At 55.2% G+C, this 56,810-nt stretch carries 52 protein-coding genes, 1 tRNA gene and 1 pseudogene (2 of these 54 cut by a window edge); 24 read left to right on the top strand and 30 right to left on the bottom strand.

All coding sequences use genetic code 11. The features are described from left to right. Positions 1 to 1,231, bottom strand: partial view of a penicillin-binding protein 2 gene (gene mrdA, locus ACK4IR_RS01525; RefSeq protein WP_409871717.1) — the 5' portion only. 548 nt of this gene lie to the left of the window's left edge; only the first 1,231 of its 1,779 coding nucleotides appear in the window; its start codon is at positions 1,229 to 1,231; its stop codon lies beyond the left edge, outside the window. 121 nt (positions 1,232 to 1,352) lie between these two features. Between mrdA and ACK4IR_RS01520 the strand changes: the two genes are divergently transcribed. Together ACK4IR_RS01520 and hisF are read left to right on the top strand one after the other, a co-directional pair. Further along, entirely contained in the window at positions 1,353 to 2,012 is a 660-nt protein-coding gene (locus ACK4IR_RS01520) for a hypothetical protein (protein ID WP_409871649.1), read from the top strand. A 15-nt stretch (positions 2,013 to 2,027) separates the two neighbouring features. Further along, positions 2,028 to 2,828, top strand: a complete 801-nt coding sequence (hisF, locus tag ACK4IR_RS01515; RefSeq protein WP_409871647.1) for an imidazole glycerol phosphate synthase subunit HisF — start codon at positions 2,028 to 2,030, stop codon at positions 2,826 to 2,828. On the opposite strand, the gene ACK4IR_RS01510 is transcribed toward hisF, so the two are convergent. From ACK4IR_RS01510 to ACK4IR_RS01475, 8 genes are all read right to left on the bottom strand, one after another. Next, positions 2,803 to 5,241, bottom strand: coding sequence for a phosphoketolase (locus ACK4IR_RS01510; protein WP_409871644.1), 2,439 nt, complete (start codon positions 5,239 to 5,241; stop codon positions 2,803 to 2,805). The two genes, hisF and ACK4IR_RS01510, sit on opposite strands and share 26 nt — an antisense overlap. Positions 5,242 to 5,465: 224 nt before the next feature. Then, positions 5,466 to 6,263 carry a TatD family hydrolase gene (locus ACK4IR_RS01505; RefSeq protein WP_409871642.1) on the bottom strand — a complete coding sequence of 266 codons (798 nt, stop codon included), beginning with the start codon at positions 6,261 to 6,263 and terminating at the stop codon, positions 5,466 to 5,468. 5 nt (positions 6,264 to 6,268) lie between these two features. Beyond that, the gene (gene rpsT / locus ACK4IR_RS01500) at positions 6,269 to 6,565 is read right to left on the bottom strand and encodes a 30S ribosomal protein S20 (RefSeq protein WP_409871639.1); all 297 of its coding nucleotides are present in this window, start codon (positions 6,563 to 6,565) and stop codon (positions 6,269 to 6,271) included. A gap of 42 nt (positions 6,566 to 6,607) precedes the next feature. Then, the gene (gene larB / locus ACK4IR_RS01495) at positions 6,608 to 7,369 is read right to left on the bottom strand and encodes a nickel pincer cofactor biosynthesis protein LarB (RefSeq protein WP_409871637.1); all 762 of its coding nucleotides are present in this window, start codon (positions 7,367 to 7,369) and stop codon (positions 6,608 to 6,610) included. Next, positions 7,370 to 8,821, bottom strand: a complete 1,452-nt coding sequence (locus tag ACK4IR_RS01490) for a site-2 protease family protein (RefSeq protein ID WP_409871634.1) — start codon at positions 8,819 to 8,821, stop codon at positions 7,370 to 7,372. It abuts the gene before it with no gap. Between the two features lie 25 nt (positions 8,822 to 8,846). Continuing rightward, a complete protein-coding gene (htpG, locus tag ACK4IR_RS01485) occupies positions 8,847 to 10,775 on the bottom strand; it encodes a molecular chaperone HtpG (RefSeq protein WP_409871631.1) in 1,929 nt (642 codons plus the stop codon). A 37-nt stretch (positions 10,776 to 10,812) separates the two neighbouring features. After that, a complete protein-coding gene (hemW, locus tag ACK4IR_RS01480) occupies positions 10,813 to 12,012 on the bottom strand; it encodes a radical SAM family heme chaperone HemW (RefSeq protein ID WP_409871630.1) in 1,200 nt (399 codons plus the stop codon). Between the two features lie 69 nt (positions 12,013 to 12,081). Beyond that, positions 12,082 to 14,925: a UPF0182 family protein gene (locus ACK4IR_RS01475; RefSeq protein ID WP_409871627.1), complete on the bottom strand. Its 2,844-nt coding sequence runs from the start codon at positions 14,923 to 14,925 to the stop codon at positions 12,082 to 12,084. Positions 14,926 to 15,027: 102 nt separating this feature from the next. On the opposite strand from ACK4IR_RS01475, the gene ACK4IR_RS01470 reads away from it, so the two are divergent. Continuing rightward, positions 15,028 to 15,567, top strand: coding sequence for a peroxiredoxin (locus ACK4IR_RS01470; protein ID WP_409871624.1), 540 nt, complete (start codon positions 15,028 to 15,030; stop codon positions 15,565 to 15,567). Between the two features lie 4 nt (positions 15,568 to 15,571). Here the strand turns inward: ACK4IR_RS01470 and ACK4IR_RS01465 are convergent, their stop codons facing one another. Next, entirely contained in the window at positions 15,572 to 16,417 is an 846-nt protein-coding gene (locus tag ACK4IR_RS01465; RefSeq protein ID WP_409871622.1) for a tetratricopeptide repeat protein, read from the bottom strand. Positions 16,418 to 16,539: 122 nt separating this feature from the next. Between ACK4IR_RS01465 and ACK4IR_RS01460 the strand changes: the two genes are divergently transcribed. From ACK4IR_RS01460 to ACK4IR_RS01450, 3 genes are all read left to right on the top strand, one after another. After that, positions 16,540 to 16,767: a hypothetical protein gene (locus tag ACK4IR_RS01460; RefSeq protein ID WP_409871619.1), complete on the top strand. Its 228-nt coding sequence runs from the start codon at positions 16,540 to 16,542 to the stop codon at positions 16,765 to 16,767. 12 nt (positions 16,768 to 16,779) lie between these two features. Next, positions 16,780 to 17,805 carry an ABC transporter permease gene (locus tag ACK4IR_RS01455; RefSeq protein ID WP_409871616.1) on the top strand — a complete coding sequence of 342 codons (1,026 nt, stop codon included), beginning with the start codon at positions 16,780 to 16,782 and terminating at the stop codon, positions 17,803 to 17,805. A 66-nt stretch (positions 17,806 to 17,871) separates the two neighbouring features. Beyond that, complete coding sequence (locus ACK4IR_RS01450) at positions 17,872 to 18,309, top strand: peroxiredoxin (protein ID WP_409871613.1); 438 nt, start codon at positions 17,872 to 17,874, stop codon at positions 18,307 to 18,309. Positions 18,310 to 18,378: 69 nt separating this feature from the next. Here ACK4IR_RS01450 and ACK4IR_RS01445 read toward each other — a convergent pair. Beyond that, positions 18,379 to 18,465: transfer RNA gene (locus tag ACK4IR_RS01445), tRNA-Ser, on the bottom strand. A 475-nt stretch (positions 18,466 to 18,940) separates the two neighbouring features. On the opposite strand from ACK4IR_RS01445, the gene ACK4IR_RS01440 reads away from it, so the two are divergent. Then, complete coding sequence (locus ACK4IR_RS01440) at positions 18,941 to 20,074, top strand: energy transducer TonB (RefSeq protein ID WP_409871610.1); 1,134 nt, start codon at positions 18,941 to 18,943, stop codon at positions 20,072 to 20,074. Here the strand turns inward: ACK4IR_RS01440 and ACK4IR_RS01435 are convergent. Then, positions 20,010 to 21,944 carry an ABC1 kinase family protein gene (locus ACK4IR_RS01435; protein WP_409871607.1) on the bottom strand — a complete coding sequence of 645 codons (1,935 nt, stop codon included), beginning with the start codon at positions 21,942 to 21,944 and terminating at the stop codon, positions 20,010 to 20,012. The genes ACK4IR_RS01440 and ACK4IR_RS01435 overlap by 65 nt on opposite strands. A 62-nt stretch (positions 21,945 to 22,006) precedes the next feature. On the opposite strand from ACK4IR_RS01435, the gene rfbD reads away from it, so the two are divergent. Continuing rightward, the gene (gene rfbD / locus ACK4IR_RS01430; protein WP_409871604.1) at positions 22,007 to 22,900 is read left to right on the top strand and encodes a dTDP-4-dehydrorhamnose reductase; all 894 of its coding nucleotides are present in this window, start codon (positions 22,007 to 22,009) and stop codon (positions 22,898 to 22,900) included. Here rfbD and mfd read toward each other — a convergent pair. Continuing rightward, complete coding sequence (gene mfd, locus ACK4IR_RS01425; RefSeq protein ID WP_409871601.1) at positions 22,897 to 26,328, bottom strand: transcription-repair coupling factor; 3,432 nt, start codon at positions 26,326 to 26,328, stop codon at positions 22,897 to 22,899. The genes rfbD and mfd overlap by 4 nt on opposite strands. A gap of 186 nt (positions 26,329 to 26,514) precedes the next feature. Between mfd and tatC the strand changes: the two genes are divergently transcribed. Together tatC and ACK4IR_RS01415 are read left to right on the top strand one after the other, a co-directional pair. Next, positions 26,515 to 27,327 carry a twin-arginine translocase subunit TatC gene (tatC, locus tag ACK4IR_RS01420; RefSeq protein WP_409871598.1) on the top strand — a complete coding sequence of 271 codons (813 nt, stop codon included), beginning with the start codon at positions 26,515 to 26,517 and terminating at the stop codon, positions 27,325 to 27,327. A gap of 189 nt (positions 27,328 to 27,516) precedes the next feature. Then, on the top strand, positions 27,517 to 27,852 hold the full coding sequence (locus ACK4IR_RS01415) for a carbon dioxide-concentrating mechanism protein CcmK (protein WP_409871596.1): 336 nt from the start codon (positions 27,517 to 27,519) through the stop codon (positions 27,850 to 27,852). Between the two features lie 138 nt (positions 27,853 to 27,990). On the opposite strand, the gene ACK4IR_RS01410 is transcribed toward ACK4IR_RS01415, so the two are convergent. The 4 genes from ACK4IR_RS01410 to ACK4IR_RS01395 all read right to left on the bottom strand — a co-directional run bounded on the left by ACK4IR_RS01410 (position 27,991) and on the right by ACK4IR_RS01395 (position 29,915). Next, positions 27,991 to 28,194: a phycobilisome linker polypeptide gene (locus ACK4IR_RS01410; RefSeq protein ID WP_409871593.1), complete on the bottom strand. Its 204-nt coding sequence runs from the start codon at positions 28,192 to 28,194 to the stop codon at positions 27,991 to 27,993. 142 nt (positions 28,195 to 28,336) lie between these two features. Then, the gene (gene apcB / locus ACK4IR_RS01405) at positions 28,337 to 28,822 is read right to left on the bottom strand and encodes an allophycocyanin subunit beta (protein ID WP_149817471.1); all 486 of its coding nucleotides are present in this window, start codon (positions 28,820 to 28,822) and stop codon (positions 28,337 to 28,339) included. A 59-nt stretch (positions 28,823 to 28,881) separates the two neighbouring features. Beyond that, complete coding sequence (apcA, locus tag ACK4IR_RS01400) at positions 28,882 to 29,367, bottom strand: allophycocyanin subunit alpha (protein ID WP_149817474.1); 486 nt, start codon at positions 29,365 to 29,367, stop codon at positions 28,882 to 28,884. 227 nt (positions 29,368 to 29,594) lie between these two features. Continuing rightward, a complete protein-coding gene (locus tag ACK4IR_RS01395) occupies positions 29,595 to 29,915 on the bottom strand; it encodes a DUF3067 family protein (RefSeq protein WP_409871590.1) in 321 nt (106 codons plus the stop codon). 114 nt (positions 29,916 to 30,029) lie between these two features. Here ACK4IR_RS01395 and petC point away from each other — a divergent pair, with 114 nt between their 5' ends. From petC to ACK4IR_RS01355, 8 genes are all read left to right on the top strand, one after another. Further along, a complete protein-coding gene (gene petC, locus ACK4IR_RS01390; RefSeq protein WP_409871587.1) occupies positions 30,030 to 30,572 on the top strand; it encodes a cytochrome b6-f complex iron-sulfur subunit in 543 nt (180 codons plus the stop codon). A 17-nt stretch (positions 30,573 to 30,589) separates the two neighbouring features. Next, positions 30,590 to 31,525, top strand: a complete 936-nt coding sequence (petA, locus tag ACK4IR_RS01385) for a cytochrome f (protein WP_409871584.1) — start codon at positions 30,590 to 30,592, stop codon at positions 31,523 to 31,525. A 22-nt stretch (positions 31,526 to 31,547) separates the two neighbouring features. Further along, the gene (gene mnmE, locus ACK4IR_RS01380) at positions 31,548 to 32,957 is read left to right on the top strand and encodes a tRNA uridine-5-carboxymethylaminomethyl(34) synthesis GTPase MnmE (protein ID WP_409871582.1); all 1,410 of its coding nucleotides are present in this window, start codon (positions 31,548 to 31,550) and stop codon (positions 32,955 to 32,957) included. 3 nt (positions 32,958 to 32,960) lie between these two features. Next, entirely contained in the window at positions 32,961 to 34,697 is a 1,737-nt protein-coding gene (locus tag ACK4IR_RS01375) for an ABC transporter ATP-binding protein (protein WP_409871580.1), read from the top strand. 134 nt (positions 34,698 to 34,831) lie between these two features. Further along, positions 34,832 to 35,563 carry a triose-phosphate isomerase gene (gene tpiA / locus ACK4IR_RS01370; protein ID WP_409871578.1) on the top strand — a complete coding sequence of 244 codons (732 nt, stop codon included), beginning with the start codon at positions 34,832 to 34,834 and terminating at the stop codon, positions 35,561 to 35,563. 284 nt (positions 35,564 to 35,847) lie between these two features. Continuing rightward, complete coding sequence (locus ACK4IR_RS01365; RefSeq protein WP_409871575.1) at positions 35,848 to 36,444, top strand: tetratricopeptide repeat protein; 597 nt, start codon at positions 35,848 to 35,850, stop codon at positions 36,442 to 36,444. A gap of 69 nt (positions 36,445 to 36,513) precedes the next feature. After that, positions 36,514 to 36,768, top strand: a complete 255-nt coding sequence (locus ACK4IR_RS01360; RefSeq protein WP_181496414.1) for a hypothetical protein — start codon at positions 36,514 to 36,516, stop codon at positions 36,766 to 36,768. Between the two features lie 11 nt (positions 36,769 to 36,779). Beyond that, entirely contained in the window at positions 36,780 to 37,952 is a 1,173-nt protein-coding gene (locus ACK4IR_RS01355; RefSeq protein ID WP_409871572.1) for a murein transglycosylase A, read from the top strand. 4 nt (positions 37,953 to 37,956) lie between these two features. Here ACK4IR_RS01355 and ACK4IR_RS01350 read toward each other — a convergent pair whose 3' ends face one another. The 3 genes from ACK4IR_RS01350 to ACK4IR_RS01340 are packed head-to-tail and all read right to left on the bottom strand — an operon-like array spanning position 37,957 to position 40,434. Next, positions 37,957 to 39,006, bottom strand: coding sequence for a zinc-dependent alcohol dehydrogenase (locus ACK4IR_RS01350; RefSeq protein ID WP_409871569.1), 1,050 nt, complete (start codon positions 39,004 to 39,006; stop codon positions 37,957 to 37,959). A 19-nt stretch (positions 39,007 to 39,025) separates the two neighbouring features. After that, positions 39,026 to 40,144, bottom strand: a complete 1,119-nt coding sequence (mraY, locus tag ACK4IR_RS01345; protein ID WP_409871715.1) for a phospho-N-acetylmuramoyl-pentapeptide-transferase — start codon at positions 40,142 to 40,144, stop codon at positions 39,026 to 39,028. Between the two features lie 44 nt (positions 40,145 to 40,188). Continuing rightward, positions 40,189 to 40,434 (bottom strand): DUF3134 domain-containing protein, encoded by a 246-nt coding sequence (locus tag ACK4IR_RS01340; protein WP_409871566.1) that lies wholly within the window; start codon positions 40,432 to 40,434, stop codon positions 40,189 to 40,191. Between the two features lie 182 nt (positions 40,435 to 40,616). Between ACK4IR_RS01340 and ACK4IR_RS01335 the strand changes: the two genes are divergently transcribed. Next, a complete protein-coding gene (locus ACK4IR_RS01335; RefSeq protein WP_409871564.1) occupies positions 40,617 to 40,940 on the top strand; it encodes a hypothetical protein in 324 nt (107 codons plus the stop codon). Between the two features lie 33 nt (positions 40,941 to 40,973). Here ACK4IR_RS01335 and metK read toward each other — a convergent pair whose 3' ends face one another. Continuing rightward, positions 40,974 to 42,224 (bottom strand): methionine adenosyltransferase, encoded by a 1,251-nt coding sequence (gene metK / locus ACK4IR_RS01330; RefSeq protein ID WP_409871562.1) that lies wholly within the window; start codon positions 42,222 to 42,224, stop codon positions 40,974 to 40,976. A gap of 185 nt (positions 42,225 to 42,409) precedes the next feature. Here metK and ACK4IR_RS01325 point away from each other — a divergent pair. Beyond that, positions 42,410 to 42,589: pseudogene (locus tag ACK4IR_RS01325) on the top strand (heterodisulfide reductase-related iron-sulfur binding cluster); the annotation flags it as partial. Positions 42,590 to 42,608: 19 nt separating this feature from the next. On the opposite strand, the gene ACK4IR_RS01320 reads toward ACK4IR_RS01325, so the two are convergent. Next, the gene (locus ACK4IR_RS01320; RefSeq protein WP_409871560.1) at positions 42,609 to 43,166 is read right to left on the bottom strand and encodes a 5-formyltetrahydrofolate cyclo-ligase; all 558 of its coding nucleotides are present in this window, start codon (positions 43,164 to 43,166) and stop codon (positions 42,609 to 42,611) included. Positions 43,167 to 43,242: 76 nt separating this feature from the next. On the opposite strand from ACK4IR_RS01320, the gene ureA reads away from it, so the two are divergent. From ureA to ACK4IR_RS01300, 4 genes are all read left to right on the top strand, one after another. Beyond that, on the top strand, positions 43,243 to 43,539 hold the full coding sequence (ureA, locus tag ACK4IR_RS01315; protein WP_409871712.1) for an urease subunit gamma: 297 nt from the start codon (positions 43,243 to 43,245) through the stop codon (positions 43,537 to 43,539). A 169-nt stretch (positions 43,540 to 43,708) separates the two neighbouring features. After that, the gene (gene thrC, locus ACK4IR_RS01310) at positions 43,709 to 45,007 is read left to right on the top strand and encodes a threonine synthase (RefSeq protein ID WP_409871557.1); all 1,299 of its coding nucleotides are present in this window, start codon (positions 43,709 to 43,711) and stop codon (positions 45,005 to 45,007) included. A gap of 47 nt (positions 45,008 to 45,054) precedes the next feature. Further along, complete coding sequence (locus ACK4IR_RS01305; protein ID WP_181496404.1) at positions 45,055 to 45,330, top strand: MoaD/ThiS family protein; 276 nt, start codon at positions 45,055 to 45,057, stop codon at positions 45,328 to 45,330. A gap of 31 nt (positions 45,331 to 45,361) precedes the next feature. Then, positions 45,362 to 47,638 carry a DUF3488 and DUF4129 domain-containing transglutaminase family protein gene (locus ACK4IR_RS01300; RefSeq protein ID WP_409871554.1) on the top strand — a complete coding sequence of 759 codons (2,277 nt, stop codon included), beginning with the start codon at positions 45,362 to 45,364 and terminating at the stop codon, positions 47,636 to 47,638. On the opposite strand, the gene ACK4IR_RS01295 is transcribed toward ACK4IR_RS01300, so the two are convergent. The 8 genes from ACK4IR_RS01295 to ACK4IR_RS01260 form a co-directional block, all read right to left on the bottom strand. Then, positions 47,635 to 48,975: a hemolysin family protein gene (locus tag ACK4IR_RS01295; RefSeq protein WP_409871551.1), complete on the bottom strand. Its 1,341-nt coding sequence runs from the start codon at positions 48,973 to 48,975 to the stop codon at positions 47,635 to 47,637. The genes ACK4IR_RS01300 and ACK4IR_RS01295 overlap by 4 nt on opposite strands. 624 nt (positions 48,976 to 49,599) lie before the next feature. Beyond that, positions 49,600 to 50,778, bottom strand: coding sequence for a glycosyltransferase (locus ACK4IR_RS01290; protein ID WP_409871548.1), 1,179 nt, complete (start codon positions 50,776 to 50,778; stop codon positions 49,600 to 49,602). Next, entirely contained in the window at positions 50,778 to 51,824 is a 1,047-nt protein-coding gene (gene rsgA, locus ACK4IR_RS01285) for a small ribosomal subunit biogenesis GTPase RsgA (RefSeq protein WP_409871545.1), read from the bottom strand. Before rsgA ends, ACK4IR_RS01290 begins: the two co-directional genes overlap by 1 nt. Next, on the bottom strand, positions 51,821 to 52,042 hold the full coding sequence (locus ACK4IR_RS01280; RefSeq protein WP_409871709.1) for a sulfurtransferase TusA family protein: 222 nt from the start codon (positions 52,040 to 52,042) through the stop codon (positions 51,821 to 51,823). Before ACK4IR_RS01280 ends, rsgA begins: the two co-directional genes overlap by 4 nt. A 24-nt stretch (positions 52,043 to 52,066) precedes the next feature. Further along, positions 52,067 to 52,831: an alpha/beta hydrolase gene (locus tag ACK4IR_RS01275; protein ID WP_409871706.1), complete on the bottom strand. Its 765-nt coding sequence runs from the start codon at positions 52,829 to 52,831 to the stop codon at positions 52,067 to 52,069. 110 nt (positions 52,832 to 52,941) lie between these two features. Further along, positions 52,942 to 55,200 (bottom strand): formate C-acetyltransferase, encoded by a 2,259-nt coding sequence (pflB, locus tag ACK4IR_RS01270; protein ID WP_409871542.1) that lies wholly within the window; start codon positions 55,198 to 55,200, stop codon positions 52,942 to 52,944. Positions 55,201 to 55,500: 300 nt separating this feature from the next. Next, a complete protein-coding gene (dusB, locus tag ACK4IR_RS01265; protein WP_409871540.1) occupies positions 55,501 to 56,538 on the bottom strand; it encodes a tRNA dihydrouridine synthase DusB in 1,038 nt (345 codons plus the stop codon). A gap of 20 nt (positions 56,539 to 56,558) precedes the next feature. Continuing rightward, a protein-coding gene (locus ACK4IR_RS01260; protein ID WP_409871537.1) for a glycosyltransferase family 2 protein crosses the window boundary here: on the bottom strand, positions 56,559 to 56,810 show its final stretch. It continues 705 nt past the right edge of the window; only the last 252 of its 957 coding nucleotides appear in the window; its start codon lies off the right edge, out of view — the gene reads right to left on this strand; its stop codon occupies positions 56,559 to 56,561.

Here is a 56,810-nt window from a genome sequence, read left to right as displayed (position 1 = left end):
AGCGCCGTGCCCACTCAATGAGGGTTTCAGGGCCAATGCGGCGCGCCACTTGACCAAAAAAGGTGTTGCTACTCCAAGCTAGGGCACCGGCAAACCCCAGAGCCCCAAAGCCAGCCCGGTTCCAATCGTGGAAGGCAAAGCCCCCCGTGTAGAGAGCCGGATAGGTCATCAGAACCGTATCAGGGCTGAACTTCCCCGACTCTAGGCCTGCCACCGTTGTTACGATTTTGAAGGTACTGGCGGGGGGGAATCCTTGGAGGGCACGGTTGACAAAGGGAAATTGCCGCCGTTGGAGTTCTTCCCATTGAGCTTGGGTCATGCGGCGGGCAAACCAGTTGGGGTCAAAAGCAGGGTAACTGGCCAAGGCAAGTATCGAGCCATTGCGGGGATCCATGGCCACGATCGCCCCCGGCCGATTTCCTAGGGCTGCTTCCGCCGCTTTTTGCAAGTCTAAATCCACCGTAAGTGTGATGTCATTCCCCGGTCGCGCCACCTTTTGGCCGAGAATGCGGATGACTTTGCCCTGACCATCCACCTCCACCTGCTGACCGCCCCAAGTACCCCGCAGCACCTTTTCATAGGTTGCCTCAACGCCCATTTTGCCCATGACATCGCCAAGGCGGTAGCCCTGATCCCGACGCGCCGCCAGTTCTTCCTCATTCAGTTCGCCGATGTAGCCAATGATGTGGGCTGCCGTTTCACCGTGGGGATAAAAGCGCATGGCTTCACGGTCAATTTCAACCCCCGGCAGAAAGTTGCGGTGTTCTTCAAGGGCGACAATTTGGGCTTGAGTGATTCCTTGGGCAATGCGAATCAAAGAGGGGGAATTCACCCCTGCTTGTTTGACCCGCGCTTCGATCTCACTGCTAGGGATATTGAGCACCCGCGAGAGAATTCTCACCGTCTGCGGCCATTCGGGCTTTTTAGCCGCAAGGGGCCAGAGGAACACCGAGTAGGAAAATTTATTCCCCGCCAAGATGCGCCCTTTGCGATCCAAAATCTTCCCCCGCTCCGGCGGTTTGGGAATCAGGCGAATGCGGTTTTCATCGGCCATTTGGCGGTTGCGATCGCCCTCGACAAGTTGCAGGTAGGCCAAGCGGCTACCAATGCCCCCCAGCAAAAAGAATGTCATCAGGGAGAGCAACACCAAGACCCGACCCTGTTTACCCACTACGCGATCGCAGGCTTGGTAGGTAAGGGGACGAGGAGGGCGTGTTTTCAGCATGGCCATAGGCGCAAGGAGCTGATCATCGAGTCTATTCAATTGCCACTCTATCAAATCCGCTGAAGCCGGCGCTGGAGAATTCCGATAATCTAGAAAAGGTCTCCCTCTTGCGGTGTATAGCGGCTCCATGAAGCGATCCCGCCCCCGCCCTCAAGTCCGCCCCCCCGGCCAAAATCTCGACTCGTTCCTCGATGTCCTCACCAATACCGTGGGGGTAATGATTTTTGTCTGCCTTTTTGCCAGCTTGACGGCGGCGGTGTCTCCTGCCCTCGTGCGTACCCCCATTGCCCGTGAAACCCGCAAGCAGGTATATTTCTTCGAGTGCCGTGAAAATCGCGCCATACCCCTTGAGGAGGATCAGGCCGGTGAGGCCATCGATCGCCATCTGCGGCGCATTACGGAAAATCCCTTTGCCGATGCGCGTCAAATTCAGCAGCAACTGGAGTCCTTTCGCCACAGTACTCGCTACTACAACGTGCGTCTAAACCTTGTGCACAGTCAGGGGCAACCGATTCTGCAAACCCTCTTTGAACCCCGCGATCGCACCGCCGGTGAATTTTTTAGCACCCTAGAAAAACCCACGTCGAACTTTCGCCGTACGCTTGATCGCCTCTCCCCCAGCCAACATTCCCTTGTTTTTTTCGTGCGTCCCGACAGCTTCGATTGTTTTCGGGCTGCCCGTGCCATTGCCTGGCGCAGTGGCTTTGATGTCGGTTGGGAACCGATGGCGGAGGGTCGAGCCATTATCTTTGTCAGTGGCGGTGGTCGCCGTGTCACCGTGCAGTAGTGCCAAGGAGGTCAAATGCTTGCCAAACGAATTTTGCCCTGTCTGGATGTGCAGGCGGGTCGCGTTGTCAAGGGTGTGAACTTTGTCAACCTGCGGGATGCCGGCGATCCTGTTGAACTCGCCCAAGCCTACAATGCCGCCGGTGCTGATGAACTGGTGTTTCTCGATATTATGGCCACCCATGAAGAGCGCAACATCCTCATTGATGTTGTCTATCGCACCGCCGATCAGGTGTTTATTCCCCTGACGGTGGGGGGCGGGATTCAGTCCCTCACGATGATCAAGGATTTGTTGCGGGCCGGCGCAGATAAGGTCAGTCTTAACTCGGCGGCGGTGCGGCAGCCGGATTTGGTGAATCAGGCCAGCGATCGCTTTGGTGCCCAGTGTATTGTTGTTGCCATTGATGCGCGACGCGAACCCCATTGGGATCCAGACCATCCCCGTTGGCAAGTCTATGTGCGCGGTGGACGCGAAGCCACGGGACTAGACGCCGTTGAATGGGCAGTGGAAGTGGCCAAACGGGGGGCGGGGGAGTTGCTGGTGACTAGTATGGATGCCGATGGAACCCAAGCGGGCTACGACCTCGAACTGACGCGGGCGATCGCCGAGCGGGTGGAGATTCCTGTGATTGCCTCCGGAGGCGCGGGCACCTGTGAGCACATTCGCGCTGCCCTTGTGGAAGGAAAAGCGGCGGGAGCACTCCTAGCTTCCCTCCTCCACTACGGCCAACTGACCATCGCCCAGATCAAGGACTATCTGCAGCGGCACCACGTGCCCGTGCGCCAGTATCCTAAAACGGCCACGTCCAGTGGCTAAACTCCGGCTTGTCCACCCCGTACTCGTAGGCGTAGTTACGGGCTTCAATTTGCATGTTGCGGAATTTCTCCTTGGCATGGGCACCCGCCACTTGAAGTTGAGGCAGGCGATCAATGGCATCAATGGCCAGACTAAAGCGATCAATCTCATTATTGATGGCCAACTCTAGGGGGGTGTTGATGTTGCCCTTTTCCTTGTAGCCGCGCACGTGGAGATTGCGGTGATTGTGGCGGCGGTACGCCAGCCGGTGGATCAGCCACGGATAGCCATGGAAGTTAAAAATAATCGGGCGATCGAGGGTAAAGAGACTATCAAAGTCGCGATCGCTAAGGCCGTGGGGGTGTTCGGTTTCGGGTTGCAGCTTAAAGAGATCCACCACATTGATATAGCGAATCTTCAGCTCTGGAAACTCCTGCCGCAACAGGGCGATGGCGGCCAACGCCTCTTGGGTGGGAATATCTCCCGCACTGGCCATCACCAGATCGGGTTCATGGCCTTGATCGTTACTGGCCCAGTCCCAAATCCCTAAGCCCTTTGTGCAGTGGATAATCGCCTGATCCATTGTCATGTACTGCAAGTGCAACTGCTTGTCGCAAACAATCACATTCACATAGTTTTTGCTGCGCAGGCAGTGATCCGCCACCGAAAGAAGAGAATTCACATCGGGGGGCAGGTAAATCCGCGTCACCTTCGCACTCTTGTTGCAGACAATATCCAAAAATCCCGGATCTTGATGGGTAAAGCCATTGTGATCCTGCCGCCACACCGTTGAGGTAATCAGCAGGTTCAAGGAGGCCACATCGGCCCGCCACGAAAGTTCATTGCAGATGCTCAACCACTTGGCGTGTTGGTTAAACATCGAGCCAATCACATGGACAAAGGACTCATAGGTGGAGAAAAAGCCATGCCGCCCCGTGAGCAGGTAGCCCTCCAGCATTCCCTCCATCGTGTGCTCACTGAGCATTTCAATGACGCGACCCTGGGGGGACAATTCACCGCCATCGGCATCCTCCTCAAAGTATTCTGCAATCCAGAATTTCTTGCTGACCTCGTAGATGGCATTGAGTTTGTTCGAGGTTGTTTCATCGGGACCAAAGACGCGGAAATTGGTGGGGTTATTGCGCAGCACATCCCGCAGGAAGACCCCCAGGGGACGGGTATTTTCCACCTCAATTTGGGCGGGCTTCTCAACCGTAATGCCGTACTGCCGAAAGTCGGGCATTTTCAAATCCTTGCGCAATAGCCCCCCATTGGCGTGGGGATTCATGCCCATGCGGTAGTTCCCCGTTGGCGTCAAGGCCTTGAGTTCAGGACGCAATGTGCCGTTCTCATCAAAGAGTTCTTCAGGACGGTAGCTGCGCAGCCAGTTTTCCAAAAGCTTGAGGTTTTCAGGATGGGTGTGGACATCAGCCATGGGCACTTGGTGCGATCGCCAGAAGCCTTCCACTTTGTGGCCATTCACTTCCGCAGGGCCTGTCCAACCTTTGGGGGTGCGCAGCACAATCATCGGCCAACGGGGCAAGGTGGTGACCCCCTCTTCGCGGGCTGCCCGTTGAATCTCCTTAATTCTGGTGACGCAGTAGTCGAGGGTAGCCGCCATGGCTTGGTGCATTGAGGGGCGATCGCTCCCCTCCACAAAGCAGGGTTCATAGCCCAACCCCCGGAAGTAATTCTCTAAATCCTGATGGGGAATCCGCGCCAGAATGGTCGGGTTATTAATCTTGTAGCCGTTCAGGTTCAGAATCGGCAAAACCGCCCCATCGCGCGCCGGGTTCAGGAACTTATTGATGTGCCATGAGGTGGCCAAAGGCCCCGTTTCTGCTTCGCCGTCACCAACCACCGCCGCTACAATTAACTCCGGGTTATCAAAGGCCGCCCCGCAGGCATGGGAGAGAACATAGCCCAGCTCTCCCCCTTCGTGAATCGAGCCGGGAGTTTCGGGGGTGCAGTGACTGCCAATGCCACCGGGGAAGGAGAACTGCTTAAAAAACTTTTTGAGGCCGTGGATGTCCTCGCTAATGTCGTGGTAAATCTCGGTGTAACTGCCCTCAAGGTAAACCGGTGCCAAGACCCCCGGTGCCCCATGGCCGGGGCCGGCAAGAAAAATCACCTCCTGTTGGTACTTGTTAATAATGCGATTGAGGTGCAGATAGCAAAAGGCCAGCCCCGGACTCGATCCCCAGTGACCGAGGAGGCGTTTTTTGATGTGTTCAGGCTTGAGGGGTTCTTTCAGTAAGGGGTTATCGAGTAAATAGATCATGCCCACGGCCAGATAGTTACAGGCGCGGAAGAAGGCATCCATGGCCTCAACTTCACTCTCGCTCAAGGGTTGTCCTGGAATTGTGGCGCGGGCAGGACCAAAAGCATGAATCTCATCGGTGAGTTCGGTGGGGCGGGGAGGAGAGCTAACCATACAGTATCCTCGGCAAGTCAAAATGAGTCTCAAGACCATCACCTTTGATCAATGGATCAAAGAGCCAACAGCGTTCAAAGGAGTCTGCGAATTTTCAAAAAATTTGTGAATAAGAACACATTCTAAATTTCGTGCCTTGAGCCTACAGCCCCATCCTAGGATGCTCAAAGCGATAGACCGGCAAATACGCTAGATTTTTTAAGGTTGATTAGATTCGGCCAATGTTATGGGGTCAGTTCGGCAGGCAGGGGCAAGCGAAAGAGCCGACAGGCGTTCAGGGTTGTCTGCCGTTCTAATTCTAGGAGGTCACACCGGCGCAGGCGGGCGACGGCTTCGGCCACAAAGCGCACATAGCTGGGTTCGTTGCGTTTTTCGCCCCGTTTGGGCACAGGGGCAAGGAAGGGGCAATCCGTTTCCAACAGCAGGCGATCGCCGGGCACCAGTTGTGCCGAGGCGTGGATTTGTTTGGCGTTCTTGAACGTGACGGTGCCGCTAAAACTAATAAAAAGGCCAAGGTCGAGGAACCACTCGGTTTCGGCGGGGGTACCGCCCCAGCAGTGCATCACCCCTTGAATGCGCCCGCGATCGCGCACAAACTGCTGAACCAAATCCCGTGCCGCTGCTGCTGCCTCCCGACAGTGGATAATCACCGGCAGATTCAAGCTGTGGGCGACCTCCAACTGGGCCCAAAAGGCGGCTTCCTGGTCTTCGCGGTTGGTGGCTTTGTAAAAATCTAAACCTGTTTCACCAATGGCAACCACCTTGGGATCAGCGGCGGCTAGGGTGGCAATTTTCTCTTTGAGATCGGGCTGCCACTGGGCCGTATCTAGGGGATGGAGACCCACGGCCATAAAGAGTTCGGGAAACTGCGCTGCAAGGCGTTGGATGGTGGGAAACTCATTGGGTTCGACGCAGGAATGAACCAGCCGCACCACTCCCGCCGCTCGCCAGCGATCGGCTACCGCCTCCAGATCGGGCACATACTCTGGAAAGTTCAGATGGACGTGGGTATCCACCAACATGGGGATTAGACAGCGGGTTGCAGTGTTTTGTTGAGGATACGGGTCAGCCGCGCTTTACGACGGGCACCGGTGTTGCGATGAAGCACCCCGCGCTTTACGGCTTTGTCAATTTTGCTGTAGGCCAAGCTCATTCGGCGGTGCACTTCGGCAAGCTTTTCTGGCGTTGGCTCGGCGCTGTACTCACTGACAGCATTGAGGAAGTTTTTAATCAGCGTTCGCACTGCTGAGCGATAGGCTTTGTTGCGCAGGCGGTTGCGCTCAGCAATTTGGGCACGTTTAGCGGCAGATTTGATGTTAGCCACAGGTCACCTGATAATCTATCACACGTTAAGAACAAATAACCATTATAACCGCTGGCTGAGCGATCGCAACATCTTGGCTGCCAGCATGGCAGCACCAAAGCCATTGTCAATATTGACGACGCCAATGCCGGGAGCACAGGAGTTGAGCATTGTCAGCAGCGCTGCTAAGCCGCCAAAGTTTGCGCCATAGCCAATACTCGTGGGCACTGCAATCACGGGCACCGAGACCAGTCCTGCCACTACGCTGGGAAGTGCCCCCTCCATACCCGCAACCACAATGAGCACCGCCATCTCCTCTAGGCGATCGCGCACACTCAGCAGCCGATGAATCCCGGCCACGCCCACATCCCAAAACCGTTCAACGCCAAATCCTGAAAGCTGCAACGTCACTGCTGCCTCCTCGGCCACGGGCAGATCCGCCGTCCCTGCACAGACAATACCAACCCGGGCAGAAAAGCGGGGGGGCAAAATTGGAGCGGTACTGCAAATGCGGGCTTTCTCAAAATAGTGCAGCCCCCCAAGGCGCGATCGCACCGCTTCAAAGACCTCTGGGGCAATGCGCGTGGCCATCACACAGGGATAGTGGAGACGCATCCGCTCTAGAATCTCGGCAATCTGATCGGCTGTCTTACCGGGTCCCCAAATCACTTCTGGAAAGCCGGTGCGCTGCTGCCGCTGGTGGTCAATCCGGGCAAAGTCGCCAATGGGTTCGTAGCAAAGGTGTTGCAGTTGGCGATAGGCGGTCTCGACACTCAGTTGCCCTTGGGCGATCGCCGTCAAAATTTGCCGCAGGGAATCGGCCATTTAGCCTCCAATGCCTAACCGACCGGCCAGCCCCGGCGCCATGGGGATTAAGGTAGCTGCCATCAGGAACAAAAGCAGCAATCCCAAACCGGCACGGGTATCATCGGGTTCTGTAATCTCATCGAGACTGGGCTGATCCACATCCCGCTGCAACAGCAGAATCACCAATGCCCAATACAGAGCCAAGGGATTGACGATCGCCACCAAGCCCAAGACCACAAGGGTAATAACCGTGAGGCGTTTGGCGGTTTTGGTGCCGTAAATCCCCTGAATAATCCGCCCCCCATCCAGTTGCCCCGCCGGCATCAGGTTCAAGGCGGTCATGATCAAGCCTAGCCAGCCCAGAATGACAAAGGGATGCACCATTACCACTTCACTGTGCAACTGCGCACCCAAAAAGAGCTTGGCGATCGTCCCCACCAAAATCGAGCCTTGGAAAAAGATGGTCGGCACCTCCCAGCCCTGCGTTGTCGGCGAGAGGATCAGGCCAATGCCCAACAACAGGAGGGAAACACTCCCGCCGGCGATCGCCCCTGCGGCTCCAATGTCAAAGAGTTGACTGCGATTGGCAAGGAAGGATTCAATGCGGGTCATGGCACCAAAAGTCCCCAACTGCCAGGCCGGCAAAAAGAGGGGTGGTCCCAAGCGGGCTTGATAGCGCTTGGCCATTAGGCGGTGCCCCCCTTCCCGGATAGCGGCAATGCCGAACAGACCCAAGGCAAAGGGGAGCGATCGCTGGAAAAGGCCGGTGCTGGGATTCCCCAGGAGGCTAAATCCCTGCAAGATGGCACTGGTCTCGAGACAGGTTCCAAGGGTGGCCACCGCCAAGAAAACCGCCGCCAGCTTCTGAAGGGTGCCTGAGCGAATCGGCTCGGCCGTTATCGGCAGGATCACAACCATCGGCTTGCCCTCACTATTGGCCACCATAAAGAGGCGATAGCGATCGGGCAAGGCGGCCTGGAGCCGTTCGGTAAGTTGCTGGTGCACCGCTTTGGCCTCCCCCCGCAGATTCCCCGGGCAGATGACCCCCCCCTTGTAGGGAAGGTAGTCGGTGGCAAAATAGGTGTCCACACTGAAGATGCTTTGAATAGCTTGCAGGTCTTCAGCGGGAAGGGTTGGCTTTTCGGTAGGCGGGGCTGGGGTGGTCTGCTCCAGTTCAGAACGGCCGGAGGGGGCAGAGGGTAGGGGCAGTTCTGCGGTGGCCGCCAGCGATCGCAACCAACGGCCAAGGGCCACATAGGCCACAATGGAGACCACCAGCCCAAAGAGCACGGCAGCAAAGTTAATCCCAATCCCAAAGCTGAGGCTGCCAAAAACCACCAGCCACGGGAGCATCAGGACAAGGGTTTGCAGCCAAGCCACAATCCCCAGCTTGCCGTAGGGCAGGTTGCGGTACAGTCCCCACGCCAGTAGGGCGATCGCGCCCGCCAATAGAGCCACCGTAATAACCATGCGTTACCTCCCACCTCTGCAAACGTTAGCGCGTGGCCATACTTGTCAGTTGGGTTAGGATTTGACCGGCCCGCTCCGTAAATTGCTGCATGCCGTCGGCATCAAAGCCCCGCTGCGACATTAAGGCCAAATCATAGATATGCTGACACAGCTTTTCCACCAATGCACCGGTTTCTGAGGTGCCACCGGTTTGAATAATCGTGCCTTGGTTGAGCTTGAGCAGATTCTCCACCAAGGGATGAGCCGTATTCACCACCAAGGTATGTTCCTCCGGCAACTGCACCGTGGGTTGCTGCTGCATCATGGCCATCATTTCCCGCATCCGCCGACTGGTTTCCGGCAATAGGATCATTGCCGGCGGCGCATCGGCCTTGAGGGCTTCGGTGCGAATGGTCATTTTTGGCTTTTTCAGCACCGATTCGAAGAGCGCCTTGATCTGCTCGCTGCGGGTCTTCTTCGTGGTGGGATCCACCAGTTCGCTCCCCTTGCTTTTGTCAATGAGGGTTTCATCCAGTTCGGCATCCACCCGCAGAAACTTGACATCGCTGTAGTTCTGCTCCAGCCACGGCACAAAGTGGGTATCAATAAAGCTGTCCATAAACAGGACTTCAATCCCTTGGCTCTTGAGCAGTTGCACGTAGGTGGCTTGACCCACCTCATCGGTGCAGTAATAGACGCGATTGCCCTGGCGGGCTTTGTTGCGCTCGAGGTACTCCTTGAGGGTGGTGTAGGTTTGGCCATCCACACAAATGCCGCCCTCACTGACCCAAGGGTCATCTTTCTCTTTGGGGGTTAACTCGGCGGTCGTGCGGTAGATGAGAATGTCCTCCACCTGTTTTTTGAACTTCTCATCGTTGATCGAGCCGAATTTGACGAAGGTGCCCAAATCTTGCCAAGAGCGCACGTAGGCTGTCGGGTCTTCATGGTAGAGTTCTTTGAGGCGATCGCCCACTTTTTTGGCAATGTAGTCGGCAATTTTGCGCACGGTGCGATCGTTTTGCAGGAAACTGCGGGACACATTCAAGGGAATGTCGCTACTGTCAATCACCCCCCGCAGGGGCAGCAGAAAGCGGGGAATAATCTCTTCGCAGTTATCGCTGACAAAAACTTGGTTGCAGTAGAGCTTAATTTGCCCCTTGGTGACATCAATATCCGGGCGGAGTTTGGGAAAATAAAGAATCCCATTCACCACAAAGGGGTAGTCGGTATTGAGGTGCACCCACAGCAGTGGGTCTTCTTGGAAGGGATAGAGATAGCGATAAAACTCTAAATAGTCCTCTTTGCTGAGACTGTTGGGGGCACTCTTCCAAGGGGCAAATTGCCTGTTGATTTGCTCACCTTCGAGCTTAATGGGCACGGGCAGGAAGTCACAGTACTTGCGGATGAGTTCACGGATGCGCCCCGGCTCTAGATACTCCAATTCACCGTCTTGCAGGGTCAGGGTGACGGTTGTGCCCACACTGGTGCGCTGGCCATCGGAGAGGGTAAATTCGATAGAGCCATCACAGGTCCAGTGCACGGGAACGGCACCTTCGCGGTAGGAGAGGGTATCAATTTCCACGCGATCGGCCACCATAAAGGCGGAGTAAAACCCCAAACCAAAGTGGCCAATAATGGCATTTTCCCCTTCCCCTTTGTATTTCTGAACAAATTCCTCGGCACTGGAGAAGGCCACTTGGGTGATGTATTTTTTGACTTCCTCGGCGGTCATGCCAATGCCGTTGTCAGCGATCGCCAGCGTTTTGTTTTCTTTGTCAATTGTGATTGTTACTTCAGGGTGATCCACATCGCCGCTATATTCCCCAGAGCGTGCCACCATGCGTAGTTTTTGAATGGCATCCACGGCGTTGGAGACCAGTTCCCGCAGGAAAATCTCATGGTCGGAGTAGAGCCACTTTTTAATGATTGGAAAAATGTTCTCAGTGTGAATTGAGATGGTTCCCTGTTCCAACATGATGTTTTCCGTGAGTGTGTGCTTGGTCAGACAACCTCTAGTGTATCGGTACGCCCTGCCCTTCCTGTTGGCGGAAAACCGATCCCTCCAGTGCTTCCCAGAGGGCGACAATCACATGATTGGCCAGGAGGAATCCTTCCGGCTGCCTTAGGTAGAGGCGATCGCCCGTCATACCAAGCATCTTGGGAGACACTTTTGCGGCGGCTGCCTGTAATGCTTCAACCCACGACGGAGGAAATTCAGCCGCCAAAGCAGTTAAACAGAGGCCGTCTTTGAGGCGCAAGCCCAGCATCAGGGTTTCCAACCAGCGATCCCACAGGGAATCGGCACTCACTTGGTTCAGACCTGCGGGTAACGTTTGCAGCCATTGATAGTATTCACGGCGGGTACGCGGACGGCTGAGACGGCGATGCCCCAGATAACTGGTGGCTCCCATGCCAAAGCCATAGTAGGGTTGATTGCGCCAATAGACTTGATTGTGACGACAGGCAAACCCCGCTCGGGCATAGTTAGAAATTTCGTAGTGATCGTAGCCCGCAGCGGTCAACATTTTGTGGCCAAGGCGATAGGCGGCGGCGGCCTGCGCTTGGGTGGGGAGGGGGGCAGCTTCCGGTTGGTAGCGTTTGCTAAAGACGGTCTTTGGCTCGATGATCAGGTCATAGATCGAGAGATGGGGGGGGTTGAGGGCGATCGCCCGTTCTAGGGAGACTTGCCAATGCGCCAAGGATTGGTGCGGCAGGCCTGAAATTAGATCCATGCTCCAGTTTGCAACTCCTGCCTGTCGGATCATCTCAACGGCGCGTTCAACCTCGGCAACGGTGTGACTCCGGCCACAGAGCTGCAATAGCGCATCGTCAAAGGCCTGTACGCCCAAACTAATGCGATTCACGCCCAGCCCGAGATAGCCCTGCAATTGTTCTAAGTCAAACGTCCCTGGATCCATTTCCATGGAAATTTCTGCCCCTAGGGCAATCCCAATCCGGCGATCGAGGGCTTCCAGCAGTTGGCCAATGAATTGGGGCGGGACTAGGGAAGGTGTGCCCCCACCCAAAAAGATGGTTTCGAGGGGTAGCGGGTCAGCAGGAGTTTGGGCAATTTCTTGACACAGCGCAGCCACATACTCTTGAATCAACGATTCTGCCAACGTCGGGGAATCCCCCACCACCGTAATCGGAAAGTCACAGTAGAAGCAGCGGCGCCGACAGAAGGGCAGATGGATGTAGGCAGATGTAGTCATTCTTAACTGCTTTGTATCGTTTAGTTTTGGAGCTATGAAGGTTGACTAACAGATTTAAGGACTTTGGCACTATTGGGAAAAGAGCTGTTCGAGAGCCTCTTCGAGGGTAGGAGCCATCACAATCCGTTGATTATCCATGACGATGACCCGTGCCAAGGTGGGCAGTCGATTTTGATCAGCTTCCAAGTAAATGGGTTCGACATAGAGGAGCGATCGCTCGATGGGGATAATCAGGAGATTGCCCTGCACCGATCTTGACCCTTGGCGATTCCAGAGGGAAATTTGCTGGGAAATAACTGGATCTTGATTAATCCGCGCCTCCATTTGCTCAGGCCCAAAGACCAGTTCTTGCTTGGGAAAAACGTACAGCAGGAGCTTGCCATAGTGTTGGCCATCGGAGCGGGCTGCCAGCCAACCAATCAGGTTGGGGCGATTCACGGGCGTAAAAGGCACAAGAAGAATAAACTCCTCCGTCGCGCCGATGGGCAGCTTGGTAATCAAATAGTAGGGGGCCACGGCTTGGGGTTTTTCGCGGTAGATCTCCTTGGGAATTTGCCAGAGATCTTCGCGGTTATAAAAGACCACAGGATCGGTCATGTGGTATTTCAGGAGTTGCTCCGACTGCACCTGTAGCAGATCGACGGGATAGCGAATGTGGCGATAAAGGCGAGGGGGCATGGCACTGAGGGGCCGAAAAAGGGTGGGAAAAATCCGCTGCCACGTGCGGATCATGACATCCTCGGGTTCGACTACGTAGAAGGTGACATCGCCGTTGTAGGCGTCCACCACCACTTTGACGGAGTTGCGAATGTAGTTAAACGGGTGCGCCCCCGGATCGCTGTAGGGGTAGTAGCGACTAACGGTGTAGGCATCAATGATCCAGTAGAGGTAGCTGACCCCCGCCGTGCTCGGGCTAGTGGCTATGTCTTGTTCAGAGCGGGGATCGGCCACCACCAGATAGGGTTCACTGTCCAAGCGCAGGAAGGGGGCGATCGCCCGCACCCGATCCTGAATCAATCGCCGAAAAAGCACCCGTGAGTCGGGGCGCAAATTGGGGGTTAGCAGCAATTGCCAATCCCGAAAATAGACGCTATAAACTAGGCGGCGCCACCAGCCGGTAATGGGCACGCCCCCGCTACCGTCGTAGTGGTTATAGACATTTTCAGCCCCCCGCGGAAAATCGAGTTCGGGAACCTTGGAAGGGGCAAAAATGTAGGTGTTGGTGAGTTCACCGTAATAGATGCGGGGATAGAAAAAGGGAATACTCTCGCGAATCTGCGGCGGATTGACCAGTAGCTCGCCCGTATCGCCAATATCCCGCACAAAGTACTTGGGCAAACCGTTGGCTTCGGCGGTATTCACAGGACTCATGGTGAAGCCGTAGCCGTGGGTAAACACAAGGTGCTCGTTAATCCACGTGCGGGCAAACTGCTGCACTGCCCCGTAGTCCACTTCGCGGGCGGCAATCAGGACTTGGCGAATTTCGGATCGGTCTTGCTGCGGCGATAGCTTCAGAGAGTAGCGATCCAAGAAGGCAGCGGGAAACCGATAGTAGGAGCGCAGTTGTTGCAGTTGCCGGTTGGTTTCAAGAAGGGGGCGAGTATCCCAAAGGCGAATGTTGCGGGTGGTGGCCGCATTGGCAGCAATGATCTCGGCGTTGAGATTATTTTCCGGCTGGAAGGGTTCCACCCGCATTTTTTCGAGGTTAAAGCCTTCGCGGGTGTGGGTAATGGTGCGCTGAATGTAGGGCAGTTCCCGTTGCAGTTGGTTGGGTTGAACAATCACTGCTTCCATAGCGGTCGGCAGCAGCCAATCTGCAATCAGGATGACCATCAGATAGCCCAATGTAAAGCCGAAAAGGCCGGGGGCAATTGGCCCCAACCGCCGCTGCCCTTCGCCGCCCTGTCGAATTGCCGAGCCAGCCAGTAAGCAGGCAACAGCAAGGGCCGAGGCCGAGAGCCAACCGTAGAGGGGTAAGCGCACGGTGACATCGGTATAGCCTGCACCAAACGCCACTCCCTGGGTGGAATAAAGCAGCTTGTAGCGCTCCAGCCAGAAGCTAAAGGCCACCGTCGCAAAGACAAAGGCACTCAAGCCCTGTAAATGCCGCCGTTGCGATCGCCCGAAGCCGAGGAATTTGCCATGACTGAGACTGTCATTGGCAAGGAGATAGCCCAAGGCCGTTCCCGCTAGGCCAACAATACTGAGGTTGACCCACCATAGCCGCAACAATTCCCACAGCGGCAGGTGAAAGAGGTAAAAGCTAATGGAATGGTGAAAGAGCGGTTCTGTGTGGGGGTCGCTGACCGCAAAGCCTCCCTTGAGAACGACCGGCCAACTTAGGCTGGCGATCGCCCCCATGGCGAGGCTCAAGAGAATGCCTATCCCCTGAAAGAGGCGCACGGGCAACCACAACCCCAGTACCAACGCCCCCAGACTGGGCAGCAATAACCAAGGATTCTGCACGATTTGCAGCGAGAGTTCCGCCACTCGCCAAACACTCAATTGCGGCAACAGAGGGCTGTTAAAGGTAATTTCTGAGCGCTGCTGCCAGAGTTGTAGGGCGATCGCCCCAATGTGATACGTGGCAACAATCAGCAGCCAAGTTAAACCGCCGGCACACCCCAACAGCCGCCATAGCCCCAGCCCCCGATAGGTACTCTGTGCCCTCAGGCTTGGATCGAGGGTTAGCGTGCGCTGCCGCAGGAGCCAGTGTTGCTGCCGGCCATAGAAGAGTGCCGATACCCCCGCAACCGTGAGAAATAGCAAAGCTTGGATACTCCAGCGCCGCCAGGCCACCTCCAAATAGCCCAGTTGATGAAACCAGAGGCTTTCGGCAATCCAGTGGCACAACCCCACCCCCAAGGCGATCGCCAGCCCCAGCCAGCACAGCCGGCGCAACCAACGGGGCATGACTTGTCCAAAAGGCAGCGACGGCATCAACCTCGCAAAATCGTGAAAACTGCGGTACAGTGCAGCTAGATGCTTTCCTAAGGCCAGTGTAGCGATTTAACCATGTTCTTGCGCTCACTACTTGTTGCCCTTTTGAGTTTGATTCTGTTCCTCAGCCCATCAGCTTCTAGTTTGGCTCTGGGAGGTGAACTGCCGCCCCTCAATGCCCCGGCACCGGACTTTTCCCTTCCCAGCAGTGTGGATGGTCAGCCCATCTCCCTCAAGGATTATCGCGGCAAGTGGGTGGTGTTGTACTTTTACCCCAAGGACTTTACCTCTGGCTGCACCCTCGAAGCCCGGCGCTTCCAACGGGACATCGAGCAATTCCATGCCCACAATGCTGAAGTCATCGGCGTCAGTGCCGACTCGGTGGACTCCCACGCCGATTTCTGTGACAGTGAAGGGCTGACTTTTCCCCTCCTCTCTGACCCCGATGGCCAAGTCAGCAAGGCCTATGGCTCTTGGCTAGGCTTTGTCTCGCTGCGCCACACCTTCCTCATTGATCCTGAAGGCATCCTACGGGAGCGCTATCTGAAAGTGAACCCGGCCACCCACAGCCAAGAGGTATTGACCCGCCTCCAGGAACTGCAACAGCAAGTTTAGGCCTCTATTGCTGCGGTGAGGGAGCAGAAGTCGCCGGCGATTCATTTTGTACCTGCTGAGCCGCTTGCTGGATGGCATCTTTATACTTAGCAGGGGCAAGTTCCACGGCTTTGGCATAGAGGGGGGCTGCTTCAGTCTTTTTGCCCTGTTCCGTGAGTGCCATTGCTTGGGCAAGAACGGGACGAAAATCATTGGGGTTCTCTTTGCCGAGGTTTTGGAAGAGAGCCAGCGCCTCATCGTAGCGTTTTTGAGCCACATAGACATCGCCAAGGAGGAGTTGCACAGCCGTGACATCCACGCTCCCCGGTTGCACTTTGTTGGCCTGCTCTGCCCCTTTGAGGGTCTCTTCAATCAGACCAATAGCGGCTTGGGGACGATTTTCCTTGAGGTAGAGATCCACCAAGGCCCGCAGGGCATTGAGGTTCCCCGGCGATTTGGCAAGAACCCCCTGAAAGGTTTGGGCAGCCCCCTCGCGATCGCCCGTTTGTTGTTGCGCTTGCCCTAGGAGAATCGCATAGTCTGTTTGTTCAGGGCGCTGCGCCGCCAACCGCCGCAGGGGGTCAATGACACTGGTCATTTCTGCTTTGCCCAGTTGAATTAGTTGCAGCCGCGTCAGGACTAGGCCCTCCAGTGCCGTGGCATTGTTGGGTTCGCGCTCCAATACCAGTTGATAGCCCTTTTCTTGGGCTTGCAGTTCGGCAATTTTATCCCCGGCGGCGGGAGCGGCCACAGGTCTAGGGGTGGCTTGGGGGGCTGTAAAGGCACTGGTGAGCAGGGGCATCACAGAGAGGGCAATAAAGGGAATCATCCCCAACACCAGCACTAAAAGGGTGATCCATTTCTTGCGCATTCTGCCTCCTACCCAATACTTCCATGGCCAGTACGATTCTAGCCTAGGGGGTAGGGCAATCATTGGCAATTCCGCCGTGGCCTGCCCTTGCTAAAATTTGAAGGATTCCTCGGAGAGCTGCCATGAGTGAACTAACGCCAGAAACCATCAACTGTGCCGAGGCCTGTGTCAATGGCTGTGTCCTTGGCGATCGCTGTCCTAACCGCGAGTACATTGCTGCCGCCACCAAGTTTATGAATGATACGCCCCTCGATCAAATCCTGCAAATTGCCGCCGATAGTTATCCCAAACGGCTTTTAGCTTCGATTGAGCGCGATCGCCGGCGGGCAGCACATCCCCCTCAAGAATAACCAGGCAACTAAATGTCTCGCCTGCGGGCATTGCAGGGATACCTGCTCCTGCGGCTTTTACTGGCGCCGCTGATGCTGTGGACAATTGTCACCGTTGTCTTTTTGCTGCTGCGAGCCACGCCGGGAGATCCCGTGGATGCGATTTTAGGCCCCCGTGCGCCGGCAGCGGTTAAAGAGGCCTTACGAGAACAATTGGGCTTGGCGCAACCCCTGTGGCAGCAGTACTTGAACTACTTAGAGCAACTCCTGCGATTTGATCTGGGAACCTCCCTCACCAGTCAAGGGGAAGCCGTCACGAAGATCATTGCTAAGCATTTTCCTGCAACGGCAGAATTAAGCCTCGCCGCTCTGGCGATCGCCTTTGGCTTGGGTGTGCTCATTGGCAGTTGGGCTGCGGTCAAGTCTGGAACCGCTTGGGATATTGGGGGGCGTCTCTTTGGCATCATTACCTATGCCTTGCCCCTCTTTTGGTTGGGCATGCTGCTGCAACTGCTCTTTGCCGTGAACTTGCGTTGGCTTCCCTTGGGCACCCGCTACCCCATCACCGAAACACCCCCCCAAGGCCCCACAGGGCTGTATGTGCTGGATGCGCTCCTCAACGGCAATCTCCACCAACTCACCACTGCCTTTACCCATTTGCTGCTGCCGGCTTGTACGCTGGCGATCGTCCTCAGCGGTATCTTTGAGCGCATTGTGCGGGTAAATCTCAAGCAAACCCTCGTGGCAGAGTATGTGGTAGCGGCTCGTGCCCGTGGCATTCCTGAGCATCGGATTCTGATTCACTATGCCCTCAAGAACGCCTTAATTCCGGTGATCACAGTTCTGGGTCTGACCCTTGCCAGCCTCTTGGGAGGAGCGGTCTTGACGGAAGTGACCTTCTCTTGGCCGGGACTCGGACAGCGACTCTACGAAGCCATTGCCCTGCGGGACTATCCCACCGTCCAAGGGATTGTGGTTTTCTTTGCCGTGATTGTAGTGGCCGCCAGTATTCTCATTGATGTGCTCAATGCCTGGATTGACCCTCGTATCCACTACTAACTTTTTGGCACCTACCGATAGAATAAAGAAGACGTAACAAATCTTAACGTTAGGAGGTTATCCGTCATGGCTCTAGCCGTTGGTACACCCGCCCCGCCCTTTACCGCCAAGGACACCCATGGCAATACCGTTTCCCTGAGTGACTTCAAAGGCAAAACGGTAGTGCTCTATTTCTATCCCAAGGATGACACCCCTGGCTGCACCAAGGAGGCCTGTAGCTTTCGCGACAACTATGCCGCCTATCAGGAGAAGGCTATTGTGGTTCTGGGGGTAAGCGCCGATGATGAAACCTCACACCAAAAATTCACCGAAAAATTTAACCTTCCTTTCCCCTTGCTGGCGGATGTGGATCGGTCCATTATCAAAGCCTACGACGTAGATGGCGGTGGCTACGCCAAGCGCGTCACCTATGTAATTGACGGCAACGGTATCATTTCCCATGTCTATACCAACGTGAAAACCGATACCCATGCCACTGACATTTTGGCGGATCTCGGCTTATAGGTCACGCTAAAAAGTCATAATTTGGGTTAGGCGGCTGGAGACGTTCTGGCTGCCTTTTTCTTGATTCAACGGAGAGAGAGGGATTCGAACCCTCGGTGGCATCACTGCCACACTCGATTTCAAGTCGAGCGCATTCGACCACTCTGCCATCTCTCCTAGCATCCTATATTGTAACCTCAGCTAGGATAAGGTAAAACCAAGCCCCAAAGAGTTGCTGCCGGAAATACGCTTATGAGTTTTAGTCCAGAGTACCTAATGACAACAGAAGCTTTACCCCATAACCAGAAAAGGATGGACGGCTATTTTGGCGATTTTTTTGGCCTGATGCGGAAAGCACTTGTTGCTGGAGGCTCAGAGCTAGGGTTGGGGATGACGCTTTTTTTCCCTAGCAGCCAGTATTCGTGCTACTCGCATCATTGAAATTGGCCGTTTTAAGGGTTTTTCAACAGAAATTTCCATAGATTCTCAATCGCCCACCGCTGCCGATACAGTTCAGCCACTTCTTCAATATATTGGCATCAAGCCATATTAGGACGGGATTATTCGTTTATCGTAGCAAGTCTTGCTTGGCATTAGGGAGAATCAGCCGAGATACAATCGTCGTGGGTATTCAGGGGTGTGGAGTTCTTGTATGCTGCGGCTACCAATTCAACCCATTTGGCAAAGGGTTTCCCAGTGGCCAGTGTGGGAGCCAACACGACTAGCGATCGCCAGCTCAATTCTTCTGCACGCCGTTATCCTTGCTTTTGGGCGGGTTCCGGAACCGACGCCGCCAGAGTTAGCCGATGATCAACTGGTGCCCCTGGTCAACCTTTCGCCGGCACTCGAAGCAGAGTTACCGTCTATCGAACCGCTGTTGCCCACGGAATTGCCGCCCCTTGCCACGACTACGCCACCGCCTCTGCCGTTTGCGGGCATTGAGCCACCCCCTGTTTCCTTTGCCCCCTTGGCACCACTGCCCCCCTTGCCGCCGCTGACGGAACTGCCACCACTCCCGAATCCAATTCCCCTTCAGCCGTTGCCCTCCCCATGGCAATTGCCCCCGCCCGCCCGCCCCTTACCCGTGATCCCGACAACTCCGAATGAAGATGTTGCTGTTGCCCCGGAACTGGCCTCACCGACGCCTACACCTGAATCCACTCCTGAAGAACCCGCAGCAACCACAGAGGGTGAAGCCGCCGCAGCGTTATCCCGTTGGTTTAATCAAACGCGATTGACCCTCAACACCGGCAATTTGCAAGTAAATTTGGCGCAGCGGATTACCGACTTTTATCCCCAAGAGGCCTGTGGCGATCGCCTGCAAGGGGAAACAACAGTTGCGCTAGTGGTCACACCCCAAGGGCAATTGCTTGCGGTCAATGCCGCTCCCGAAACCGGCCTGCTCAGCCGCAATCCCCAGATTATTCGCAGCAGTGGCTCTGCGCTTCTCGATCAAGCGGCGCTAGAACGGGTACGTCAGCAGTCCTTTGAGGCCACAGGGCAGTATCAAGCCTTAGCGATCACCTTTGCCTTTGAGTATCGTCCAGAGGTATGCCGTGCTCAGCCACCTGCAAACACGCCCCCCGAACGGCCGAGTACACCGTCTCCCGTTGTCCCACCAAAGCCAAAACCGCAGGCCAGCCCCACCCCTGCCACCCAACCTGCCCCCGCCCAAACACCTTCCCCCGCCGAAGCGACGCCACTGCTGCCGTCCCCAGAGCCTAGCGGGACAAACTCGTCGTCTGAAGAGGCGGCGGAGAATCCGCCAGCAACATCTCCCGAATAAAGCGGGCGATCGCCCGTTGCAGCAGTCCGCTGACAATGCGCTGACCCATCTGCTGTAGCTCCGGGCGCACGATAATTTTCAAAATTGCCGGGATGACCTTGCCCCAGTCAAAGCCGGGGGTATCTTGCAAGATACTGAAGATGCGGCGCAAATGCTCTAGGGCATTGGGTTCACTGATGATATTGGAACTCGCCGTTGTCGGTACTGGACGGGTTACTAGGGGTAACAGTTGTACCAAGTTCCATTGCCCCATCGTTGTCCGTGCCCAACTATCGAGGCTCTTGACAATTTCATCCGCTAGGCGATCGCGATACTCGGCGCCCCGCTCCGAAAAGAGAAAATCCAAAGCCTGCTCCAGCACCACATTAAAGTCATAGTCACGGCTCTCCCGGGCATTGCGCAGCAGATTTTCTAAGCGCGTCCAGCGAAATTGGCCGTCCTTCAGAAGCAGGTTTGTGAGACTCCTGCGCAGCTCCGGAGCCGGGTCGGTCAGCAGGCGCTTGGCAATGTAGGGATAGGCAGCACTGAGAACCTTAAAGTTGGGGTCAACGCCCATGGCAATCCCCTCCATGGTCAAAAGCGATCGCACGATCAGGGCATAGTAGGCGGGCACCTGAAAAGGATACTCATACATCACCTCTGACAGGCGATCGAAAATGCGCTGGATATTCAGTTCCGAGACACTCGCCCCCAAGGCATCCTCAAAGACCAAGGCCAACGCCGGAATAATGGGTTCCAGATCTGTATCTGGCGTCAGGAAGCCCAAACGAACATAATCGTAAGCAAGGCTTTCATACTCCCGATTCACAATGTGGACAATGGCATTCAGCAAGCCATAGCGCTGCTCTGGGGCAATCTCACTCATCATACCAAAGTCGAGATAGGCCAATTTGCCGCTGGGCATGGCCAACAGATTCCCCGGATGCGGATCTGCATGGAAAAACCCATGTTCGAGCAACTGCCTTAGGGAGCACTGCACCCCCACATAGACCATGTAGCGCGGATCAATGCCCAAGGCCTGAATTTGCTGCGGTTGGTTGAGTTTGACCCCCGTCACCCACTCCATGGTCAGTACCCGCCGCCGGGTATATTTCCAGTAGATTTTGGGAATATAGACATCGGTGAGGTGGCCATAGAGGCGGGCAAAGCGTTCGGCATTCCGTGCCTCTTGGGTATAGTCCATTTCCTCAAAGAGGCGAGCGGCAAATTCATCGAGAATGGCCACTAAGTCACTGCGAATCTCCTTGATCAGGCGTTTTGCCCAATAGGCCACCCCGCGCAAAATGTAAATGTCTAAGGTAATACTTTCTGCCAAGCCGGGGCGCTGTACTTTAACGGCCACCTCTTCGCCGCTGTGGAGTTTGCCGCGATACACCTGTCCTAAGGAAGCAGCGGCAATGGGATGATCACTCAATTCGGCAAAGAGTTCCGCCGGCGGTGCTCCTAATTCCTCCTCGATAAACTGAAAGGCCACTTCGTTGGGAAAGGGGGGCAACTGATCCTGGAGTTTTGTCAATTCCTCCAAATATACCGCCGGCAACAAATCCGGCCGGGTGGAGAGGGCTTGTCCCACTTTGATATAGGCAGGACCAAGGCGGGTTAGGGTTTCCCGCAGGGCGATCGCCCGCCGAAGCTGATTTTGTTTACTTTGGCCGGTGATCCTGTCCCACCAGCGGTTAAAAAGGAGCCAAAACACCGGCCAGAGAATCCGCAACCAGCGACTTAAGACCAGCAAAGGCCGCCGCCGATAATAGGCCTCAATGGCAATGGGGTCATAGGGTTGAAAAGTATCGGCTTCCTCGGAAACGGTTTCAGCAGTAATTGCAATCTCGTGGGGCGCAGCATCGCTGGGGACAATTGCCGTATTCATGGGCAGTCGCGCAAACTCTTAAAGTATTTTAACAATCAGTTCATCATCAAGGAGGGCGGAAAATGCGGCTACTCATTTTGGGGGCAACAGGGCAGGTGGGCTGGCAATTGGTGCAGCAAGCCCCCCCCGGCGTTGAAGTGATTCCCGTGGCGCGCCAGGGCACGGCCGTAACGCTGGACTTGGCAGATTTAGAGGCCATTCCCCGTTTGCTGGAAACCCTTCGCCCCGATGTGGTGATCAATGCAGCGGCCTATACGGCGGTGGATCAGGCAGAGCAGGAACCGGAACAGGCGCAGCGGATCAACGGCACGGCTGTGGGTCGTTTGGCGGCCACGATGGCGGCGTTGGGGGGGCTGTTGATTCACTACTCCACCGATTATGTATTTGACGGTCAGCAATCCCTGCCCTACCGCGAAACCGATGCCCCTGCCCCCCTTAATGCCTATGGCTACAGCAAGTGGCTGGGAGAGCAGGCGATCGCCCGCCATCACCCCGCCCACCTGATCTTGCGCACCAGTTGGGTCTATGACCTGCGGGGCAAGAACTTTCTGCGCACCATGGTTCGCCTTGCCCAAACCCGTCCTGTGGTGCGGGTGGTTGCCGATCAAATCGGTACGCCCACGGCGGCGCCCTTCCTGGCCCAAGTCACCTACCAATTGCTTGAACGCTGGCAGGCAGATCCCTCCCTCGGCGGCCTCTATCACCTGACACCGCGCGGCAGCACCAGTTGGTATGGCTTTGCCGCCAAAATTTTTGAACACCTGCGGGCTAAAGGCTATGAGACGGCTCCCTTGGAGGCGATTCCCAGCAGCGAGTATCCCACCCCGGCCAAGCGCCCTGCCTTCTCTGTGCTCAATTGTGAGAAGTTAGAGGCAGTGTTGGGTACCCCCCTCCCCCCTTGGGAAGCCGTCCTTGAACCTCTTTTAGACCAATTGGATCCCCAATCTGTTCTTTAGGGGGCAGCCGCAACCGTTGTTTTCATTTGGCCGAACCACTCAATGAGCTGCTCCAGTTGCTTTTCCACTGGCTGTAGCCCCAACCCCCGCACGGTGATCTTGCCCTGATGATAGACAAACCGACTGTGGAGATGGGAGGGCAGTTGCTCTAGGAGCCGTTTCCAAGCCGGTTCGGCCATGGGGGTTTCCAGGATCACGTGCTGCTTGCCTTCGGGGCGAATGCGGCTAATGCCACACCGGCGTGCCAGTTGCTTGAGTTCGACCACCCGCAGCAGCTGCTGAACCGATTTCGGCAATGCCCCATAGCGATCGCTCCACTCTGCTGCCAATTGCATCAGGTCTTCCTTGGTGGTGGCAGCGGACACGGCACGGTAGGCGGCCATCTTTTGCGCCAGATCGGGCATATAGTCGGCGGGAATAAAGGCGGTGACATTGAGATCCACCTGGGTATCGTCCACGGCGGGAATCTCTTGGCCGCGGATCTCGGCGATCGCCTCCTCTAGCAGTTCCACATAGAGATCAAAGCCGACACTGTCCAGTTGACCGTGCTGCTCTGCGCCTAGAAGATTGCCCACACCGCGGATCTCCATATCGCGCAGAGCCAGTTGATAGCCCGATCCCAGTTGGGTAAACTCCTGAATTGCCCGCAGCCGTTGACGGGCGGCATCGCTGAGCACCTCTTGCCGCGGGTAAAATAACCACGCATGGGCTTGAACGCCGGCGCGGCCTACCCGTCCCCGCAGTTGATAAAGCTGTGCCAAGCCAAACCGCTGCGCATCCTCCACCAAAATCGTGTTGACCCGCGGAATATCCAAGCCGGACTCAATGATGGTCGTACACACAAGAATATCCGCCTCGCCGTTGCTAAAGCCCAGCATCGTGGCTTCCAGTTCCCCTTCCGCCATCTGGCCGTGGGCGATGAGAAGACGGGCACTAGGCACCATCTCTTGCAGCTTTGCTGCCACCTCCTCAATGCCCTCGACGCGGGGAACAACATAGAAGACTTGACCCCCCCGATCCAATTCTTGACGAATCGCACTGCGCACCGTTTCTGGGTCATAGGGCGCAAGGTGGGTTTGAATCGGGCGCCGCGAGGGGGGCGGGGTCGTAATGAGACTCATTTCCCGAATGCCGGACAAAGCCATATAAAGGGTGCGCGGAATGGGGGTCGCACTCAGGGTCAAAACATCTACTTGGGTTTTCAGGGCTTTGATTTTCTCCTTTTGGTTGACCCCAAAGCGTTGCTCCTCATCCACCACCAGTAGCCCGAGATCCCGAAATTGAATGGCCTTGCTCAGAAGTTGATGCGTCCCCACCACCACATCAATTTCGCCAGTTTTGAGTTTTTGCAGGAGATTCTGGCGCTCCCGCTCACTGCGAAAGCGATTGAGGAGACCCACTTGAATCGGATAGGGGGCAAAGCGCTCCTTGAGGGTGTGGTAATGCTGCTGGGTTAGAATCGTGGTGGGGGCGAGAACTGCCACCTGTTTCCCCGCCATCACGGCCTTGAAAATGGCGCGAATGGCCACTTCGGTTTTACCAAAGCCCACATCACCGCAGACCAGCCGATCCATGGGGCGATCGCTCTCCATATCGGCCTTGACCTCTTGGATGGCCTTGAGTTGATCCGGGGTTGGTTGATAGGGAAACGAGTCCTCCATCTCCTGCTGCCACGGTGTATCCGGGGGGAAGGCAAAACCCTGTTGTTGGGCGCGTTGGGCATAGAGGTGCAGCAGATCCACCGCCACTTTCTTAATGGCTTTGCGCACCCGTGCTTTGGTGCGTTCCCAAATATTGCCCGTTAACTTATTGAGTTGGGGGACGCCATCGCTTTGTTTGCGGTAGCGGGAGAGACTATTCAGTTGATCGGCGGCAACGCGGAGAATACCATCAGCATACTGAAGGGCGAGATACTCACGGGTTTCATTGTTAATTGTCAGCGTTTCAAGGCGCAGGAACTGGCCAATCCCGTGTTGGCGATGGACGACGTAGTCCCCCGGCTGGAGCTTATTGAGATCCACCTGTTTGGCGGCAGCACGGCGGCGTTTGCGCACATAGCCAAGGTTGACCAGGTTGTGCTGGCCAAAGAACTCGCGATCGCTCACCAAGACCGTGCGGAACGTGGGCAAAATAAAGCCACTGATTTCCGCTAAACCACCGGCCTTGAGGGCAATGGGAACTCGCTGCTGTTGCAGCTTATCAATGGTCGGAAAGTCCTTGGGATTGGGGACAAACTGGGCGGGGCAATCGTGCTCCTGCAACAGCGCCACAGAGCGACTCGGCTGCGCCGAGACCAACCACACCGTGTAGCCCTTGTCCTGTTCCTCCCGTAGCGTTGCCGCCAAGCGACCAAATTGGTGGGGAATGGCCGGAACCGGCCGGGCTGACAAATTGAGACCTAGCCCCTCACTGGCCAGTTCATAGAGGTGGAGGCGTTGGAACCGCTCGAGGGCTTGGACACTGGCCGACCAGGGACGATGGATAGGGGGCGGTGGGGGGTCTAACGTTTGCCAGTAGGCGTGGCTGTGTTCATACCAGCGATCGCCATGGGCAGCACAGAGGGGCGGCTCATCCACCGCAATTAGGGTTTGGGGAGACAAATAGTCCAACAGCGAAGCCGGCTGCGGAAAAGCGACCCCAAGATAGCGCCGCAGTCCCTCCTGATCTTCCGGAATGAGATGGGCGTGATCCGCTGCCTTCAGCCCTTGGGCAATCAGGGGAGTAAAACTAATGGGCGTGAGGGTCACCTGCTCTAAGGCATCAAGGCGATCGCCCTCGGCGTGGAGGGAGCGTTGACTGGCCGGATCAAACTCGCGAATGGACTCAATTTCATCGCCAAACCACTGCAAGCGCACCGGTAGCTCCGCCGCGACGGGGAAAATATCCACAATGTCGCCGCGCCGACTCCACTGACCCTCCGTTTCCACCAAGGAAACCCGCTCATAGCCCAGAGCGGCCAAGGCGGTGGCCACCTCCTCTAGGGAGTGCTCTTGACCCACCTGTAACGTCAGGCAGGCGGCATAGAACTGTTGGGGTGGCGGCAAATGGGGTTGCAGCGCCCGCTCTGTGGTGACAACGGCAATCTTGGAACGATGGGCACACTCCACCAACACTTGCAGTTGACCCCAGACCATCTCCGCTTCCAAGTCAAAGGGGTCATAGGGCGAGGCCTCGGAGGTCGGGTAAAAAAGAACGGTATCCCAGCCCATGAGTTCCAATTGAGCCGCCCAGCGTCCCCCCTCCTCAAGGGTAGAGGCAATCACACACAGCGATTGCTGACTCTGCTGCGCCAACGTGGTGGCCACCAAGCCCTTGACGAGACGGGGCATGCCTGTGAGAACCAGTTCCCGTTGCTGTTGTAATTTGCTGAGCAGTTCCGCCGTCAGCGGCAGCTTACCCCAACTGCGGGGAATTGCCATTAAGGACATAGACAGTGTCGGCGCAGGTTACCAAGATTTAGGAATTGAATCACCACCCCTTGCGGCAGCGCTAAGGCATGACCATTCTTGCGCTCCAGCCCTTCTCTAAAATAGGCGATTCCCCAAAGGGATGCAATCTGGGGACTTTGGTCATAATAGTCATAATAGTTGAAGATTTAAAATTGCCGACATTGAATGACGCGATCGCCCGATATTGATAGTCCCCCTCCAGAATCCTCAGCTATCGTTGACACTCCCTTTGAGGCCAGTGACCCGATTGACCCTGAGGATGAACTGCCCAATGAAGTGGAAATGTCCCTCTGGGATCACCTTGAGGAGTTACGGCAGCGGCTCTTTGTTATCCTCGGCACTACTGCTGTCACCATTGTTCTCTGCTTTAGCCAAGTCCGCTGGATTATTCAATTCCTTGAAAAACCCGCTCAAGGAGCCAAGTTTCTGCAACTGAGTCCAGGCGAGTACTTTTTTGTCTCCTGTAAGGCAGCAGCCTACAGTGGCATCCTCCTAGCGACGCCGATGATTCTTTACCAAGCCATCCGTTTTATCCTGCCCGGCTTGACACGGCGTGAGCAACGGTTATTAGCACCGGTTGTTTTTGGCTCGTCAGTTCTCTTTATTGCGGGGTTGGCCTTTGCCTATACCCTCTTGGCTCCCGCAGCCCTTGGCTTTTTCATTAACTATGGGGCAGATGTGGTTGAGCAATTATGGTCGATCGATCGCTATGTGGACTTTATTTTGCTGTTGCTCCTCGCTACTGGCCTTGCCTTTCAGGTCCCCATTCTCCAGTTGGTGCTCATTGCTCTAGGGATTGTCTCCATTCCACAAATGCTCAGCCAATGGCGCTACGTGGTGATTATTGCCGTGGCCGTGGCAGCTGTCTTGACCCCCTCCATTGATCCAATTACGCAGGGACTATTAGCGGGTGCTCTGCTTGCCCTGTATTTTACGGGGATTGGCTTAGCAAAACTGATGGGGGTGGGGCGTTCTTAAAATACCCTCAAAAAAGACTCAATCAGAAAAGATGATTTTGGCGATAAAAATCAATTATAGCGATCGCCCTTTGAACTTATCAAGGCTATCAATAGAAGTGATATGCTAATGTTGCCAAATCGGTGCGTCCTCTAGCGATCGCAAAGATAGTATTATTTTAACAATTTTTTGTGTTTAGGAGCGGTCTTCATGCCCATTGCCCTTGGGATGGTAGAAGTACTGGGTCATCCCCCTGCCTTAGCGGTTGCCGATGTGATGGTGAAAGCAGCGCGTGTTACCCTTGTGGGCTATGAAGTGGTCAGTGGTGCTCGCCTGACAATTATTGTCCGCGGCGACGTTTCTGAAGTGCAAATTGCGGTTGCAGCTGGTGTTGAAGCCGCCAAGAAAATCCCGGCTCAGAGTCCCAAAGAAAAAACGCTCTATCTGTCGTCAACGGTGATCCCGCGCCCCCACGAGAATCTAGAGGCCATTTTCCCCAAAATGCGGTTCCAATATGGCGATGGCTGGGAGCGTTTTCTGGTTTAGGCGCCTTTTTGAAAAATGTCTTCCTAAGAAGCAAAGCTCCACCGCTCAGATAATTGTCTCAGAAGGAAGGAACCTGCCAAGTCAACTATCTCAACAGTGAAGCCTCAAAATCGCTAGGAAACAGTTTTAGAGAGGCACCTAGGCTAGACCGGTATTGATTCCCGGTTTACCTGTAAAGAGTTCCACTTTGACAATCTTGCCACCCATTTTTTGGATGCGTTGTTGCTCGCGGAACCAGTTTTCGTAGGGCACTAGTTTTGTGAAATAGGTGTTTTGCAGTTCGCGCTGAGTGCGAATACGGGTTTGACTCGGCACACAGGCGGTAATTTTGAACATGCGCATGGGATGGGACTCCAAATCTGTGTGGGGTGATTGCACGTCTGGGAGCTAAAGGCCAGACTCAGACTGTTTAAGCACGATTGCCATGACAGGCTGACACTCTAACCCCTAACTCCCAGACAGATGGGCGAATGGAGAGCTGTACTTAGCTTAAGCCAGAGCAGATGTAGTCAAAGTAGATGCCCATTTCTTTGCCGGCATCGGCACCCACCAAGCTAGCAGTGACTTCTTTCATCGCTTGGATCGCTTGCACAGTAGCGGCGATGGGCACACCCAAGGAGTTGTAGGTTTCTTTCAACCCATTGAGCACCCGCTCATCAAGGATGGAAGGATCTCCGGCCAACATCGCATAGGTGGCATAGCGCAGGTAGTAGTCGAGGTCGCGGATACAGGCCGCATAGCGACGGGTGGTGTACATGTTGCCACCGGGACGGGTGATGTCAGAGTACAGCAGAGACTTGGCCACTGCTTCTTTGACGATATTGGCGGCATTGGCGCTGATCACGGTCGCAGCACGCACCCGCAGTTCGCCAGTTGCGAAGTAAGCTTTCAGCTTCTCCATGGCGGCGGTATCGAGGTATTTGCCTTGCACGTCAGAGGCATTGATGACAGCGGTAATCGCGTCTTGCATAGTTCTTTTTCCTCAAAAACTGATTTGGATGATGAATCAATGAAGGATACTGAGGCGACCTACTGCATGGCGCCAATTACGAAATCAAAGTAAGAACCAGCTTCAGCGGCATCTTCAGCAGACAGCAGCGAGGAAGCAACGTTCTTCATAGCGCGGATCCCTTCGGCCACGGCAGGAATGGGGGTACCGAGGGAGTTGTACATTTCCCGCACACCCACCAAGCCGATTTCTTCGATGGGGGTGACATCACCTGCAACAATACCGTAGGTCACAAGCCGCAGGTAGTAGTCGAGGTCGCGCAGGCAGGTAGCGGTCATTTCTTCACCGTAGGCATTGCCACCGGGGGAGACCACATCAGGCCGTTTTTGGAAGAGTTGATCGCCCGCTTGCTTGACAATCCGCTCGCGGTTTTCAGTCAGGGTTTGGGCAATGCGCAGACGGCGTTCACCGGTGCTGACAAAGCTTTTAATGCGATCCAGTTCACCGGGGCTGAGGTAACGGGCCTCGGCATCTGCATTCACGATCGATTTCGTGACGACGCTCATTGAGTTCCTCCAAAGTGGGAATTATAAAACAAGGGTCTTGATAATGTGGCATCTGCCATTAGAATGTTACGACTCACCGACCTTCTGAAGGGGAGATAGGTACGGCGATCGCCCCACGGGGCTGACGTAACCTTCCGCAAACATTCTCAGGCATCGGGGGGACATCTCCCACATCATCGCAATCCTTTTTAACATTCTTAACATTTTTTCAGAAATCTGCTAAGGCGCTATTCGAGCCATTCGATAATGCGCGTCCCCAGATCAAGGGGGATATTCACGGCCTTGCCAAGGCGGGGTTTCTCACGGGTGGTCTCAATAAAGGCGCAGACTTGCCGAGCACAGCCCCAGTCGTTCAGATGTTGGGCGATCGCCCTTAGGTGGGCGGCATAGTCTTCGGGCGTATCAGGATAGGAGGCCTGCTCGAGGTAGCGCCACATCACCTGCAAAAAGAGGCGATCGCCCACGCGGCGAAACTGAAGGTCAAAGGAGCGCCCCCACTTGCGCAGGAGCAAGGCATGGAGTTCATCACCGGTGAGGGGCGTCAGCATTGGCAAGAATTTCAGCCCGTGCGGTCGGGACGGCTCGGACAGTGTGATAATAGTTAACAAACGTAATTATTTTACGGCTGTTCGTTTCGATTCCTTCGTAAATAAGCGTAAACCATGGCTCAAGTTTCTGGAATGTCTGATGTGCCCGATATGGGGCGGCGACAGTTTATGAATCTGCTGACGTTTGGTACCATCACGGGTACAGCGTTGGGCGCTCTTTACCCTGTCGTCAAGTATTTCATTCCGCCCTCCAGTGGCGGTACAGGTGGTGGCGTGGTTGCCAAGGATGCGTTGGGCAACGATATTAAAGTTTCTGAGTACCTGACGAAGCACCTGCCGGGCGATCGCTCCCTTGCCCAAGGGATTAAAGGGGATCCCACCTACGTGATTGTTACTGAGGATCACCAAATTGCCAACTACGGCTTGAATGCTGTCTGCACTCACCTTGGCTGCGTAGTGCCTTGGAATGTTAGTGAAAACAAGTTCATTTGCCCCTGCCACGGCTCTCAATACGACAGCACGGGTAAAGTGGTACGTGGCCCTGCTCCCCTCTCCTTGGCACTGGTGAATGCCACGGTTACCGAAGATGACAAACTGGTGTTTACCCCTTGGACGGAAACTGATTTCCGCACAGGCAAAGAACCTTGGTGGACGTAAAAAATTTAGGGAGTGGTATGAAACGCTTTTTCAAATCTTTAACGCTGGCGATCGCCCTCGCCGCCAGTGTATTGTTATGGGCACCGCAGGCACAGGCCTACCCCTTCTATGCCCAGCAGGGCTATGACAGCCCCCGTGAGGCGACAGGGCGAATTGTGTGTGCCAACTGTCACCTTGCCGCCAAACCCATCCAAGTGGAGGTGCCCCAAGCGGTAACCCCCGATTCGGTCTTTGAAGCGGTGGTGAAAATTCCCTACGACACCAGTGTGCAACAGGTGCTGGGGGATGGCTCCAAAGGCGGCCTGAATGTGGGAGCGGTTCTCATGCTGCCCGAGGGCTTCAAAATTGCCCCTCCCGATCGCATTCCTGAGGAATTGCAAACCAAAACCAGCGGTATTTACTACCAACCCTACAGTGAGGACAAGCAAAACATCATTCTGGTGGGTCCCCTACCGGGTGAGCAATATCAGGAAATTGTTTTCCCTGTCCTCGCACCGAATCCGGCTACAGATAAATCCATCCACTTCGGTAAGTATTCCGTCCATGCCGGAGGCAACCGGGGGCGCGGCCAAGTTTATCCCAACGGTGAAAAGAGTAACAACAACGTCTTTACCGCACCCATTGCGGGCACAATTACCAATATTACCACCAACCCCGATGGCAGTACGGCGGTGGTGATCACCCCTGAAAGCGGCGAAGCCGTCACAGAAACCATTCCTGCCGGTCCTGACCTCATTGTCAAGGAAGGTCAAACGGTTGCTGCGGGCGAAGCCCTCACCAACAATCCCAATGTGGGCGGTTTTGGGCAAAAGGATACAGAAATTGTCCTTCAAGATCCCAACCGCATTAAGTGGCTGTTGGTGTTCTTTGCTGCCATTACTCTCTCGCAGATTTTGCTTGTGCTGAAGAAGAAACAAGTGGAGAAAGTGCAAGCCGCTGAGATGAGTCTCTAAAGGAGCTGTATCAACTAGGGTAGTGCAATACCTCCATGACACGATTGCGGCGATCGCCACGGCTATTGTGCCCCAACAGGGGAGTATCGGCATTGTCCGCCTCTCCGGAGCCAAGGCTCTCGCGATCGCCCGCTCTTTGTTTGAAGCTCCTGGCAAGCAGCCTTGGGAGTCCCATCGCATTCTCTACGGCTACGTGCGCGACCCCCAGACTGACGAGCGGGTAGATGAAGCCCTTTTGCTCTTGATGCTGGCTCCCCGCTCCTATACCCGCGAAGATGTGGTGGAGTTCCATTGCCATGGTGGTCTAATACCCGTCCAGCGGGTGCTACAACTTTGTGTTGCCGCCGGGGCACGTTTAGCAGAGCCGGGGGAGTTTACCCTGCGCGCCTTTCTCAACGGTCGGCTTGATCTTACCCAAGCTGAGAGTGTGGCTGAGTTGGTGGCTGCCCAATCCACAACGGCGGCTCAAGTCGCCTTGGCCGGTCTGACGGGCAAACTAAGCCGACCCCTCAGGCAAATTCGGCAAACCTGTTTATCCCTTTTGGCGGAAATCGAAGCGCGGCTTGATTTTACCGACGAGCTGCCCCCTTTGGATCCCGCCGCCATAGCAGCCCAAATTCGTCAGCTGCAAGATCAAGTAGAAGATTTTTTGGCAACGGCAGAACGGGGAGCGCTAATCCGCACCGGCCTAAAAGTGGCAATCGTGGGTCGCCCCAATGTCGGCAAGTCGAGTTTGCTCAATGCCTGGAGCCGGAGCGATCGCGCCATTGTCACGGATTTACCCGGCACCACCCGCGATATTGTGGAATCCCAACTAGTCGTCGGGGGCATTCCGATCCAAGTCCTCGATACCGCCGGCATTCGTGAAACTGATGATCTGGTGGAACGCATGGGAGTGGAGCGATCGCGCCAAGCCGCAGCCGAGGCGGATCTCATTCTTTTCGTTCTCGATGCCAGCCAAGGGTGGACCGCCGCCGACCAAGAAATTTACGACCAACTGGCTTTGCCCCAGCGGCGGCAACAGGCACCTCAGTCCGTCCTTGTCGTCTTGAATAAAGCCGATCTTCTCAGCGAAACCGTAGATGTCCGAGATATTTTATTGCCCATTGCCCCCATTCCTACGGTGCTGCTCTCTGCCCTCAGCCAAAGGGGAATTGAGCATCTGGAGGAGGCCATTCTCGACCTTGTTCAAGACCAAGGGGTTAGTGCCGCTAACCGAGACTTTGCCATCAACCAACGCCAAGCAGCACTCTTGGAGCAGGTTCACCAATCTCTGAATCATGTGCTGGCGGCCATTGATGCCCAACTGCCCCTTGATTTTTGGACGATCGATCTTCATGCCGCTGCCCGTGCTCTTGGTACCCTAACCGGCGAAGAGGTCACTGAATCCGTACTAGAACAAATCTTTAGCCGTTTTTGCATTGGAAAATAGCCCATGCTTTGGAATACCAGCTACCGGCCGTTATTTGCTTATATCCTTCCCTATCGGCGACGGTTACTGGTTGCTTTTTTGTGTACCCTCGGCTACGTCTCGACCATGCCGGCGATCGCCTACCTAATTGGCCAAGCGGCAAAACTCATTGGGGCAGGGGATTTGATAGGTCTAATTCAATGGTGTGCAGCGTCCTCGCTGCTGTTTGTCGGTCGCAGTTTTTGCCAGTTTGGCCAAGATGTCCTGATGTCGGATATTTCCCTACGGATTGTCTATGACATTCGAGTGCGGCTTTACCGTCATCTGCATCGTTTGGGGGTGGACTATTTTGAAAAAGCAGCGACGGGCGATCTCACCTACCGCCTCACCGAGGATGTAGATCGCATTGGTGTCATGGTCAACAATAGTTTTCATCGCCTAATCCCCTCAACTTTAACAACAGTTGCTGTCATTGGTTATATGTTCTACCTCAACTGGCAACTGACATTGGGGACGATGATCATTGCGCCGCTGATGACGTTTCTCATCGCTTGGTTTGGCAATCGTTTGTTGCGACAGTCGCGGCTGAGTCAAGCTCGCATTGCCGATTTGGCCTCCCACCTCACGGAAATTTTTTCGGGGATTCGCCTGATTAAGGCGTTTGCGGCTGAGGACTATGCCGTAGCGCAGTTTGAACAGCAGGCCGATGTTAACCGCCGTGCTCGCTACCGTGCAGAGCGTATTAAGTCAATGCAATACCCTGTGGTGGGGTTTCTTGAAGCCCTCAGCATTATGCTGCTGTTTATCTTGGGGGCGTGGCAAATCAATGCCGGTCATCTCACGGGATCGCAGTTCCTCAGCTTTGTTGCGGCAGTGGCGCTACTAATGGAACCCATTAATATGATTTCCGCTGATTACAACGAACTCAAAATGGCACAGGCCTCGGTGGAGCGTAGCTTTGGCCTGTTGGCGCTTGAACCCACAATCAAGGAAATCAGCCATGCGCAGCCCTTACCCCCCATTTCTGGGAAAGTGCAATACCTAGATGTGTGCTTTGGCTACGATCCAGAGCGTCCGGTGCTCAATGACTTTAATCTCTTGGCGGAGCCGGGGGAAGTCATTGCCCTTGTGGGTCATTCAGGGGCGGGTAAATCAACCATTGTTAACCTGTTGCCCCGTTTTTATGATCCCCAAGCGGGGAAAGTCTTGATTGATGGCATTGATATTAAAACCGTCACCCTTAAAAGCCTGCGGCGGCAAATTGGCATTGTTCCTCAGGAAACCATTCTCTTTTCGGGCACCATTGCCCAAAATATTGCTTTTGGTTACTCTGAACCCGATTGGGAGCGCCTGATTGAGGCAGCCAAAATTGCCAATGCCCATGATTTTATTACTCAATTTCCCGAGGGCTATCAGACATGGGTGGGGGAAAGGGGAATCAATCTTTCCGGAGGGCAACGGCAACGGCTGGCAATCGCCCGCGCAGTTTATGCCGATCCGCGTATTTTAATTTTGGATGAAGCCACCTCCGCTTTGGACTCGGAATCGGAAGCCTTAGTGCAAAGTGCTCTGGAGAAGGCAATGAAAGGGCGCACGGTCTTTATCATTGCCCACCGTTTGGCCACCGTTCGTCGCGCCGATCGCATTCTTGTCGTAGAGCAGGGGCAGGTCATTGAAAGTGGCACCCATGAAGAACTCCTTGCCCACTCTGCCCGCTATGCCCAGTTCTACACCCAACAGTATTTCCAAAATCCAACCTGAGTCCTCACCTCCCAACTCGCCCTCCTCGGAACCGTCGCGGAAGGGGTTGAGCTTTGGCCATCCTTTTCAATGAGAGGGGCAGCCCGTATGGTAGGCTTAATTAGGCTAAGTTTCGCAGAGGAAAGTCAGGACGAGTGCGCCCAAAAGTTCTTGCTGGCAACTGGAAAATGCACAAAACCCAACAGGAGGCGGTGGCCTTCCTCCAAGAGTTCTTAGGGAAGTTGGTGGACACCCCCGGCGATCGCGAGGTGGTGCTCTGCGTTCCCTACACCTGTTTAAGTGTATTGTCCAAGAGTCTGCACGGAACGCGGGTGAAACTGGGTGCCCAAAATGTCCATTGGGCAGATCAAGGGGCGTTTACGGGAGAGATTTCGCCACCGATGCTCGTGGAGTTGGGCGTGCGCTATGTGATTATCGGCCACAGTGAGCGGCGGCAGTATTTTGGGGAAACCGATGCCACGGTTAACCAACGGCTCAAAGCTGCCCAAAGCCACGGCCTGACACCGATTCTCTGTGTGGGTGAAACCAAAGCCCAACGGGATGCTGGCGAAACAGAAAACCACATCTTTCAGCAGTTGGCACTGGACTTGGTGGAGGTGGATCAGGGCAATTTGGTGATTGCCTACGAACCCATTTGGGCGATCGGCACTGGCGATACCTGTGAAGAAACGGAAGCCAACCGTGTCATCGGTCTGATTCGCAGTAAGTTGCAAAATCCCGATGTCCCGATTCAGTACGGTGGCTCGGTCAATGCCACCAACATTGATGCGATCATGGCACAGCCGGAAATTGATGGGGTGCTGGTGGGTGGCGCTAGTTTGCAGCCGGAAAGTTTCGGTCGGATTGTCAATTACAAGCGCCTTTGAATATCACACCCAGTTTCGGTCAGTGCCCTAGATCACACCTGATCCAAGAGATAGCGCACTGCCCTCTCCGCAGAAAAACCTAAAGATATCAATATACAGCCCTTTTCCCAAGGATAGAGTGCGCTTAAAACGCTTAAAACCACTACAGAGCGGAATGCTGTGTGGGCACCTAAGAAAAGGGTCTTGTCCGGCGATTTATTACAAGTGTTATCGTTTGCTGTGTGATTTCTTCATTTTCTTTTAGGATCGAAGTAAGGCTAAGTGATGCCGCAAGGAGGCCGACGATGCGCCAACAACTCTTCAGTGCTTTGACAGTTTTAGCTGCTTTTGTTGGTCTCGGCAGTGCTGCTGTGGCACAGCCCATGGCGATCGCCACCCTAACACCCCCTGAACTTCAGGAACTGCAACGCCTTGTGCCCCGCAGTGCCGAGGACTATTACAACCTAGGGTTAATGCACCAAGGTAATGGTGATCTAGCTGCCGCCATTGAGGCCTTTGGCCAAGCGATCAGACTTAACCCCAGTGCTGACTACTACTTTGCTCGCGGCCTAGCCTACTATGACCAAGGGGATCTACAGCGGGCGATCGCGGACTTTACCACTGCCCTCAGCGAAGATCCACAGTTTATTGCGGCCTACTACAACCGAGGAATGGCCTATCTTGCCCTCCGAAACTACCCGGCGGCAATTGCCGACTTTGATGCTGCCCTAGCGCGGGATCCCCAATTTGTTGCTGCCTACTACAGTCGGGGCATGGCCTACTTTGATAGTGGCAATGTGGAATTGGCGCAAGAGGACTACGCGCGTGCCCGTGCTCTCAACCCAACGATGACAGCTCAGTACTACGATCGCGCTCCCCGTCCTTTGACAGGCGGTCCCTAGTGCCTGAAGCCACCGATTACGGCGATAATAGGGGGATAATGTGCATGATAAGGATGAGCGATCGCGCCTATGCCGAGAACCCCTTCTGAATTTGCGGTTCATTTATTTCTGGATGGCGGTCACCGTGAGGAGGTGCGCTTCCCCACCATTCAAGACTTCCAGAAGTGGTACAGCAACGAGTTAGCGGCCAAAGCAGATTCTAACGACTTTATTTCCGTTCCCATTAAAAATATTCAAGGGGAATACATGGTGGTGCGTCCCTCGAAGGTGTTTGCCATTCGGGTGGAACCCGTGTTTGCCTCCAGTGTGGATCGGTTTGCCTAACGTCTATGGCTATGGCGGGTTTATTCGCAGGAGGGATTCAGGGGGTCGTGATCCTCGCAACGAGCGCGATCGCCACAGCACCAACGGTTGCTCCCCTCATCCGCCCTAGCCAACTCCCGCCCACAGTTGCCCTAGATACGGTGCTCTGGCAGTCCTCCCAAGAGCGAGCACGACTGCTGCAAGCGATTGACCACAGTTTGCGCTACCTGCGCAGTGATAAAGCACGCCGGGACTATGCCGCCTATACGGCTCCCGGTCAACCGGGTACCGCCCTTGGGTCGAATCTCCATCAGCGGGTGATCCGTTCCCTTGAGCGCTTTCGCCACCTCGTCCAAACCCATCGCTCCGCCACAGCCCTCCAAGCAGCCGTCAAACGGGAATTTGTGTTTTACCAGTCCATCGGGGCGGATGGTCAAGGGCAAGTAGTTTTTACGGGTTATTATGCCCCCACCTACCGCGCCAGCTTAGTGCCCACCCCAGAATACCGCTATCCTCTCTTTCGGCGTCCCCCCGATTTTGAGCAGTGGCCGCAGCCCCATCCCACCCGTTTGGAACTGGAGGGAGCCGATGGGCAGCAGTGGCGTAATGGCCCTTTGCGGGGTCTGGAACTGGTCTATTTGCGCGATCGCCTAGAGGCCTTTCTCGTTCATGTCCAAGGCTCGGCGGAGCTGCAATTGCCCGACGGTCGCCGCTTTACCGTGGGCTATGCCGGCAAAACCCATCACCCCTACACCAGTATCGGCCAAGAACTGATTCGCGAGGGCAAAATTGCCCGCGAGGAACTGACCTTGCCGCGTCTGATTGCCTACTTTAGGGCCAATCCTGGGGAGCTGGATCGCTATTTGCCTCGCAATGCCAGCTTTGTCTTTTTTGAACCCACCCAAGGGCGCCCTCCCCTGGGGAGCCTCTCTACGCCGGTCACCCCAGAGCGATCGATCGCCACCGATAGATCCCTGATGCCACCGGGGGCGTTGGCGGTCATCCACACTCAACTTCCCTTTCACATCCGAGGACAATGGCGGTCAATCCCCGTCAGCCGTTTTGTTTTAGATCAGGATACCGGCAGTGCCATTCGCGGACCGGGGCGTGTGGATATTTTCATGGGCACGGGAGATGGAGCCAAGGGGCGGGCGGGTCTCATCAATACGCCGGGGCAATTGTACTACTTACTGCTGCGGGAATGACTCCCTAGGGCTGCAGCGCTACTTTAATCACTTGGCGTGCCTTCATGGCTTGGAGGACGTTTTCAATCTCCCCTAGGGGGGCTTGGCCACTGATGAGCTGCTCAAGGGGGAGGGTGCCACGGGCAATCAACTGTAGGGCTTGCCGGACAAATGCCGGCGTGTTGTGAAATACCCCCTTGAGGGTGAGTTCTTCGTAGTGCAGGCGCTCGGTATCCACGCGGATCGAGGTGTCGCGGGGGCAGCCGCCAAAAAGGTTAATCGTGGCACCGGGGCGACCACAGGCAATGGCGGTTTCCCAGACTGCAGGAAGCCCCGTGGCTTCAATGACAATATCGGCGCCCCGTCCTTCCGTCCAGTCCTTGACGACGGCGGGAATATCGCTGCAGCCGTGATGATTAACGGTTTGCTCGGCCCCAAAGGTGCGGGCGATCGCCAACCGCCGCTCGGATCCGCCGAAGGCGAAAACCCGTGCCCCCTGTTGAGCCAAAACCCCAACAAACATCAGGCCAATGGCACCATCCCCCAGCACCACAATTTGCGGTGGACTCGGCCACGTCTCAACCATGGCGGGGTCAAAGCCGCAGCGGGCCACCCCGTGGAGGACACAGGCAAGGGGTTCGGTAAGCGCCGCCAAGGCAAAGGAGACAGACTCTGGAATGGGCAGCAAATTCTGGCGGACAATACTGGCGGGAATTTTGAGGTACTCGGCAAACGCGCCGTTGTTGAACTCTAGATGAGGACAGAGGGAAAAGGCCTGCCGCTGACAGTAAAAACACCGACCACAGGGGGCAGAATTATTGGCCACCACGCGATCGCCCACCCGCCAGCCTGTCACCCCTGCTCCTAGAGCGACAATTTCCCCCGCTGCTTCATGGCCAAAGAGAATGGGTGGCGTGAGCATCCGCGCATGCCCACCGCGCCGCCATACCTTCAGATCGGTGCCACAGGTGGTGGCCGCCTGCACGCGAATCACCACTTCCCCCGGTTCCGGTGTGGGATCGGCAACGGTTTCGATGCGCACGTCTTCTTTGCCGTAGAGTACTGCTGCTTTCATTGCCCTTCCCCCTATCGGCTTAGGCCAGCCATTTCAGGAGGCCACAGAGCAGTCCTAAGAGGGCAGCTATGCCATAGAACGTACCGACCACCTGCAGTTCTGACCAGCCCCCCAATTCAAAGTGATGGTGCAAAGGCGCCATGCGCAGCAGCCGTTTGCCCACCCCGTCGGGGCCTTTGGTGGCCTTGTAGTAGAGCACTTGAGCAATCACCGACAGGGATTCCACAAAAAAAAGACCGCTGACAATAAACAGTTCCCAGAGCTGGTGACCGGCCAAGCCAATGCCGGCAAGGAGGGCGCCAAGAGCCAAGGAACCCGTATCCCCCATGAACACCCGCGCCGGATGGTGATTGTGCCAAAGGAAGCCTCCACAAGCACCACTCATGGCCGCTGCCAAAATTTGCAAATCGGGATGGGGAGTCAACACCATTCCTAAAGCCAACAGGGCGATCGCCGCCGTGCCGGCCGCCAGCCCATCGAGACCATCGGTGAGATTCAAGGCATTCCCTTCCGCCATGGGCACAAAAATGGCCAGGGGGATAAATGCCAGGCCAAGGGGCCAAACCCACCCCCAAGGAGCAGTCACTACCGTTGCCGTGGGATCACTGACCACCAGCCAAGCACAAAAAAGAGCCGCCCCCATGCCCTCAAGAACGAGCCGCAGCCGCGCCGATAATCCTTTGTTGGATTGGCGCCGCAGAACTTGCCAGTCGTCCCACCAACCGATGGCGGCGTACCACAGAACAAGGAGGGCGATCGCCCCCACCGTTGCCGATAGATGCCCTTGGGCAACCGCCGTCCACAGGAGCGACAGACCTAACCCCGTGGGCACAAAAAAGATGCCCCCCATCGTCGGTGTACCCGACTTTTTCAGGTGAGATTGCGGGCCCTCTTCGCGAATGATTTGCCCGGTTTTCAGCCGCTGCAGCATGGGTACCATGGCCATCCCTAAAATGGCAACGACAGCAAAACTCACCAACCAAGGCACCGTTAAGGTTTGCAACGGCTGCTGCCAATGATCTTTTAGGGTATCGTAGGCACCAGCGCTAGCCAGTAAACCAACACTGAGAAGCCAAAAGAGTCGCTGCCCTGTTAGCCAAGTGGGCTTGGCCGGCGCAGTAGTGTTAGGGTAGGGCATGGGAATATCCAGCACGTCACTCCGATAATAGGGGCATCCGTGCGCTACTCCTCAAGCCCTAAATCATCTTCTTCGTCGTAATCGCCCAAGGAGTCACCCACAAATTCCTCAATTTCACCCATATCATCTAGGGCGCTATCTAGAAGGGGGTCTGCCTCATTGCCATCGCGGGCAATCAACCGGCCCGTTTGCTGTAACCATTCCAAAATGGAGCAATCCGAACGCCCCGCAGCGGTTAAGTTCTTTTGGGAAATGGGTTCTTCGTACAAAGAGGGGTTGTATAGGGTCATAGGGCTAGGGTGAACAGTGTTGTTATAGTCCAATCTTTTTAGTGTAACGTTTGCCTCTAGGAATGTAAATCTTCATCCTGGGGCGATCGCTTAAAGTGGCACATTGTTTGGAACCTGCTTAGACTAGAGGAGTCACTAAAAAGTGGGCATTGGAAGTTTTTCCTACACGAGGGATAAAAAGTATGTCTTTACTACAAAAATCCTCCATAACCTGCGCTGTTTTGAGTGTTGTCTCCCTCGACGGGGGGGCGATCGCTGCTCCCTATCCTCCAGAAGTGGTTTCCCGATTTACCAGTGAATGTACGACTGCCCTGCAAGAGCAGGTGCCACAAATGGCGCAATACGGTAATGCTTACTGTACCTGTGTAATCAATGAACTGCAATCCTCACTGACCTTGGCAGAATTTCAGGCGATCGGTGAAAATGTACAGACCAACGTGACCCCAGAAGTGCGCCAGATGCTCACGAACACGGCACAAACCTGCCTGCAACGAGTCATCCAATAAGTGAAGGGGGGAGCAATCCCCCCCAATATTTTCTTAGACTGCGCTTAGAAACTGAGCGGCAGCCGCTTGCAGATCAGGAACCTTATCGAGTTTTTCCCAGGGTAGGTCGAGATCATTGCGGCCAAAATGGCCATAGGCAGCCACCTCTTGGTAAAAGCGACCACCACGATCTTGGGGCAAGTGACGCAGACCAAAGGTTTGGATAATGGCAGCAGGGCGCAGATCAAAGTGGGTTTTAATCAACGCCAGTAATTGCTCCGGAGCCAGTTTACCTGTGCCAAAGGTGTCCACAAAGAGGCTCACGGGGCGAGCAACGCCAATGGCATAGCTAATCTGTAGCTCGCATTTGTCGGCTAGGCCTGCGGCAACGATGTTTTTGGTGATGTAACGCGCCATGTAGGCGGCACTGCGATCCACCTTGGTGGGATCTTTCCCAGAAAAGGCACCGCCGCCGTGGCGAGCATAGCCCCCGTAGGTATCCACAACGAGTTTACGTCCCGTGAGTCCCGAATCCCCTTGGGGGCCACCAATCACAAATTTGCCCGTGGGATTGACGAGAAAACGAGTCTTGTCATCGGGTTTGATCGCCAGATCTGCAAAAACAGGGTTGACGACTGCTTCCCATAGATCGGCTTTGATCTTTTCTTGAACAGCAGCTTCGTCGCTAATGTCACCAATGGTGGCCGTATGTTGGGTGGAAATCAGAATCGTATCAATGCCCACGGGTTTACCATCTTCGTAGATGACGGTGACTTGGGTCTTGCCATCAGGACGCAAGTAAGGGAGTTGACCGGTTTTGCGCACAGCCGCCAACCGTCGTGCCATACGGTGAGCCAAGCTGATCGGCAGGGGCATATACTCAGGGGTTTCATTGCAGGCATAGCCAAACATAATGCCCTGATCGCCCGCACCAACGCGATCCAATTCGGCATCACTCAGGTGTTCGCGTGCTTCTTGGGCGGTGTCCACCCCTCGGGCAATATCGGGGGATTGCTCATCTAGGGCAACGATGACGGCACAGCTATTGGCGGCAAAGCCATTTTCAGCGTCGGTGTAGCCAATTTCACGGATTTTCTGCCGTGCTAGGTTGACGTAGTTAACCTGTGCTTTGGTGGTAATTTCCCCAGTAATCAGCACAAGACCCGTATTCACCACGACCTCAGCGGCAACGCGACTCTGGGGGTCTTGGCTGAGCAGAGCATCCAGAATGGCATCGGCAATTTGGTCGCAAATCTTATCGGGGTGACCTTCGGTGACAGACTCCGAACTAAATAAGTAACGCAAGATAGCACTCCTATAGCATGGGTTGTTGAAAGAACTGCAAGAAATTGGCTTGTGGTAACACAGAGCTTTTGACTAAAAGACAAGGACTGGTTTCTAAATCCTAGGATTATACCTGAGCAGCGGGACACACGAGTAAACCTGAGGATTGGCTAGACTAAGGGCAGATTCTAGGCTTTTCAAGGTGCATGTCTGCTTTACGCTATGCCTATTATCCCGGTTGTGTGGCTCAGGGCGCCTGTCGGGAACTAGACCTCTCAACGCGGGCGATCGCCCCCCTGTTGAATATAGAGCTTGTGGAACTGAAGAAGGCCAGTTGTTGTGGCTCAGGCACATTTAAGGAAAATTCTTGGCTACTGGAAGATACCGCAGCCGGTGTTAGCAAAACTAGGGCTTTAGTATCAAGATTCCGACTTCAGTGCAGATAGCTTGCAGGGGCTGATCCCACGGATCACGGGGCAGTTCTTCTACAACTGCTACTTCAAAGACAATTCCCCAGCGACATACGTGCTGCCAGTCGGGGTGGGCAAAGAGGCGATCGAAAAAACCGGCTCCATAGCCGAGACGATACCCTTGGCGATCGCAGGCGACGGCAGGCACCAAGCACAGATCAACACGCGACGGTTCAATCAGGGGTGCCTCAGAAGGAGGTTGCCAAATGCCATAGCGACCTTGCTGGAGGGCATCTGCGTTGCCGTCAAAACAATGCCACTGCAACTCTTGACCCACGACACGGGGCAACCCCCACTGTTTTGGCAGTGACCAGAGCGAGCGCAAATCCGGTTCCCGCCGATGGGGGACGTAGGTCAACACCGTAGTTGCCTGTTGAAACTGGGGATGATTGAGCACGTGCCGACAAATGCGCCGACTGCGGTCTTGCCACTCGCGATCGCTCAAGTGCTGCCGCCATTCAATATAGTGTTGTCGCAGTCTGACTTTATCCATCATTGATTTTCTGGGCACCAAAGCCAGAAGTTAAGATAGAGGCCAAAGCAAGTGTTTAGCCCTAGGAACAACGCAACTGTCTCCTCAAGAAAAAGACAAGCTCCTGATTTTTACCGCCGCTCTTGGGGCCGAACGTCGTAAAGAACGGGGTCTCAAGCTCAATTATCCCGAAGCGGTGGCCTGTATTTCTGCTGCCATTTTGGAAGGGGCGCGAGAGGGGCGCACGGTTGCTGATTTGATGCACAATGGCACAACGCTGCTCAGCCGTGACGATGTCATGGAGGGGGTGCCGGAAATGCTCACAGAAGTAGAAGTCGAGGCAACATTTCCCGATGGCACCAAGCTGGTGACGGTGCATATGCCTATTCGCTGAAGTCTGAAAAAGCCACAGGATAGCGCCAACCGATGACTAGCACCACATCCCCAACGGGAAGAATTTTTGGGGTCATTCAAATCCCGATAAAAATAGTCGGATATATTTGACAGGGCGATCGCCCCCTGCTAGGATGGTCAACAACTTGTCTGAGGCAGGCTTAAGACCCATGACCGCAACGTTGACCTCTACCACCGAAACCGCCTATTTTACCCACCTCAAGTGCAAAGAGTGTGGTGCCGAGTACGAACCCCAAGCGATTCACGTCTGCGAATACTGTTTTGGTCCGCTTGAGGTGAAATACGATCTCAACCGATTGGCGGCAGCCGTAACGCGCAGCACCATTGAGGCGGGACCGAAGTCCATTTGGCGCTACCGTCCCTTTTTGCCCGTGACCTCGGTCAACCCTATTGATGTGGGCACAGGGATGACTCCTCTGGTCAAAGCCCAGCGGCTGGCGCGGCGCCTTGGACTCAAGCAGCTGTACATCAAAAACGATGCGGTGAATATGCCCACCCTTAGCTTTAAGGATCGGGTGGTGTCGGTGGCGTTGACGCGGGCGCGGGAATTGGGTTTTACAACGGTCTCCTGTGCCAGTACTGGCAATTTGGCGAATTCAACGGCGGCGATCGCAGCCCACGCCGGCTTAGATTGCTGCGTTTTTATTCCGGCGGATCTGGAAGCGGGCAAGGTCTTGGGCACGCTCATCTATGGACCAACGGTGATGGCCGTGGAGGGCAACTACGACCAAGTCAATCGCCTGTGCTCAGAAGTGGCGAATACCCACGGCTGGGGATTTGTCAATATCAATTTGCGCCCCTACTACTCGGAAGGGTCAAAGACGCTTGGTTATGAGGTGATTGAACAGTTGGGCTGGCAGCTTCCCGACCACATTGTGGCTCCCTTGGCCTCCGGCTCTTTGTTCACGAAAATCTACAAAGGCTTCCGCGAATTTGTGGAAGTGGGTCTGGTGGCCGACAAACCCGTGCGCTGTAGTGGTGCCCAAGCAGCGGGCTGCTCTCCCATTGCCCAAGCCTATGCCGAAGGGCGGGACTTTGTGGCACCGGTGAAGCCCAGCACCATTGCCAAATCCATTGCCATTGGTAACCCTGCTGATGGCGTTTATGCCTTGGATATTGCCCGCAAAACCAATGGGGCGATCGCGGCAGCCACCGATGAAGAAATTGTGGCGGGGATCAAGCTGCTGGCAGAAACAGAGGGAATTTTCACCGAAACCGCTGGCGGCACGACGATTGCCGTTCTCAAAAAGCTGGTGGAGGCAGGCACAATTGACCCGGAAGAGGTGACGGTTGTCTATATCACGGGCAATGGTCTAAAAACTCAAGAGGCAGTGCAAAATGACATTGGCCAACCCCTGACAATTGAACCCAAGTTGGCCAGCTTCGAGCGCGCCTTGGAGCGATCGCGCACCCTTGAACGGTTGGATTGGCAACCGGTATTGGTTTAGGTTTTTCTTGCTCTTGTGTGAAATTGATGGATGGTTGGTGAAGGTCTATGGCTGTTACCGTATTGATTCCGACTCCCTTGCAAAAACTCACCCGCGATCAAGCGACGGTGGAGTGTCAAGCCCAATCGATTGCTGAGCTTCTGGAAAAGCTAGAGCAGGACTGCCCCGGCATCAAAGGGCGGCTCTGTGATGAAAATGGCCAACTGCGGCGATTTGTGAATTTCTACGTCAACAATGAGGACATTCGTTTCCTCAACGGCCTGGAAACCCCCCTCAAAGATGGGGATGAGGTGAGCATCATTCCGGCGATCGCGGGCGGCTGAGGTTCAGAGCACTGTTTGCCGCTACCGTCCGATGGTTCCCTCTTGGTTGCAACCCCTTGCCAATTCACCGATGCTGGCTCCCGCCAAAGAGGTGGAGGATTCCCTGCTGCTGCGTCTTGGCGTTTTGGGCATGGTGATTGTCGGCCTGGTGGCAACGGACGTGGCGGCAGAGACTGCCAATAGTCTTTGGGCAGTTCCCCTCTCCATTGCGGGCTTTGGTTGGAGTTGGTGGGCCCGGCGGCAGAGAAATGTTGTGGCGAAGCTGGCGATCGCCGTTGGAATGTTGACGGCATTGGCTTTCTTTTTGGGGCGGTTGGCGACCTTCAGCCAAGATTCACGGATCCTGTTGACCGAACTCTTGATTCAACTGCAGGTGCTCCACAGTTTTGACCTGCCCCGCCGTAAGGATTTGGGCTACTCGATGGTGATTGCCCTGATTTTAATCAGTGTCGCCGCCACCCTTAGCCAAACCATGGCCTTTGGCGTGTTTCTTTTGATCTTTTTGGCGATCGCCCTCCCGGTACTTGTTCTCGACTACCGCTCACGCCTTGGCTTGCTCTCCACCACACTGACATCCCTGCGCTTTCCCTGGCGGCAATGGGTGGGACTGTTTGCCCTGATTCTCGGCTTGGGGATGGTGGTCTTTGTACTGCTGCCGCGTTTCCCCGGCTATCAGATTCGCACCTTGCCGGTCAGTGCGGATATTCAGGTGGAGGGCACCTTTGATCAGGCGCGGGTAATTAACCGGGGCTTTATTCGCGGGCAGGGGCAGTCTAGGGTTGGTGACGCGCTGGCCAATCAAACCTTTGGAGAGAACGTTAGCGATCGCCCCGCTGAGACCTTTGACAGCAATTTTTACTACGGGTTTAACAGTGAAATTGATCAGACCTTTGGCCTGCCCATGATGCCACGGGAACTGATGCGGGTGCGATCGCAAGCTCCCGGTTTTTGGCGGGTTCTTGCCTTTGACAAATATACAGGGCGCGGTTGGCGCATTAGTCGCAATGAGGAGGCAGAGATCCTGCAGCGCTCTTCTTGGAGTTTTCGCTATCTACTGCCGCAACAACTCTCCCAAATGCCGACGCGGGAAGTGATTCAGACCTACACCATTGTTTCTGAGTTCAGTAACCTGATTCCCCACCTCTACGACCCCCGCGAACTCTATTTCCCAACCCGTGAAATTGCCCGCGATCCTGATGGGGGTCTGCGGGCGCCGGTGCCTTTGCCGCAGGGGTTAACCTATTCAGTGATTTCCCAAGTGCCCGTGCGCGATCGCTCTTTGTTGCGCAAAGCACCCAAAATTAATTATTCCCTCGGCTATCAGCAGTACCTAGAGGTGCCTAGCAATCTGAAACCGCAACTGCAAGCGCTGGCTAAAGACCTCCTTGCCAAAGCCGATCGCCCGATTCCTGAACCCTACGAGCAGGCTCTCTACCTCACCCAAGCTCTCAAGCAATCCTATGCCCTGAAAACCGATATTCCTGAACTGGGCAAAGATCAAGATTTGGTCGCAGCCTTTCTCTTTGAGTGGCGGGGGGGCTATCCCGATCACTTTTCCAGTGCCCTGACGCTGCTGTTGCGCAGTATCGGCATTCCCACCCGCTTGGTCACCGGTTTGGGCACAGGGGAATTTAACCCCTTTACGGGCTTATACGTGGTTCGCAACACCGATGCCTATGCTTTAGCAGAAGCCTACTTCCCCAACCTGGGCTGGTTTCTCTTCGACCCAATTCCCGGCCATGATCTCTATCCTCAAACCCTAGAGGTGGATCAGACCTTTAGCGTCCTACAGCAGTTTTGGCAGTGGGTCACCGGCTGGTTGCCCACCCCAGTTACGGGATTCTTGGGTACCCTCTTTGCCACCCTCGAAACCGCTTTGCAAAAATTCGTTGATCTGTTTAGTCAGGGGCTAGGGGGCATTGTCCAAGGGATTCTCATCCTCTTTGGTGGCGTCATCCTTGTCTGGGGACTGTGGCATGCCCTCCATACATGGCGATACCGGCAACGCCTGCAAAAACTACCGCCGATCCCCCGCCTTTATGTGCAAATGCTCGATAGTCTGGCACAGCAGGGATTGCCCAAGCGACCCAATCAAACCCCTTGGGAATACGCGCGATCGCTGCAAACCTGTGGCCGTCTGGATACCATCAGCCAACGTGCCATGGAAACCTTGACACAAGGCTATGTCGCTTGGCGCTATGGCGGTGAGCACCCCCCCTTGACCCCCTTGAAGCGCGCCTTGAATCAACTGCGACAACAGCGCTGGCGATCGCTGCAACGCACGCTAGCAGATCTGCGCCGTCGCTAATCTTTTTCCTTGGTGTGGGTCTCATCGGCAAGGGCATCATCACTCACCAGTTCGGTCACCAGCACCTTATCCACACGGTTGCCATCCATATCCACCACTTCAAAGCGTAGGCCATCGGTTTCAATGTAGTCTCCCGACTGGGGAATGCGACCAAAAAGGGTAATGATTAGCCCGCCGAGAGTGTGGTAGTTAGCAGTGTCTTCCTCAGGTAAACTTTCTCGCCGCAGCAATTCCTTGAGTTCATAGGTGGAAAGCAGACCATCCAACAGCCAAGAGCCATCCTCCCGCTGAATAATTTCTGGTTCTTCGCCTTCCTTATGGCGCAGCGTGCCAATAATCGCCTCTGTGAGATCGTTGAGGGTTACCAGCCCTTCAATCCCCCCATACTCATCGGTAATCAGAGCCATGTGCTGACTCGACTGGCGAAAGAGTTCAAGGACATCGAGTGCCGGTAGACCTTCAGGGACAAACAGCGCTGGTTGCAAAAGCTGGCGGAGATCAATGGGTTGCTGCGTTAAGCGGGCAGCTAAAAAGTCCTTGGCAGAAATAATCCCCAAGCAGTGATCAATGGTTTCTTCGGCAACAGGAAACCGCGAATGGGAGCTGGCCAGAATCTCGGCTTCAATTTCTTCAAGGGGGGATTCAATGTCCAGCCAGACAATATCGGTGCGGGGGGTCATGATGGACTGAATCGGGCGATCGCCGAGGTTGAAAATTCGCGCCACCATGTCCTGCTCGGCCACTTCAAAGAGACCCGCCTGTGCCCCTTGTTCAATCAGAACTTTGATTTCATCCTCCGTCACCGTTTGCTCGGCGGTGGTGGCAATGCCCAATACTTGCAGGATGGTATCTGTGGAAACGCTTAATAAATGCACAACCGGCGCTGCTAATTTTGTCAGCCATGTCATGGGTTTGGCAATGTTGCAGGCAATCGCCTCCGGGTACGTCATGGCAATCCGCTTGGGCACCAGTTCGCCAATCACAAGGGAAAGATACGTAATCCCCGTAACCACAATGGCGATACTCAGGGGCTGGCTGTATTGACCCAACCAAGGTAGGGAGCTGAGGGCAACCTGTAACCGCTGAGCAAGGGTGGCACCCCCCACAGCACCACTGAGAATGCCAATCAGGGTAATGCCAATTTGTACAGCCGAAAGAAAATTATTGGGGGAGTTGGCGAGTTTCAGTGCTGCCTTCGCTTTGCGTTTACCCCGTTTTGCCAGTTGCTCGAGACGGACTTTGCGGGCGGAGACCACTGCGATTTCAGCACCGGCAAAAATGCCATTGGCGATGATCAACAGGAGAATCAGTAAAATTTCTGAGGCAGCAGCAGACATTGCGGCGATTCTTCTAGGGAGCACCCCAGAGGTACGGTTGTATTCGGCGGCGTGGGTCGTCAGGCTTATTCAAGAGACTGCTCCTTTACTGCCGAGGTTGTTTCCATGATGCTGAATAAATTTTTCCTCTGCCAGTGGGATTGACCTGTTGGGGGGATGTGATTCCGTCATTAAGCAGTTGTGGCTGTTTTGAAGGGGTTTATCCTTAGGGAAAAGGGCTGTATAGCAGTCAGGATACTGGAATCTGAGAGACTCTACAAGGGGGAGAGGGGCACCCAGGGAATCCTAGAATAGACGTGATGTTTCCCTAGCCAGCCAATGCACGAGCGGCTTCAACGCTTCTTTACCCTAGGGGCGATCGCCAGCGTCACCTCAAAGAAGCCGGCGTAGATGAAGTCATTTCCAGTCAGGACTATAGTTCCGGCATTCTTGCTCAAAGTGCTCTCTTTCGCCAAATGTCCGAGGTCTATCGCCAAGTCCTGACCTACTCTGACCACACCAATGAGTTTTACTTTATTGAATTGAGCCGGGGCACTATCCCACCACCCTCTATGGCCCTCGTCCCACGGACTTTCAGGCACTTGACTCCAGTGACACGCTGATTGTCATGGCCTATCGCCCGATCTATGACTTGCGCGGATAAATCCGTCCTTTCCAGGCACCCCCCCGACCTTGCCAGTGGCGACGGGCAGAATCCAAGGTCATCAGGGTATAGAGGAAGGCAATGACAGGCAGGGTCAGCGCCCAAGCACCGTTGAGGCCATAGAAACGAACCGTTGGCGCGTAGGCGATCGCCATCAAGCCCCACACCAGTCCTGCCAGTGCCGCCAGCGGTAACAATCCCCCGCTCAGCCCGACAGCGAGGGCAAGGGGAGGCCACAAATACACCAGTGTCATGCCAATCACGGTTCCCACGAGCAGGAGGGGTGAATAGGACAACTGCGTATAGGCGGTGCGAGCCACCATCTGCCAAATACTGTTGAGACTGTTGTAGGCGCGTAAACTCACCGTTGTGGGGGTTAGCCCCAACCAGAGGCGGTAGCCGGCTCGCTTCACAGCAGCAGCCAAGGAACAATCATCAATCAGGGCATCGCGAATACAGGCAATGCCGCCGATCTTGGCCAGCGCCCCAGGATCAATCAAAATACAACCGCCGGCGGCGGCTGCCGTTGACCGCTTGGGATCGTTGACCCAGCGGAAGGGATAGAGCTTGGCAAAGAAAAAGACAAAGGCGGGAATGAGTAATTTTTCCCAGACACTTTGGCAGCGCAGTTTCACCATTAGGGAGACAAGGGCGCACTGTTGCTGACGGGCATGGGCGACCAATTGCCGTAAATTTTGTGGATCGTGGGCAATATCGGCATCCGTAAGCAGCAGGTAGTCGGGATGAAATGCACAGGCAGCGGCAATGCCTTGGGACAGCGCCCAGAGTTTCCCGGACCAGCCGCGGGGGAGGGGTGTGCCCTCGATAACCGTCAGGCGATCGCCCTTGCCCAATTCAAGGGCCGTTTGGCGCGCAATCTCCCCTGTACCATCCTCACTTTGATCGTCCACGACGATTAGGTGCAGGGTTCCAGGATAGTCCTGTTCTAGGAGCGATCGCACACTGGCACCAATCACCGCCGCCTCATTGCGGGCCGGAACCACGGCAACAACCCTTGGCCAAGTCCTGAGGTCTCCGCCTTGGAGTCGTTGATCCATGCGCCAAAACTGTCCCCAAAAGAGCAGGAGTACCAGCCAGATGAGGAGGGAAAGAGCGGTTACACCCCACAGGAGGAGGGTCAATACGGGGGGCATCGTCATCACAATTCACTATCGAGAACTTCTTCGGCCATAGGATTGAGATGTTGGTGCTGCTGCCGTCGCGATCGGCGGCGATATTTTTTCGGATCCAAGAGGGGTTCAAGGCGCGGCTGACCTTGGCTGTCACTCTTGACCTTCACGCGGGGCAGATTTCCCAAGAATGGCTCTGGACTAGTCAAGGCTTCAAGCTCATGTAAATACTCAAGGTAGAGAGGGTAGCGCTCCCAATCACCGCGTACACAGCAGCCCGGCTCCTGGTCGTGGCAACAGTTATCAAAAAGGCACCGATCCTTGCTCAGCCGTTGGCGAATCTCCGGAAACGCCGCCGCCAGTTGCTGGGGGTCGGGGGGCAGTTCGGGCTGGTTAAAGCCCGGTGTATCGGCAATCCAGCCCCCCTGCAGTAGGGGAAACAGTTCCACATGGCGAGTGGTGTGCCGCCCGCGGTGCCAATGATCGGAGACCGCACCGATGCGAATCTCCTCGCGGGGTGTAAGATGGCGAATTAAGCTACTTTTGCCCACGCCCGACGGGCCACAGACAACGGTGATTTTGTGGGCTAACCGCGGTTGCAGACATTGCCAGTCATTCCCTACCGTGAGGCTAATAACATCACAGGCGTAGCCCCATTGATGCAGGCGATCGCGCCACTGTTGTTGCACTGGGAGCAACACTAAATCCGCTTTGGTGAAAACCACGTGAATCTGGACATTCAACCCCTCGGCAGTCAAGAGAAAGCGGCTGATTTGATGCACCTCGGCAGGGGGGTCGGCTAAAGCAAAGAGGAGGAAGATTTGATCCACATTGGCGATCGCCGGGCGTGGCAATTGATTGCGGCGGGGCAAAATCTCGGCGATCGCTCCCCGCTGTCCTGGCCAGTCGGGATGGGTCACCACGACCCAATCCCCCACACACACCTGCTGCCCCATCTTCTTGAGGCGGGCGCGGCGCACACAGAGTAACTCCTCAATGCCGTTGACGGCTTCCCGCAGGCGGACGCGGTAGTAATTGGCCTGGACGGCCCGCACCAAGCCCACCAGATCACTCATGCGGGACGCTGCACCTGAAGGGCAAAATAGTCCTGCCGTGGCTCAATCCCGAGAACATCATAGCCCGCCATCCGCAAACTATCGGGCACCTGCTCAATAGGTTCCCCCGCATCTAACCACACCTCAAGGGGCTGCCGGGGGGGCAACTGTTGCAGGCGCAGCTTGGTGCGCACAAAGTTCAAAGGACAGGGCGTTCCCCGTAGATCCAAGGTTTCCATGGCAAGGCGAGTAACCCACTGCAACTATCTTCCCAAAAAGGCGACCACCTTGGCGAATACCTGCGCTCGCTCCACATCAAGGGGCAGCAAGTGATCCGAATTCTCTAGCCGGTGCAATTCCTTGTGGGGGCTGCCCAGTTGTTCATAGATAATCTCGGCTCCTTGGGGATCTACAACGGTGTCACCACGGCTTTGGAGAATGAGTGTTGGCGTAGTAATTTGAGGCAATTCCTGCTCCACTTGGGCAATGAGGTCGAGGGCACTGCGTACGGCTTGGAGGTTAAAACTTTTGAAATAGCAGGCGGCTTCCGCTGCTTGGCGCAGGGCGCGATCGCGAATCGGCAAGTGCCGCCGCGGTAACCAGGGAATCCACGACCCAAGAGACTGCACAAGCTTCTCCGGAGCCACAGGGAAAAACCACGGCCGATAAATCCGCAAAAAGGGAGCAAGAAGCACCAAAGCCTCTACAGGATGGTGATGGGCAAGATGGAGGGCTAACGTTCCCCCTGTAGAAAAGCCGATCACCGCAACCCTTGGGTAGGTGTCTTGCATGGTCTGAAAAGTTGTGACAACGGCCTCATACCACTGCGGCCAGGTCGAGGCAGGCATGTAGGCACTGGGGCGATCGTGCCCCGGATAGAGGATGCCCTGAACCGTCCAACCTACCTCGTAGAGCACCTCTGCCAAAGGTTGCAGCTCATAGACCCCACCGCCCAAACCATGGAGCAGCAAACAGGCGCGATCGCCCTCGGCGTGGCCGTAGAAAAAGGGAAGATTAACAAGATTCACCAATGGACTAGCAAGCCATACGTTACTACCCTAAAAAATCTACCCCGATCGCCAGTGCAACCGAGGTAGAGGACGCGACGTTCACCTAGGCAGCAGTCCGCCTAGAGAGCCTAAAAGCGTTCATGGAACGTGCGGTTAATCACATCCAACTGTTGTTCACGGGTGAGTTTGACAAAGTTCACCGCATACCCAGATACCCGGATTGTGAGCTGCGGGTACAGCTCCGGATGATCCATGGCATCCAACAAGGTTTCACGGTTAAGCACGTTGACATTGAGGTGGAAGCCCTGATCGTGGATGTAGCCATCGAGGAGATTCACGAGGTTGCGGATTTGATCTTCCCGGGTCTTGCCAAGGGCAGCGGGGACGATGGAGAACGTGTTGGAGATGCCGTCTTGGGCATGGACGTAGGGCAACTTGGCCACGGACGCCAGTGAGGCGATCGCCCCTTTGGTATCGCGACCGTGCATGGGGTTGGCCCCCGGCGCAAAAGGTTCACCGGCTTTGCGGCCATCGGGAGTATTGCCCGTTTTCTTGCCGTAGACGACATTGGAGGTAATCGTCAGAATTGACTGCGTGGGCACCGCATTGCGGTAGGTTTTGTGTTTGCGGATTTCATTCATGAAGGTTTCCACCAGCCACACTGCAAGGCTATCCACGCGATCGTCGTTGTTGCCGTACTTCGGAAAGTCTCCCTTGATCTCGTAGTCCACCGCCAACCCATCGGCATTGCGGATCACTTTCACCTCGGCGTACTTAATGGCCGAGAGGGCATCTGCCACCACCGAGAGACCCGCCACCCCACAGGCCATCGTGCGGAAGACATCGCGATCGTGGAGGGCCATCTCCAGCCGCTCGTAGCAGTACTTATCGTGCATGTAGTGGATGATGTTGAGGGTATTTACATACACCTTCGCCAACCATGCCATCACCTGCTGAAAGCGTGGCAGCACCTCTTCCCACTTCAGCGTGTCACCCGTAATTGGCGCAAACATGGGTGCCACCTGCTCTCCGGAGACCTCATCCCGCCCGCCGTTAATCGCGTAGAGGAGGGCTTTGGCGAGGTTCACCCGTGCCCCAAAGAACTGCATTTGTTTCCCGACCCGCATGGCGGAGACGCAGCAGGCAATGGCATAGTCATCGCCCCAGTAGGGACGCATGAGGTCATCGTTTTCGTATTGGATGGAGCTGGTGTCAATGGAAACTTGGGCGCAGAAGCGTTTGAAGGCCTCGGGCAAGTTTTCCGACCACAGCACCGTTAGGTTCGGTTCTGGTGCAGGACCAAGGGTGTAGAGTGTATTCAGGATGCGGAAACTGGTTTTCGTCACCAAAGGCCGACCATCCAGACCCATGCCGGCAATAGATTCCGTCACCCACGTGGGATCGCCTGAGAAGAGTTCATTGTACTCCGGCGTCCGCAGAAAGCGCACTATCCGCAGTTTCATTACAAAGTGGTCAATCCACTCTTGGATGTCGGCCTCTGTGGCGGTGCCACGCTGCAAATCCCGTTCAAAGTAAATGTCGAGGAACGTGGAGACCCGCCCTAGGGACATGGCGGCGCCGTTTTGTTCTTTAACCGCCGCAAGATAGCCAAAATAGAGCCACTGCACCGCCTCTTGACCGTTGGCCGCCGGCCGCGAAATATCAAAGCCATAGCTAGCAGCCATTTCTTTGAGTTCATTAAGGGCTTTGATTTGCTCAGCAAGTTCTTCCCGCAGGCGGATGGTTTCTTCGTCCATGACATCCACTTCTAGGGAAGCCTGCTGTGCCTGTTTGTCGGCAATCAAGCGATCTACCCCATAGAGGGCGACGCGGCGATAGTCACCGATAATCCGACCCCGACCGTAGGCATCCGGCAGGCCGGTAATGATCCCGGATTTTCGGCAGCGGCGCATTTCAGGCGTATAGGCATCAAAGACGCCATCGTTGTGGGTTTTGCGATATTTCGTGAAGATTTCCTTCGTGCGCGGATCCAACTCATAGCCGTAGGCCTTGAGGGAGGTTTCCACCACGCGAATGCCGCCAAAGGGCATGATGGCTCGTTTCAGGGGCTTATCGGTTTGCAAACCCACGATTTGCTCCAAGTCCCGGTCAATGTAGCCCGGTGCGTGGGCGGTAATCGAAGAGGGGACACGGGTATCGGCATCAAGGACACCTTTTTGACGCTCTAGAGCCATCAGGTCGCGCACTTTTGCCCACAGTTGTTGGGTGCGATCGCTGGCCCCCACGAGGAAAGAACCATCGCCGGTGTAGGGCGTGTAGTTGCGCTGAATAAAGTCGCGCACATCAATGCGATCAACCCAATCACCACCCGTAAATCCTTCCCATGCCACTTCGGGCAATTCTGTTGTGTAGCGTGTGCAGTTCATAACAGGATTCCTCATTGAACGTGCAGCAATCCTTCGCGATCGCCCTTCACTGATTGCGATCGCGCTCTTTTACCCGCAAGAACCTACTAACTGCGATGTCGAAAACGGATGAAAAACTCTAAAACTGAAAAGCTTGGATCACTTGCAACCGTCAGATAACTCTCTTGTAGGTTAAGCCCCCTGTTTTTTGGTGCTTGCCCCTACACCCTCATTATACCTTGGGAATTCTAGGGGCAGATTTTGAGGAAGTTTTTATGAAATCTTTACAAAAATCAAGTTTTTTCTTATTTCTTAATTAGTTTAGGCGGCGATCGCCTCTCTTTCTGGGGTACTCTGCAAACGCTCAATTGCTGCATCGAGCAAGGCCAAGCCCGCCTCTAGGGTTTCAATCCGACAGAGTTCACTGCGCAGTTCTGCAGCATCGGCAAAGCCCTTGGCATACCAAGTCAAGTGTTTACGCGCTTGGCGGATTCCCCGCTCCCCCTTGTATTCCCAGAGGCCAATCAGGTGATCTCGAGCACATTGCAGACGCTCAACTACCGTTGGGGCAGGCCGCAGTTCGCCAGTTTTCAAAAAGTGATCAATTTCCCCCACCAAGAAGGGATAGCCCATCGTCCCCCGCGAGCACATCACCCCATCTGCCCCGGTCTGCTCTAGGCAGCGCACTGCCGCTTCCACCGAGAAAATATCGCCATTGGCAATGACGGGAATATTGACACGCTGCTTCACCCGCGCAATCCACTCCCAGCGCGCAGGGCCGTTAAAGCCTTGGGCACGAGTCCGCCCATGAACCGTAATCATTGCGGCGCCGGCATCTTCCATTGCTTTGGCAAAGTCAAGGATATTGATCTCCTGATCACTCCAGCCAATGCGGGTTTTGACCGTGACCGGCACAGGCACAGCTTCTGAGACGGTGCGCACAATTTTGGCTGCCAACTGCACATCCCGCAACAGTGAAGAACCACCCCCGTTCTTCGTGATTTTATTTACCGGACAGCCCATGTTGATGTCCACGGTGTCGGCACCCTCGGCCACCGCCTTTATGGCTGCTTCCGCTAGAAAATCAGGGCGGCAGTCAAAGAGCTGAATACTAATGGGGTGCTCATTGGCATCCACTTCCATAATGCGGGGTAGCGTTTTGAGGTAGTGCAACCCCGACGCACTCACCATCTCGGTGTACATCATGGAATCGGGTGCATAGCGGCGCACCAATCGCCGAAACACCAAGTCAGTCACCCCAGCCAACGGAGACTGCAACACCCGACTATTGACCGTTACCGAACCGATTCGCAGCGGCGTGGCTAAACGGGCTTTTAGCGCTGGAGACAGGGTTAACATACTCGCACCAAAGCGGAAGGCTATTCCTGAGATGCTTGCTCTCTATAGGCTGAATAGACCGCCCGCACATTGTACCAGTTTAAAAAGATGCGAGCGACTTCTAAGGCATCTTGGGGACGACCGATATTAATGAGCCATTTTAACAGGGGTGCTAGGGTTTTTTCATTGAGAATGCCGCCGAGGGAGAGGAGGGCCCACAGGAAATAGTGAAAGGGGGTCATTTGAATCATGAGCCTCACCTGCCAAGTCGGATGCTTTTTATAGAACAAGAC

Origin of the sequence: Thermosynechococcus sp. (assembly GCF_046299635.1) — a bacterium.
Classification (GTDB): domain Bacteria; phylum Cyanobacteriota; class Cyanobacteriia; order Thermosynechococcales; family Thermosynechococcaceae; genus Thermosynechococcus.
Note: the sequence above shows the minus strand (reverse complement) of the source record. Positions and strands in the feature narration are given on the sequence as shown.

Coding starts and splice junctions, on each gene's coding strand:
- ACK4IR_RS01460 (WP_409871619.1), top strand. CDS start 16,540: ATGAGTGAACTAACGCCAGAAACCATCAACTGTGCCGAGGCCTGTGTC.
- pflB (WP_409871542.1), bottom strand. CDS start 55,200: ATGAACTGCACACGCTACACAACAGAATTGCCCGAAGTGGCATGGGAA.
- ACK4IR_RS01355 (WP_409871572.1), top strand. CDS start 36,780: ATGGCGGGTTTATTCGCAGGAGGGATTCAGGGGGTCGTGATCCTCGCA.
- ACK4IR_RS01300 (WP_409871554.1), top strand. CDS start 45,362: ATGGTTCCCTCTTGGTTGCAACCCCTTGCCAATTCACCGATGCTGGCT.
- rfbD (WP_409871604.1), top strand. CDS start 22,007: ATGCGGCTACTCATTTTGGGGGCAACAGGGCAGGTGGGCTGGCAATTG.
- ACK4IR_RS01455 (WP_409871616.1), top strand. CDS start 16,780: ATGTCTCGCCTGCGGGCATTGCAGGGATACCTGCTCCTGCGGCTTTTA.
- rsgA (WP_409871545.1), bottom strand. CDS start 51,824: ATGAGTGATCTGGTGGGCTTGGTGCGGGCCGTCCAGGCCAATTACTAC.
- apcB (WP_149817471.1), bottom strand. CDS start 28,822: ATGCAAGACGCGATTACCGCTGTCATCAATGCCTCTGACGTGCAAGGC.
- ACK4IR_RS01410 (WP_409871593.1), bottom strand. CDS start 28,194: ATGCGCATGTTCAAAATTACCGCCTGTGTGCCGAGTCAAACCCGTATT.
- mfd (WP_409871601.1), bottom strand. CDS start 26,328: ATGTCCTTAATGGCAATTCCCCGCAGTTGGGGTAAGCTGCCGCTGACG.
- ACK4IR_RS01295 (WP_409871551.1), bottom strand. CDS start 48,975: ATGTCTGCTGCTGCCTCAGAAATTTTACTGATTCTCCTGTTGATCATC.
- ACK4IR_RS01290 (WP_409871548.1), bottom strand. CDS start 50,778: ATGACGATGCCCCCCGTATTGACCCTCCTCCTGTGGGGTGTAACCGCT.
- mraY (WP_409871715.1), bottom strand. CDS start 40,144: ATGCCCTACCCTAACACTACTGCGCCGGCCAAGCCCACTTGGCTAACA.
- htpG (WP_409871631.1), bottom strand. CDS start 10,775: ATGTTGGAACAGGGAACCATCTCAATTCACACTGAGAACATTTTTCCA.
- ACK4IR_RS01510 (WP_409871644.1), bottom strand. CDS start 5,241: ATGGTTAGCTCTCCTCCCCGCCCCACCGAACTCACCGATGAGATTCAT.
- ACK4IR_RS01340 (WP_409871566.1), bottom strand. CDS start 40,434: ATGACCCTATACAACCCCTCTTTGTACGAAGAACCCATTTCCCAAAAG.
- apcA (WP_149817474.1), bottom strand. CDS start 29,367: ATGAGCGTCGTCACGAAATCGATCGTGAATGCAGATGCCGAGGCCCGT.
- ACK4IR_RS01360 (WP_181496414.1), top strand. CDS start 36,514: ATGCCGAGAACCCCTTCTGAATTTGCGGTTCATTTATTTCTGGATGGC.
- ACK4IR_RS01450 (WP_409871613.1), top strand. CDS start 17,872: ATGGCTCTAGCCGTTGGTACACCCGCCCCGCCCTTTACCGCCAAGGAC.
- ACK4IR_RS01395 (WP_409871590.1), bottom strand. CDS start 29,915: ATGCTGACGCCCCTCACCGGTGATGAACTCCATGCCTTGCTCCTGCGC.
- ACK4IR_RS01415 (WP_409871596.1), top strand. CDS start 27,517: ATGCCCATTGCCCTTGGGATGGTAGAAGTACTGGGTCATCCCCCTGCC.
- ACK4IR_RS01465 (WP_409871622.1), bottom strand. CDS start 16,417: ATGCGCAAGAAATGGATCACCCTTTTAGTGCTGGTGTTGGGGATGATT.
- ACK4IR_RS01470 (WP_409871624.1), top strand. CDS start 15,028: ATGTTCTTGCGCTCACTACTTGTTGCCCTTTTGAGTTTGATTCTGTTC.
- ACK4IR_RS01475 (WP_409871627.1), bottom strand. CDS start 14,925: ATGCCCCGTTGGTTGCGCCGGCTGTGCTGGCTGGGGCTGGCGATCGCC.
- ACK4IR_RS01440 (WP_409871610.1), top strand. CDS start 18,941: ATGCTGCGGCTACCAATTCAACCCATTTGGCAAAGGGTTTCCCAGTGG.
- ACK4IR_RS01280 (WP_409871709.1), bottom strand. CDS start 52,042: ATGGAAACCTTGGATCTACGGGGAACGCCCTGTCCTTTGAACTTTGTG.
- ACK4IR_RS01490 (WP_409871634.1), bottom strand. CDS start 8,821: ATGGTTATTACGGTGGCTCTATTGGCGGGCGCGATCGCCCTACTGGCG.
- ACK4IR_RS01505 (WP_409871642.1), bottom strand. CDS start 6,263: ATGTTGGTGGATACCCACGTCCATCTGAACTTTCCAGAGTATGTGCCC.
- thrC (WP_409871557.1), top strand. CDS start 43,709: ATGACCGCAACGTTGACCTCTACCACCGAAACCGCCTATTTTACCCAC.
- dusB (WP_409871540.1), bottom strand. CDS start 56,538: ATGTTAACCCTGTCTCCAGCGCTAAAAGCCCGTTTAGCCACGCCGCTG.
- hisF (WP_409871647.1), top strand. CDS start 2,028: ATGCTTGCCAAACGAATTTTGCCCTGTCTGGATGTGCAGGCGGGTCGC.
- hemW (WP_409871630.1), bottom strand. CDS start 12,012: ATGACTACATCTGCCTACATCCATCTGCCCTTCTGTCGGCGCCGCTGC.
- ACK4IR_RS01365 (WP_409871575.1), top strand. CDS start 35,848: ATGCGCCAACAACTCTTCAGTGCTTTGACAGTTTTAGCTGCTTTTGTT.
- ACK4IR_RS01435 (WP_409871607.1), bottom strand. CDS start 21,944: ATGAATACGGCAATTGTCCCCAGCGATGCTGCGCCCCACGAGATTGCA.
- ACK4IR_RS01305 (WP_181496404.1), top strand. CDS start 45,055: ATGGCTGTTACCGTATTGATTCCGACTCCCTTGCAAAAACTCACCCGC.
- ACK4IR_RS01520 (WP_409871649.1), top strand. CDS start 1,353: ATGAAGCGATCCCGCCCCCGCCCTCAAGTCCGCCCCCCCGGCCAAAAT.
- petC (WP_409871587.1), top strand. CDS start 30,030: ATGGCTCAAGTTTCTGGAATGTCTGATGTGCCCGATATGGGGCGGCGA.
- ACK4IR_RS01335 (WP_409871564.1), top strand. CDS start 40,617: ATGTCTTTACTACAAAAATCCTCCATAACCTGCGCTGTTTTGAGTGTT.
- ACK4IR_RS01350 (WP_409871569.1), bottom strand. CDS start 39,006: ATGAAAGCAGCAGTACTCTACGGCAAAGAAGACGTGCGCATCGAAACC.
- tatC (WP_409871598.1), top strand. CDS start 26,515: ATGACGCGATCGCCCGATATTGATAGTCCCCCTCCAGAATCCTCAGCT.
- ACK4IR_RS01320 (WP_409871560.1), bottom strand. CDS start 43,166: ATGGATAAAGTCAGACTGCGACAACACTATATTGAATGGCGGCAGCAC.
- petA (WP_409871584.1), top strand. CDS start 30,590: ATGAAACGCTTTTTCAAATCTTTAACGCTGGCGATCGCCCTCGCCGCC.
- larB (WP_409871637.1), bottom strand. CDS start 7,369: ATGGCCGATTCCCTGCGGCAAATTTTGACGGCGATCGCCCAAGGGCAA.
- ACK4IR_RS01375 (WP_409871580.1), top strand. CDS start 32,961: ATGCTTTGGAATACCAGCTACCGGCCGTTATTTGCTTATATCCTTCCC.